Here is a 55,554-nt window from a genome sequence, read left to right as displayed (position 1 = left end):
CAGCGGCGGGGAGCTGGGCACGTGCCAGGCCCGGCCCCAGGCGCGCTCGTCGGTGCCGAGGACGACGAGGGTGGCGGCGACGTCGGGCAGGGAGCTCCAGCTGCGGGGCACGTCCGGGTCCCCGACCACCCAGGCGCGACGACCGCGGCGCAGGGTGTCCAGCTGCCGCACCAGGTGCGACTGGGCCGGCGGGACGCCCGGGCCGACGAAGTCCGAGGCCCGCGCCTCGGTCACCCGCACCCGGCCGGCCCGGTGCGCGGCGAGCGCGTCGGCCCACATCCGCGCCCGCACCCGGCCCTTGGTGTCGGTGGCGGCGAGCGGGGTCTCCGGCGTCATCGGGCCCGACGGACGGCCGTAGCCGTAGAGGTTGCCCATGGTGACCAGAACGGCGCCGGCCCGCTCGGCCGCGGCGAGCAGGGCGGCCGCCATCGGCGGCCAGTCAAGCGCCCAGCGGGTGTACGCGGGGTTGACCGCGTTGTAGACGACGTCGGCCCGACCGATGGCGGAGGTCAGTGCCGCGGCGTCGGCGGCGTCCACGGCAGCGTGGCGCACCTCGTCCGTGCTCGGCCCGCCGCTGCGGGACAGCACCGCCACCTCGTGGCCCTGCTCGGCCAGCAGCCGCGCCGTCGCCGTCCCGACCGGGCCCTTGCCCACCACCACGTGTCGTGCCACGTCCGCCTCCCGGCACTCAGCGAGAGCGGTGCTCTCGGCCACCGACGACACTCCCAGCGACCCGGACGAGTGTCAAGAGCAGTGCTCTCAGATGCGGACGGTGCTCCGCTCCTGGCATGCTGCCCGGGTGCCGCCGACCACCGCCCGCGAGCGCGCCCGCGTCGCCCTGACCGCGGAGATCACCGAGCTGGCCCGGGCCCAGCTGGCCACGGTCGGCGCGGCCGGGTTGTCGCTGCGGGCCGTCGCCCGGGAGCTGGGCATGGCCTCCTCGGCGCTCTACCGCTACTTCCCCAGCCGGGACGAGCTGCTCACCCGGCTGATCATCGACGGCTACGACGCGCTGGGGGCAGCGGCGGAGTCGGCCGACGACCCGGCCGCTCCCCCGGCGGACCGGTGGCTGGCGGTGTGCCGGTCGGTACGGGCCTGGGCGCTGGCCCACCCGGCGGAGTACGGGTTGCTCTACGGCTCCCCGGTGCCCGGCTACCGGGCGCCCCAGGACACGGTCCCGCCGGCCACCCGGGTCGGTGCGGTGCTCGGCCGGGTGCTCGGGGACGCCGCCCGGTCGGGCCGGCTGCCCGTCGCGGACGGCACGCCGACCGGGACGGTGACACCGGAGGTCGCCGGGGTGCTGGGCGGGGACCACCCGGCGCTGGACGACCGGGTCCGGGCGCGGGGTCTGCTGGCCTGGAGCGGGCTCTTCGGGTTGGTGAGCTTCGAGGTGTTCGGCCACTTCGCCGGCTCGGTGGCCGACGCCGACGCGTTCTTCGACGACGCCGTGCGCGACCTGGCCGGCCTGCTCGGGCTGTAGCCGGCCGCCGTCCTGCCGCGCCCGGCCGGCGCGTCGGGACCGGTCGTCAGCTGCCGGCGTCGCGGTCCTGCCACGTGCAGACGCACACCTCGTTGCCCTCGGCGTCGGCGAGCACCCAGAACGCCCGCGCCGCGGAGTCGTCGAGCAGCCGCCCGCCGGCCGCCAGGGCCGCGCGGACGCGCGGCTCGGCCTCGTCGTGGGCGACCGTGACGTCGACGTGCAGCCGGTTGCGCTGCACCCGCGGGGCGTCCATCTGCTGAAACCACACCGACGGGAGCAGGCCGCGACAGGACCCGACGGCGTGGATCGGAGGTGCGCGTCCCGGACCCTGCACCTACTGTGCGTGACACCGCACTCACTACACGAAGGGTCTCCCATGCGCAGACTCCGCACGGTGCTCGTCGGTCTGACCGCTCTGCTGACCGCAGGCGTGCTCGTCCCCGGCACCGCGGGCGCCATCACCGGCGGCACCGAGGACACCGGGAACGAGTACTCGAACGTCGGCCTGCTGTTCTTCTACTCCGACGAGGGCCGCTACCGGTGCTCCGGGACGCTGGTCAGCCCGACCGTCGTCCTGACCGCCGCGCACTGCACGGACGGCACGGACGGGAAGACGCTCGTCACGTTCGACTGGGACGTGGCCCGCGACGCCGATGAGGGCCGCAGCCTCCCCCGCGCGACCGACCCGGCCGCGGGCTACACCGCCGAGGTCCCCGGCTGGTACGCCGGGACGGCGTACACCCACCCCGACTACTCCGACTTCACCGACCTGGACAACTGGAACGACGTCGGGGTCGTCGTGCTGGACCGGCCCGTCGAGGGCATCGAGCCGGCGGGGATCGCGCCGGTCGGCCACCTGGATCAGTTCGCCCAGCCGCGGCTGAACTCGACCACGTTCACCGTGGTCGGCTACGGCACCGAGGTGCGCAAGCCCGAGGCGGGCCCGCAGAAGCCGACCCCGATGAGCTACCCGATCGTGCGCCGGTACACCGACGTGGTCGGGCAGAAGCTCACGCCGCAGATCCTGCAGGTCAACGGCAACGAGCACGACACCCGCGGCGGCGGCGGGAGCTGCTTCGGCGACTCCGGCGGTCCCACGTTGAAGGACGGCCTGGTCGTCACCGTGACCAGCTACGGCTACACCGCCAACTGCCGGTACGTCGACGGGCTGCAGCGCGTCGACATCGCGGTCGTCCAGGAGTGGCTGGCCACGTTCGGCGTCGTCCCCGCCACGGCTGCCGCCGCCTGACCGGTCGGGGGAACGCGACGGGCCCGTCCCCCCGGGGGGACGGGCCCGTCCGTGGATCAGGCGATCGCCAGCGTCGTCTCGTTCAGGCCGACGTCGGCGGCCACGGTGCGCTCGGCCCGGCCGACCGGGGCCAGCGAGCGCAGCGTCCAGTCACCGGGCGCGGCGAAGAACCGGAACTCGCCCTCCGGGCTGGTCACCACCTCGGCGGTGAACTCGCCGGTGCCGTCCAGCAGCCGGACGTAGGCCCCCGCCACCGGTGCGCCGTCGTGCCACACCGAGCCCTGGATGACCGTCTGCGTGCTCAGGTCGATGCCGGCGAGGGTGCCGCCCTGCTTCGGTGCTCCGCACATGTCAGCTCACTTCTCGATCGGGACGCCGACGAGCGAGCCGTACTCGACCCAGCTGCCGTCGTAGTTCTTGACGTCGGGCTTGCCCAGCAGCTCGTGCAGGACGAACCAGGTGTGGCTCGACCGCTCACCGATCCGGCAGTAGGCGATGGTGGCCTTGCTGTCGTCGTAGCCCTGCTCGTCGTAGAGCGCAGCGAGCTGCTCGTCGGACTTGAAGGTCCCGTCCTCGTTGGCCGCCTTGCTCCAGGGGATGTTCTTGGCGGTGGGGACGTGGCCGCCCTTCTGCGCCATCTCCTGCGGCAGGTGCGCCGGGGCGAGGATCTTGCCGGAGAACTCGTCGGGCGAGCGCACGTCGATGAGGTTCTTGTTGCCGATGGAGGCCACGACCTCGTCACGGAAGGCGCGGATCGACAGGTCGGGCTCGCTGGCCTTGTACTCCGTGGCCGGGCGCTCCACCGGGTCCTTGGACAGCGGGCGGCCGTCGAGCTCCCACTTCTTGCGGCCGCCGTCGACGAGCTTGACGTCGCGGTGGCCGTAGAGCTTGAAGTACCAGTAGGCGTAGGCGGCGAACCAGTTGTTGTTGCCGCCGTAGAGGACCACGGTGTCGTCGTTGCCGATGCCGCGCGAGGACAGCAGCTGCTCGAACGCCTCGCGGCCGACGAAGTCGCGGCGCAGCGGGTCCTGCAGGTCCTTCTTCCAGTCCAGCTTGACGGCACCCTCGAGGTGGCCGCCGTCGTAGGCGCTGGTGTCCTCGTCGACCTCGACGAAGACGAGACCGGGGTCGCCGAGGTGCTCCTGGGCCCAGTCGGCGGTGACGAGCACGTCGCTACGGCTCATGTCTGGTGTTCCTCCATCAGTTGTCCGGGGATGTGCGGGAAGGGTGGTGCTCGGTTCGGGCAGGCCGTCGACCGCACGGTCGCCGCGTCCACCGGGGGACGACGGGGAGGGACCTCGGGACGGCGCGACAGCACGTCTCGGGACGGGTGGCCGTCCCTCAGGAGGTCGGACAGAGGCAGCTGCCGACGCGGCACAGGTCGACTGTGCGGCGCGAGGTCAGCAGGGTGCCCACGGCGCGAGGGTAGCCGATCACCGGGGGGCCGCCGTCCGGCCGCCGGCCCCGGCAGCCAGCCGGGCGTCCACCACGGCCGCCAGCTCGGCCAGCGGCGGCGCGCCGTCCACCCGTCCGACGACGGTGCCCCCGGCGTCGACGTGCAGCAGCGTCGGCGTGCGCCGCACGTCCAGCGCGCGCACCGCGTCCAGGTGGCTTTCCGCGTCCACGTGCACGTACGCCAGCCCCGGTCGGGTGGTCACCAGCTGCTGCAGCCGGGCCCGGGTCGCCCGGCAGGGACCGCAGAAGGCCGTCGAGAACTGGACCACGGTGAGGTCGGCCTCCCCGGGACGCACGCCCAGCTCCGCGAGGACCGCACGGGTCCGCGGGTCGTCGGTCGGCAGGCTCACCTCCCGGGGAACGGACGACCCGCTGGAGGCATTCCGGTCGGTCAGCCCCGCAGCACCGTGTCGGTCGCCTCGACCCGCAGGTGGACGCCGTCCGGCTCCGCCTCGACCCCGGTCAGCTGCAGGCCGAAGGGCAGCGCCGGCACCGCGTACCGGATGTCGAGCCGCTCCGCCGCGCGGTCCAGCACCACGTCGGGGACGTCCACCCCGGCGGCCTCGCCGCCCTCGACGTCCACCACCAGGTCGTTTCCCTCCAGCGCGACCGTGCCGGTCGCCGACAGCGGGACCTCGATGCCCAGCAGCTCGACGGTGCGGGCCACGACCACCCCGCCGTCCGCCGGCGTGATCGTGGTCCCGCCCCCCAGGGCGTCGGCGAGGACGGCGTAGGACAGCGTCGCCGTGCCGTCGATGCGCTCCACCGGGACCTCGCTGATCGAGCCGGACAGCGCGTCGGACAGCGGCAGCCGCACGCCGTGCAGGGACACGTCGGCGCGGGTGCCGGCCGGCTGCCCCAGCTGCTCGGCGGTGAGCGACACCCGCACGTCGGAGTACCGGCCGGCCAGCGCCTGGGTGAGGAAGGGGAAGCCGGTGATGTTCACCGCCGGCGTGCCGGCCAGCCCGCCGCGCGCGGCGACCTGCTCGGCCACCCGGTCCTCGGCGACCCCCTCGCCGACCCGGTCGGCCACCACCGCGGCGCCCAGCAGCAGCACCACCAGCACGATCAGCACCTTCATCGTCGGCCGTCAGCTTCCGGCGTAGAGCGCGAGGGCGTAGGCCGCGGGCGCCGCGGCCGCCAGCGGCAGCACCGCCTGGACGACGGGGAGCGCCCAGCGGCGCCGCGGCCGCTCGGCCACCACGTAGGACGCCCCGAGGCCGGTCAGCGCCGCCACGGACCCCAGGACCGTCCCCGCGGTGACCGCGCCCAGCACGTCCGACAGCGCGGTCGCGCCCTCCCGCAGCACCGCGACCCCCGCGCCGGCGAGCACGGCCAGCACCAGGCCGACCAGCCCCCGGGGCACCCCCGGGGCGATCTGCGGGCGCGGCAGGACCAGGTCGACGAGGTGTCCGACCAGCAGCGCGCCACCCACGACCAGCACCGCGGTGCTCACCAGCCGCGGCCCGTCGGCGAGCCGGCCCACGGTCAGGAACACCCCCAGGGAACAGACGGCGCAGACCAGCAGGACGACACCGGCCAGGGAGGCGACCAGGTAGCGGCGCGGTGCCGGGCGGACCATCTGGTGCAGCACGGCGGCCAGGAAGGTGAGCCCGAGGACGACGACCAGCGGGTCGAGGCGGGCCCGCTCGGGCAGCAGCAGCGCGAGGTCGGTCCCCGCCGTGGCGGCGGCGCCCAGGACCAGCGAGCCGGTGAAGCCGCGGATCCCCACGGCGACCACCCACGCCGCGACCAGCGCCAGCTGGACGGCGACCACGGCGACGACCAGGCCGGCACTCCCCCACACCACGGGCAGCCCGGCCAGCAGCACCGTCGCCGCGACGACCGCGGCCGCGGCGGGCAGGTGGTGCGCCCGCGGGGACAGCTCGCTCTCCAGCACGGCGGTGGTCACGGCCCGATGCTCGCAGAGCCGGGGGCCCGGTCCCCGGCGACCGCGCCGACCGGCTCCCGGCCGATCCGCTCGGCCGGCCGGTCCCCCGCCGGTTCCGGGGAGCACTGCGGCACGTCGGCTATCCTGCACTCTCACCTCGACAGCGCCGTCGACGGCCTCGTGAGGAGACGACATGCGACTCGTGCTCATGACCTCGGCGCGCCAGGCGACCACGGAGGTGCTCCCGGCGCTCGGCCTGCTCGCCCACCAGGTGCGCGTCGTGGCGCCGGAGCTGTCCAGCCTGCTCGACGGGGACTCGGGGGACGTCGTCCTCGTCGACGCCCGGCACGACCTGGTCTCCGCCCGCACCCTGTGCGGTCTGCTGGCCTCGACCGGTGTCGCCGCCTCCCTCGTGGCGGTCCTCTCCGAGGGCGGCCTGGTCGCGCTGTCGGCCGACTGGGGTGTCGACGACGTGGTGCTGGACACGGCCGGGCCGGCCGAGGTGGACGCCCGGCTGAAGTGGGCCACCGCCCGGCGGCTCGCCGCGGCCACCCCGGCCGACGGCACCGACGGCGGGGTCACCAAGGCCGGCGAGCTCGTGATCGACGAGCACAGCTACTCGGCGAAGCTGCGGGGCCGCCCGCTGGACCTGACCTACAAGGAGTTCGAGCTCCTCAAGTACCTGGCCCAGCACCCCGGCCGGGTCTTCTCCCGCGCGCAGCTGCTGCAGGAGATCTGGGGCTACGACTACTTCGGCGGCACCCGCACCGTCGACGTCCACGTCCGCCGGCTGCGGGCCAAGCTGGGCGCCGAGCACGAGGCGCTGATCGGCACCGTGCGCAACGTCGGCTACAAGCTCGACCAGCAGGTCGCGGACGCGGCTGCCGCGGCGAGCCTGGCCGCGGCGGACGCGCAGTCGCCGGCCGTCCCCTGACCGGCGGCCCTGCGCAGGACGGGCACCGGGTCCCGGCGGTCGCGGACGCCCCCCGCCTGCCGGCCAACGAGGTCGCCGAGGTCTGCGCGCTGCTCGCCGCAGCCACGGCCGAGGACGGCGTCCGGCCGGTGTCGGAGGAGGGCGTGCTGCGGCTGCAGCACGGCGGGCCCGCCGGAGGACACGACCTGACCGCCCGGGACGCCGGCGGCGCGCTCGTCGGCTACGCCCGGCTCGAACTGCCCGGCGGCGAGCCGGAGGCAGAGGCCGAGCTGGTCGTCCGGCCGCAGGCCCGCCGCCGCGGGGTCGGGTCGGCCCTGCTCGACCGGCTCGAGGAGCTGGCCGGCGACCGGCCGCTGCGGGTGTGGGCGCACGGCGAGGTCGACGGGTCGGCCGAGCTGGCCACCGCCCGCGGCTACACCCGCGCCCGGGTGCTGCTGCAGATGCGCCGGCCGCTGTCCGGGGTGGACCCCGACCCGCGACCGCCCCTGCCCGACGGTGTGACCGTCCGGCCGTTCCGGCCCGGCCTGGACGAGGCCGCCTGGCTGCAGGTCAACGCCCGCGCCTTCGCCTCCCACCCCGAGCAGGGCCGGTGGACACCCGAGGACCTCGCGCTGCGCGAGGCCGAGCCGTGGTTCGACCCGGCCGGGTTCTTCCTCGCCTGGCGGGACGAGCCGACCGGCCCGCGTCTGCTGGGTTCGCACTGGACGAAGGTGCACCCGGCCGGTGACGCCGACGAGGCGCCGATCGGCGAGGTGTACGTGCTCGGCATCGACCCCGACGCGCAGGGCCTGGGACTGGGCCGCGCGCTCACCGACATCGGCCTGGCGCACCTGCGCCGGTCCGGCCTCTCGCACGTCCTGCTGTACGTCGAGGAGGAGAACACCGCCGCGGTGACCCTCTACGAGCGCACCGGGTTCACCCGGCACGCCGTCGACGTCTCCTGGCGGTCCGCCGGCTGAGCCGGCCGCACCCTCACGCCCCTCCGCGCCGCCCTCTGCGCCAGCCCCTCCGCCGGACCGCCGAGGGGTCCGTGGGCTGTCCCGCCAGCCGACGCGCGGCGGTTCACCCGCCGGACGTGCTCTGTCCCACACGTCGTGGCCGAGAGATCCGGATCCGTTCATCCGCCGTTCACCCAGCCACCCGGATCCGTCCACCTGGGCTGCTCACGATGGTGTCCGTCGAATCCACAGCCCGGCATCGACGTCCGGGCGACCAGTCGAGAGGCCTCGAGTTGAAGCTCAGCACCACGACCCGCACCGCGGCGGTCTCCGCCGCGCTGGCCGGTTCCCTCGCGCTCACCGCGTGCGGCGCGGCCAACGAGAGTGCGGCCGCGTCCGGGGACGGCGCCGCGAACGGTGGCGCCGAGCAGTTGAGCGGCACCCTCGTCGGTGCCGGGGCGAGCAGCCAGCAGGCGGCGATGCAGGGCTGGGCCGCCGGCTTCTCCGCCGTGCAGTCCGGCGTGACGGTGAACTACGACCCGGTCGGCTCCGGCGGCGGTCGCGAGCAGTTCCTGGCCGGCGGCACCGACTTCGCCGGGTCGGACGCCGCGCTGGACGAGGAGGAGCTCGCCCTCGCCGAGGAGCGGTGCGGCGCCTCCGGCGTCTTCGAGCTGCCGAACTACATCTCGCCGATCGCGGTCGTCTACAACCTCGAGGGCGTCGACGAGCTCAACCTGGCACCGGCCACCATCGCCGGCATCTTCTCCGGGGCCATCACCACCTGGAACGACCCGGCCATCGCCGCGGACAACCCCGAGGCCACGCTGCCGGACCAGGCGATCACCCCGGTGCACCGCGCTGACGACTCCGGCACCACCGACAACTTCACCGAGTACCTCTCCGCGGTGGCCGGCGACGTCTGGACCTCCGAGCCGGACGGCGAGTGGCCCCTGCCCGGCGGCGAGGCCGCCAACGGCACGTCCGGCGTGATCAGCGCCGTGACCGCCGGGGCCGGCGCCATCGGCTACGCGGACCTGAGCCAGGCCGGCGACCTCGGCGTGGCGAGCGTCCAGGTCGGCGAGGAGTTCGTCGCCCCGTCGCCCGAGGCCGCCGCGGCCGTGGTCGAGAACTCCCCCGCCGTCGAGGGCCGCGGCGAGTACGACTTCGCCATCGAGGTGAACCGGGAGACCCAGGGGACCGGCGAGTACCCGATCGTGCTGGTCAGCTACCACGTCGGCTGCGTCGAGTACGACGACCAGGCGAAGGCCGACCTGGTGAAGGCGTTCATGGGCTACGTCATCAGCGAGGAGGGCCAGCAGGCCGCCTCCGACGCCGCGGGTTCGGCGCCCATCTCCGACACGCTCCGCGAGCAGGCACAGGGCGCGGTCGACGCCATCACGGCCGCCGGCTGATCGACGTCGGACCAGTGCGACGACCCGGGGTGTCCTGCGGGACGCCCCGGGTCGTCGCGGCCTGTCACGCAACGAAGTCCCTTCCGCACCCACTGACACGAGCCCGACGGAGCGACCGGTGACCACCACCGCACCCCCCCGCCCACCGCGGCCCAAGCGGCGCCCCGGCGACCGGGTCTTCGCCGCCAGCGCCACCTCGGCGGGCGTCTTCATCCTGGTCGTGCTGGCCGGGGTCGCACTGTTCCTGCTCGCCGAGTCCTGGCCGGCGCTGACCGCGGACCCCGGGGCCGTGCCCGGCGGCGAGGGCCTCACCGCCTACATCGCCCCGCTGGTCTTCGGCACCCTGCTGGCCGCGGTCATCGCCCTGGTCGTCGCGACGCCGCTGGGCGTGGCCATCGCGCTGTTCATCACCCACTTCGCGCCCCGCCGGCTGGCCGCGGGGCTGGGCTACGTGGTGGACCTGCTGGCCGCCGTCCCCAGCGTCGTCTACGGGTTCTGGGGCATCTACACCCTGGCGCCGGCGCTCGTGCCGCTCTTCCAGTGGTCCGAGCGCAACCTGGGGTTCCTGCCCTTCTTCGCCGGACCCGCGTCGGCCACCGGCCGCACGATGCTCACCGCCGGCCTGGTGCTCGCGGTGATGATCCTGCCCATCGTGTCGGCGATCGCGCGCGAGGTCTTCAGCCAGGCCCCGGCCCTGCACCAGGAGGCCGCGCTGGCCCTGGGCGCGACGCGCTGGGAGATGATCCGGATGGCCGTCATCCCCTACGGCAAGTCCGGGGTCATCGGCGGCGCGATGCTCGGTCTGGGCCGGGCCCTTGGCGAGACCCTCGCCATCGCGCTGGTGCTGTCGGTCTCCGGCGGCATCACGTTCAACCTGATCTCCAGCAGCAACCCCTCGACGATCGCGGCCAACATCGCCCTGCAGTTCCCCGAGTCCACCGGCATCGCGGTGAACACGCTGATCGCCAGCGGCCTGGCCCTGTTCGTGATCACGCTGGGCGTCAACGTGCTCGCCCGCTGGGTGGTCAACCGGCGCGCCGACTTCTCCGGAGCCAACTGATGAGCACCTCCACGGGCGCCCCGGCCGCTACCCCCGCCACCTCCCCGTCCGGTGGCACGGCCCCCGCTCCGGCCGCCCCCGCCCCCGGCCCCGTGCCCCCGGGCGCCGGCCGGCCGCCGCTGCGCAGCCGCCGCCGGCTGCCCCGCTGGGCGCCGGCCGCCCTCGTCGCCGCCGGTCTCGCCCTGGGCGCCGGGCTGTCGTCGCTGACCGGCTTCAGTATCGCGCTCACCGTCGTCTACGGGACCGTCCTGGGGACGCTGGCCGTGTACGTCGCCTCCCGGGCCGTCGAGGGCGCGCGCAAGGCCGTCGACCGGCTGGTGACCTGCGTCGTCACCGCGGCCTTCGCCATCGCGATGGTGCCGCTGCTCTCGCTCGTCTACACCGTCCTGGACCGCGGCCTGCGCCGGCTGGACAGCACGTTCTTCACCTACTCCATGGTGGGCGTCGTCGGCGAGGGCGGCGGCGCCTACCACGCCGTCCTGGGCACGCTGGTGATCACCGCGTTGACCGCGGTCATCTCCGTCCCCATCGGCCTGCTGACCGCCATCTACCTGGTCGAGTACGGGACCGGCCGGCTCAAGAGGGCCATCACCTTCCTGGTCGACGTGATGACCGGCATCCCGTCCATCGTGGCCGGGCTCTTCGCCTACGCCGTGTTCGCGCTCTTCCTCGGCCCCGGTGTCCGGCTGGGCATCGCCGGGGCGGTCGCGCTCTCGGTGCTGATGATCCCGGTCGTCGTCCGCTCCGCCGAGGAGGTCCTCAAGCTCGTCCCCAACGAGCTGCGGGAGGCCAGCTACGCCTTGGGCGTGCCCAAGTGGCGGACCATCGTGAAGGTCGTCGTCCCCACCGCGGTCGCCGGCCTGGCCACGAGCATCACCCTGGCCATCGCCCGGGTGGTCGGAGAGACCGCCCCCCTGCTGATCACGGTCGGCATCACCAACGCCACCAACCTCGACCCCTTCGACGGGCGGATGGCCACGCTGCCGGTCTACGCCTACTACCAGCTCACCCAGCCCGGCGTGCCGCCCGAGTTCGCGGTGGACCGGGCCTGGACCGCCGCTCTCATCCTGATCATGATGGTCATGGCGCTCAACGTCGTCGCCCGCCTGATCAGCCGCTTCTTCGCCCCCAAGACCGGTCGCTGAGCGACCAACCGGAGGAAAACGTGGCCAAGCGCATCGACGTCTCGGACCTGGACATCTACTACGGCAGCTTCCTCGCCGTGCAGGACGTCACCATCTCCATCGAGCCCCGCAGCATCACCGCGCTGATCGGGCCCTCCGGCTGCGGCAAGTCGACCTTCCTGCGGTCGCTGAACCGCATGCACGAGGTCATCCCCGGGGCCCGCGTCGAGGGCAAGGTCGTCATCGACGGCCAGGACCTCTACGGCGCCGACGTCGACCCGGTCGACGTCCGCCGGCAGATCGGCATGGTGTTCCAGCGGCCCAACCCGTTCCCGACCATGTCGATCTACGACAACGTCGCGGCCGGTATCCGGCTGAACAGCAAGAAGATGAGAAAGGCCGACCTCGACGACCTGGTGGAGCGCTCGCTGCGCGGCGCCAACCTGTGGACCGAGGTCAAGGACCGGCTGGACCGGCCCGGCTCGGGGCTGTCCGGCGGCCAGCAGCAGCGGCTGTGCATCGCCCGGGCGATCGCCGTGGAGCCCGAGGTGCTGCTGATGGACGAGCCCTGCTCGGCCCTGGACCCGATCTCCACGCTGGCCATCGAGGACCTGATGGCCGAGCTCAAGGAGCGCTTCACCATCGTCATCGTCACGCACAACATGCAGCAGGCCGCTCGGGTGAGCACCTCCACCGGGTTCTTCAACCTCGCCGGCGTGGGGCAGCCCGGCCACCTGGTCGAGTTCAACCCGACCGAGAAGATCTTCAGCAACCCGGAGCAGAAGGCGACCGAGGACTACATCTCCGGCCGCTTCGGCTGACGACCCCGCCGGGGTCGGGGCTGGCCCCGGCGCAGGGGCCCGCCGCGAGCTCGCGAGCGGTGGGGGGCGCCGGGGTCCTTCTTCACCTGCAGGTGGCGGGGTCGGCGGGCGCGGGGGCCGGGGCCGCGGTCTCCGGCACCGGCGTCCCCGGGGCGACGGGCGTCACCACCGGGTCACCGGGGCCGAGCACCAGCTGCACCCCGCCGGCCAGCTGGTCACTGGCCTCGAGGACGGCGCCAGGGACGGCAGCGGCCACGGTGCGGGCCGGCTCGAGCGCGGCGGGCGCGTACCGCACGACCGTGCGGTCCACGGCCGCGGGCTCGTTCCCGACCGCGCCGGTCCGGAAGCCCGCCGCGACGAGTCCCTCCGCGGTGCCGGCCGCCCGACCGGCCCCGGTGGCGTCCAGCACGTCGACGGTCACCCCGGCGGGCGGCACGGTGACCACGGTCCCCGGCGGGGCCGGGTCTGCCGGAGGCGCGTCCACCGGGGCGCCGGCGGGCGCACCGGCGGCCGCGGCGACCTCCTCGGGGGACGGCAGCCGGCCGTCGCCGATGACCGCGTCGAACACCGTCCGGGCGGCGACGCCGTCGATCAGGGTGGCCGCCTGGTCGGTGCCGGCGGGGACGTAACCCACCCGGGACACCGGCACACCGCCGCGCTGCACGGCGTCCCCGCCGAGCTCACCCAGCGTCGCCCCCAGCGCGCGGACGTCCCCGAGGGTGGTGTCGGCGTCCACGGTGAACGCGTCGGTGGCGTGGGTGAGGAAGCGGGTGAGCTGCACCGGGTCGGCCAGCGTCCCGGTCGAAAGCGCCGACCTCAGCGTGGAGGTCAGCAGCAGCTGCTCGTGCGCGGCGGCGGTGGTGCCGACGACGTCGCTCCCACCGGCCGACGGGCCCAGCAGGGTGGGCACGTCCTCGCCGGTCAGCCGGGTGTCCCCGGCGGGCAGCGAGGAGCCGTCGGCCGAGGTGACCCCGGTGGGCAGGCAGACGCCCACGCCGCCGAGGGCGTCGACCATGCCGGGCAGGGCCGCGAGGTCCAGGCCGAGGTAGTGGTCCACCCGCAGGCCGGACAGCTGCTGCACCGACCGCACCAGGCAGGACGGGCCCCCGTCGAGCAGGGCCTCGGCGAACGGCTCGGTGACCGGGTCGCGCAGCGAGCCGTCGGCCGCCCGGCAGCCGGGGGTGTCGGTCAGTGCGGTGGGGGGCACGGTGACCAGCACGGCCCGGTCGCCGTCGTCGGACACGTGGGCGACCAGCGTGCTCACCGAGGCCGGCCCGGTCCGCCCCGGTAGGCCGGTGCCGACGACCAGGTAGGTCTCGGCGGCGTCCTGCAACTGCGGCGCGAGCACCTCGGGGCCGTCGGTGACCAGCGCGTCGACCCGGCCGATGGAGCGGTCCACGTAGAAGTACAGGCCCACGTAGTAGGCGGAGACCACGCCGAGCAGGACCAGCAGCGCGACGGCGACCCGGGTGAGCCGCCGCCGGAGCGGGCCGACGGGGGCCCGCATGGGCGCCAGCCCGGCGCTCGTGGCACCGGTCCTCCCGGCGCCGTCCTGGGCGGCGGGCCGGTGCAGGCCGGGGAGCGGCGGCACCGGCATCGACAGCCGCACCCCCCGGTCCGGCAGGGGGAGGGAGGGGTGCGCCGTCCCGCCGAACTGCTCCTCGATCGGGGTCAGCGGCCGGGAGCGGGCCGGCGCGGCGGTCTCCGGGGACGCCGGGTCGGGGACGGCGGGCCGGTGCTGCGGGACGACGCGACGGGGGACCTCGGGCGCCGCGGCAGGAGCGGCGGGCACCGCCGCGGCGACCCCGCCACCCGGCCGGTGCGCGGCGGGCACCGCGGGCCGGTCGACGCCGGGCACCCACCGCGGGCTGTCCGGGGGAGCGGCGGCCGGCGCCACCGGGGCCGGCGCGGCGGGGGTGGACAGCGCGCGAGCCGGCGGCGCCGGCACCGACACGGCAGGCACCGACACGGCAGGCACCGACACGGCAGGCACCGACACGGCAGGCACCGACACGGCAGGGACGGAGGGCGGCCGGGGCGGGCCGGCCGGGGACCGTCCCGGTGACAGGGCCGGTGACGGAGCCGGGGACTGCGCCGGGGACGGGGCCGGGGACTGCGCTGCCGGTACGAGCGGCACCGGCCGGACCGGGGTGGGCCGGAGCGGAGCGGGCCGCTGCGCCGACGGGGCGGCCGGGCCGGCCGCGGCTGCGTGTGGTCCCGCCGGGGGCGGCGGAGCCGTCCCGGCGCGGGCGGCGGGTGCTCCGGGAACCGACGGGCGGTCCGCGGGTGGCCCGGTCGGCCGGCCGGCGGACGGGAGGGGCGGGCCGGCGGACGGGACGACTGCGCCGGCGGCCGGAGCGGATGGGCCGGCGGGCGGCGCGGACGGGCGTTGCGGCCGGAACGCCGGCACCGGCGGCCCGGGGTCCGGGGCCACGACGGGCGCGCCGTAGCCGTCGACCCGCTGCTGCCGTCCGGTGGCCTCACGTCGCTCGGCCCGCCGCCGGCGGACCGTCCCGGTACGGGCCAGCAGCTCCTCGACGGTGACGTGCTCCTCGGGGGGTCCGCCGGCGTCGGCCCGGCGGGGTCCGCGGTCGCCACCAGGCGCCCGGGGATCCGCCCCGCTCCACCTCGGCTCGTCCGCCACCGCTGTCGTCTTCCCGTCCTCGGAGTGCTCTGGTGCCTGTCGGCACCCGTCCCGTCGTCCGCGGCAGGCCGAATGGCGGCCACCTACGGAAGTGTTCAGGATACTGTCGGTGAGCCGGGATCCCAGGCGGGCGCGCGGGAGCGGCGAGCCGCCCCGTGCGCCCGGCTCGACCGGCGGCGTCCCTCCGTGCTGCGTAGCGTCGGCAGGATGCGGCTGCCCATCCCCGGTCCCCTGGACGTCCTGCACGCGGCCGGAGGACTGCGCGACGGCGTCGTCGAGGCGCTGGCGCTGGTGCCCCGGATCGGCGCGGCGGTCGGCCAGGTCGAGGAACTGCTGGACCGGGTGTCGGCGGTGATGACCCGCGTCGACGCGGTCGCCGAGCGGGCCGAGGTGGCCGTCAGCGGCATCGACGCCACCCGCGCCCGGGCCGACGAGGCGATCGCCGGGGTGCGGGCCACCCAACTGGCCGCCGACGAGGCCATCGCCGGGGTGCGGGCCACCCAGCTCGCGGCCGACGAGGCCATCGCGGCGGTCGGCCGGACGAACGCCGCGGCCGACGGCGCCATCACCGGCGTGCTCCGGACGAACCGGACGGCGGACGAGGCGGTCGCCGCCGTGGTGTCCACCAACGCCGCCGCCGGGGAGGTCGTCGCGGGTGCGCGCCGGACGTCGGAGGCCGCCGACGAGGTGGTCGCCGGGGCGCGACGGACCACCGAGGCGGCGGACGAGGTCGTCGCCGGGGCACGCCGGACCACCGAGGCGGCGGACGAGGTCGTCGCCGGCGCGCGGCAGGCCACCCAGGAGGCCGGAGAGGTGGTCACCGGCGCCCAGCAGGCCACCCGGACCGCCGGCGAGCTGGTCACGGCGATCGGCGGCACCACCGCGGGTGCGGACTCCCTGCTCGGCCGCACCGAGGAGCTGCTGGACACGGCCACCCCCCTGCTGGAGGCCTACCGGCCGACGCTGGCCGCGATGGAGCCGGTGGTGTCCCGGCTGGTGCGGAGCCTCGACGACCACGAGGTGTCGGCGCTGATCACCCTGGTCGACCGGCTCCCCCGACTGGTGCAGCACCTGGACGAGGACGTCCTGCCGGTGCTGGCGAGCCTGGACAACGTGGCCCCGGACGTGCACGACCTGCGGGACACCGTGCAGGACCTGCGCCAGGTCGTGAAGGGCTTCCCCGGGTCCCGGCTCTTCCGGCGGCGCGGAGCCGAGGAGATCGCGCAGGAGGCCGAGGACGCGTCGCCGGACGGCGGGGAGACCCGGCAGGCCGGCGGCTGACAGCGGCCTGACGGTCCGTGGCGGGCGTCCGTCGGGCGCCCGTCACGGACCGCCGGCAGGTCAGGTCTCGGTCGGGTAGCCCAGGGCCCGCACCACGTCGCCGATGCGCTCGAAGACCTCGTCCGACGGCAGCCGTGACAGCTCGTCGGCCACCGCGTCGGGAGCACGGTGGTCCCGGGCCGCCTCGACCAGGTCCGCGCCGGTGTTCGGGAAGTCCGCCCGGTCCAGCCAGCGGGCCAGTTCCGCCCGGGCGACGACCGCGTCCGGGGTCATGCCGACCGGGACGCCACCGGTCAGCGTGTCCGCCGGGGAGGAGTCCACGTCGGGATCGGTCTCCGCCGCGGGCTCCGGGTCCTTCCACTCCTCGGCGTGGGTGGGCCGGCCGGCGCGGAGCATCCCCTCGATCTCGTGCTTCAGTTCGTCGTCCTCGCGCGGGCTGTGCTTGGTGCTCCGCGCGGCCGTGCCCGCGAAGTCGTCGATCTCGCTCACTCTTCCTCCTCCGTCCGGCCGGGGCCGGGACGTCTCAGTCCTCGTGCAGCGCGCCGGGCTTGTGCACGGCCGTCTTGCCGCTCTTCTCGCTGCGTACCTCGTACTGGGGGTCGTCCTCGCTGGCGCGGACGGTGCGTCCGGACGACTCGGTGTCCTCGGTGATCTTCCGTTCCACGGTGCCCTCGGCCTCCCCGCCGTGGCTCTTCCAGGTCACGTGGTCGCCCTTGCTGAACTCGTCGGCCATGCCGCGCTCCTCTCGTCGTGGGTCGTTGCCTGCCCTCCCCGCTCCCGCCGCACACATGGACCGGGGAGCTGGGGCGGGGCCGAGTCCCTCGGCACTGCGACCGGAGCGGCGTCACCCGATCGGGGGGTGTGCACCCGGAGGGCTGGGCGACAGCCCGGTTCGTCACGTAGCGTTCACATCCGACGGAGAGCGCGGGACAAAGCCCCTGAACAGGGCAACGTTCCAGTGACCGAGAGTCACCTCACCGTCCACGGACGCCGGCCCGGTCGACCCCATTCCCCCGGGGACGGCCGGGTCGGCCCGCGTCCGGCGGCCCCGGCGGCCTCCCCGCCGCTCGCCCCCGCCCGCGGGGCGGCGCCCGCCCGCTGCCCGCTCCTAAGCTGGGTCCTCGTGACCGCCGCTGAGGGACCCCGCCCGGTCGACGTCCTCACCGTCACCTCCGTCACTCAGGTGACCCCCGCGGTGCGCCGGGTCACGCTGCGCGCACCGGCCGACGTGGTCCTGGCGGCCGGGCCGACCATCTCGCTGCTGGTCCCCCGGGTCGGCGACCGGACGCCGCACTGGCCGGAGGTGGCCCGGGACGGCCGCATCGTGTGGCCGCAAGGCAGCCACGGCGTGAGCATGCGGCGGTACACCGCACGACGGCAGGACCCAACCGCCGGCGAGGTCGACGTCGACTTCGTGCTGCACGGCGACGGCCCGGCCGCCTCCTGGGCGGCTGCCGCCGTCCCCGGGGACGTGCTGGGGGTGGCCAGCGCGGCACCCCTGGGCGACGCGCCTGCGGGCTGGCTGCTGCTGGTCGGGGACGAGACGGCACTGCCGGCGATCGGCCGGATCCTCGCCTCGGCCGCTCCGGAGACCCGAGGGGTGGCGCTGATCGAGGTGGCCGGCCCGGAGGAGGAGCAGCCGGTGCCGGGGCCTGCCGGGGTGGAGGTGCGCTGGCTGCACCGGGCCGGCGGGGAGCCCGGGGTCGGCACCCTGCTGGTCGACGCCGTGACCGCCCTGCCGCGTCCCCCGGGGGACGACGTCTTCGCCTGGGTGGGCGCCGAGTCCGCCGCCGTCCGCGCGGTGCGGACCCACCTGCGCGACCGGTGGGGGCTGCGCCGGGGCCAGCACCACGCGATCGGCTACTGGCGGAGGGGGTCGGCCCTGCCCGGGTGACCCCCAGCATCCTCACAGCCACCGCCCAGTCCACCCGCAGCCCGGTGGGCCAGGCTGGCGCCATGACCGCGCCCACACGCAGCGCCTCGGGAGGGGCCGTGCCCAGCAGCAGCAAGGACCAGCCGGCGCCCGAGGCCCGGCTGCTCGTGGTGGACGACGAGCCGAACATCCGGGAGCTGCTGTCGGCCAGCCTGCGGTACGCCGGGTTCGAGGTCGCCACCGCCGCCGACGGCCAGGAGGCGCTCGACGTCGCGGCCCGGTTCCGTCCCGACCTGCTGGTCCTGGACGTGATGATGCCCGGGCTCGACGGTTTCGGCGTCGTCCGCCGGCTGCGGCAGAACGGCACGCACACCCCCGTCCTGTTCCTCACCGCCCGCGACGCCGGGGAGGACAAGGTGACCGGGCTGACGCTGGGCGGCGACGACTACGTGACCAAGCCGTTCAGCCTGGACGAGGTGCTGGCCCGGATCCGGGCGGTGCTGCGCCGCAGCCGGACCGTCCCGGTGTCCGAGCAGGCGCCCCGGCTGGCCTTCGCCGACATCGAGCTGGACGAGGAGTCGCACGAGGTCCTCAAGGCCGGGAAGCTGGTGAGCCTCTCCCCCACCGAGTTCAAGCTGTTGCGGTACCTGATGACGAACTCCGGCCGCGTGCTGTCCAAGGCGCAGATCCTCGACCACGTGTGGAACTACGACTTCAACGGCGAGGCGAACGTGGTCGAGTCCTACATCTCCTACCTGCGTCGCAAGGTCGACACCACCGAGCCACGGCTGCTGCACACGCTGCGCGGCGTGGGCTACTCGCTGCGGCTGCCACGCGGCACGTGACCGCCGTCACCGGTGCCGGCCCGGCGGCCCCGTCGTCCGGGGCGGGTCCGGGCCTGGCACCGGCCGGTCCCCCCGGGCCACCGCCACCCGCCGGCCGGCCGCCGCGCGTCCCGCTGCGGATCACCCTCGTCGCGCTGCTCGTCGCCCTGGTGGCGCTGGCGCTGCTGGTCACCGGCTCGACGGCCACGCAGCTGCTGCGCGACTACCTGTTCGAGCAGCAGGACCAGGCGCTGCGCGCCCAGGTGCGCGACCTCACGGTGGACCCGGCCGACCTGCAGCGGCTGTGCGGCCTGGAGCGGTTCCCCCTCCCCGGCGGCGGCACCTACGTGGCGTGCCTGGGACCCGACGGGCCCTTCGAGCAGTTCGCCGCCACCCGGGACCGGGACCGGCTCCCCGACGTCGGGGAGATGACCTCCCGGAACGCCGCCGGCTACGGCCCGGAGCCCTTCACCGTGCGGTCCGACGACCGGAGCACCACCTGGCGGCTGGCGGTGGGCCAGGTCTCCGAGGACCTGGCCATCGTCGTGGGCAACGACCTGGGCAAGGACCAGGCCGCGGTCCGCCGGCTGGTCGCCATCGAGGTGGTCGTCGGGCTGCTCGCGCTGGGCCTGCTCGGCGTCGCCGGCTACCTGCTGGTCCGCAACAGCCTGCGCCCGCTGCAGGAGGTGGAGCACACCGCCCGGGCCATCGCCGCCGGCGACCTGTCCCGCCGGGTGCCGGCGGGCGACGAGCGCACCGAGGTGGGCCGGCTGTCCACCGCCCTCAACGGGATGCTCGCCCGGATCGAGAGCTCGTTCCGCGCCCAGCAGGCCTCCGAGGCGCAGGCCCGCGCCTCCGAGGAGCAGGCGGTCGCGTCCGAGGCGCGGATGCGCCGGTTCGTCGCCGACGCCAGCCACGAGCTGCGCACCCCGCTGACCTCGATCCGCGGCTTCGCCGAGCTGCACCGTCAGGGCGCGGTCGGCGGGCCCGAGGAGACCCGCCGGCTGATGCAGCGGATCGAGGCGGAGGCGACCCGGATGGGGCTGCTCGTCGAGGACCTGCTCCAGCTGGCCCGGCTGGACCAGCAGCGGCCGCTCTCCCTGGCACCGGTCGACCTGGCCGAGGTGGCCGGGGACGCGGTGCACGACGCCCGGGCCGTCCAGCCCGACCGGCCGATCGGCCTGCACCTGGACGCCTCGCTCAGCGACGTCCCGGTGGTGGTCGGGGACGAGGCCCGGCTGCGCCAGGTCGTCGGCAACCTGGTCACCAACGCGCTGACGCACACCCCGCCGACCGCGCGGGTCACCGTGCGGCTGTCCGAGGACGCCGACGACGCCGGCATGGTCGTGCTCGCGGTCACCGACGAGGGACCGGGGCTCGCGCCGGAGGACGCGCAGCGGGTGTTCGAGCGCTTCTACCGGGCGGACCCGTCCCGCACCCGGGCCGCCGGCGGGACGGGGCTGGGCCTGTCCATCGTCGCCTCGCTGGTGGCCGCGCACGGCGGCCGGGTGGAGCTGGAGACCGCGCCGGGCCGGGGGGCGACCTTCGCCGTCCGGCTGCCGCGGTCGGGGCCACCCGCTCCCCCGCCGGGCTCCTGACGGACCGCCGCGCCGGCCCCGCGGGGGCATGCCGGACACTGGCACCGGGAATCCTCCTCCACCGGAGGAGGTTGCCCTGCCCGAGTGTGCCGTCCCGCGGACGGCGCCGATCCCTGCCGCCGTTCCCGGGAGTCCTCCGCGTGACCACCCCCGACTACCGGCTCACCCAGCTGCAGACGCTGGAGGCCGAGTCCATCCACGTGCTGCGCGAGGTGGCTGCCGAGTGCGCGCGCCCGGTCCTGCTCTTCTCCGGCGGCAAGGACTCCATCGTGATGCTGGAGCTGGCCCGCAAGGCCTTCGCGCCGGCCCGCATCCCCTTCCCGGTCATGCACGTCGACACCGGACTGAACTTCCCCGAGGTGCTGGAGTTCCGTGACAAGCGGGTCGCCGAGCTCGGCGTCGAGCTGGTCGTCGCCTCGGTGCCCGACGCGATCGCCGCCGGCACGGTGAAGCAGGAGCCGAACGGCTCCCGCAACCGGATCCAGACCCCGGTGCTGCTGGACGCCGTCGAGGAGCACGGCTTCACCGCGCTGTTCGGCGGGGCCCGCCGGGACGAGGACAAGGCCCGCGCCAAGGAGCGGGTGTTCTCCTTCCGCGACGACTTCGGCCAGTGGGACCCGAAGAACCAGCGTCCCGAGCTGTGGGACCTCTACAACGGCCGTATCCACCAGGGCGAGTCGATCCGGGTGTTCCCGCTGTCCAACTGGACCGAACTGGACATCTGGGGCTACATCGCGCAGGAAGAGATCGCCATCCCGCCGCTGTACCTCGCCCGCGAGCGGGACGTGGTGGACCGGCAGGGGATGTTGTACGCGGTCAACGAGTTCATCACCCCGCGCGAGGGCGAGCGGGTGTCCCGGGAGAGCGTCCGCTACCGCACGGTGGGCGACGCCAACCTGACCGCCGCCGTGCGGTCCACGGCCACCACGGTGGCCGACGTCATCGCCGAGATCGCGGTGACCCGGCTGACCGAGCGCGGCGCGACCCGCGGCGACGACAAGGTCAGCGAGGCCGCCATGGAGGACCGCAAGAAGGAGGGGTACTTCTGATGGGCGCGCTCACCTCGGAGGCAGCGGTGCGCGAGCTCACCTCCACCCGCAAGGACATCCTGCGGATCGCCACGGCGGGCTCCGTCGACGACGGCAAGAGCACGCTGATCGGCCGGCTGCTCTACGACAGCAAGGCGGTGTTCGAGGACCAGTACGAGGCGATCGAGCGCGCCAGCCGGGGCGACTTCGTCGACCTGGCGCTGCTCACCGACGGGCTGCGGGCCGAGCGGGAGCAGGGCATCACCATCGACGTGGCCTATCGGTACTTCAGCACCCCGCGGCGGACCTTCATCCTCGCCGACACCCCCGGGCACGTGCAGTACACCCGCAACATGGTCACCGGCGCCTCGACGGCGGACCTGGCGATCGTGCTGGTCGACGCGCGCAAGGGGATGCTCGAGCAGAGCCGCCGGCACGCCTTCCTCGCCTCCCTGCTCCGGGTGCCGCACCTGGTCGTCGCGGTGAACAAGATGGACCTCGTCGACTGGTCCGAGGACGTCTACGAGTCCATCCGCGACGAGTTCACCTCCTTCGCCGCCAAGCTCGACGTCCCCGACCTCACGGTCGTCCCCATCTCGGCCCTGGCCGGGGACAACGTGGTGACCCGGTCGGCGAACATGCCCTGGTACGAGGGCGCCTCGCTGCTGCACCATCTCGAGCACGTGCACGTGGCCAGCGACCGCAACCTGGTCGACACCCGCTTCCCGGTCCAGTACGTGATCCGGCCGCAGACCGACGCCCACCACGACTACCGGGGTTACGCCGGCCGGGTCGCCGGCGGGGTGTTCCGCCCGGGCGACGAGGTGCAGGTGCTGCCCAGCGGGCTGACCACCACCATCGCGGCCATCGACGGCCCCGACGGTCCGGTCGCGGAGGCCTTCGCCCCGATGTCGGTCACCATCCGGCTCTCCGACGACCTGGACGTCTCCCGGGGCGACATGATCTGCCGGCCGCACAACGCCCCGCAGGTCACCCAGGACGTCGACGCGCTGGTGTGCTGGATGAGCGACCAGCCGCTGCGGACCCGGCAGCGGCTGGCGGTCAAGCACACCACCCGCTCGGTGCGCGCGGTGGTCAAGGAGCTGCAGTACCGCCTGGACGTCAACACCCTGCACCGGCAGACCGAGGCCGAGGACGGCGTGGAGCTCGGGCTCAACGACATCGGCCGGGTGCGGCTGCGGACCACCCAGCCGCTGTTCGTCGACGACTACCACCGCAACCGGGTCACCGGGCGGTTCATCCTCATCGACGAGGCCACCAACGCCACGGTCGGCGCCGGGATGCTCGTCCCCCCGCGCTGAAGAAGGACCCCCTTCCTCCCCCACCTTCGCAAGCTCAGGCGGGGCCCCGGGAAGGGGGCCACCGGGCGTGCTCTTTCGGGCTCGAGCCCGCGTGCTCTTTCGGGCTCGAGGCCGCGTGCTCTTCGGGCTCGAACCTCCAACGGTGCCGAACGCGGCTGTGGCCCACTCCCCGGCGGGGAGTGGGCCACGGTCGCGTTGCGGGATCAAGCCGCGGCGGCCCGCTCCAGCGCCCGGCGGGTGAGCAGCCGGGCGAGGTGACGGCGGTACTCCTGGTCGGCGTGCATGTCCGCCGTCGGGGAGGTGCCCTGGTCGGCCAGCTCGGCGGCCTCGGCGATCGACGCGCCGCGGGCCAGCGCCTCCTCGGTCGCGGTCGCCCGGACCACCGTGCCGGCCATGTTGGACAGGGCCACCCGGCCGTCGACCGCGGCGGCGGACACGATCGGCCAGTCGTTCTCCCGGCGGGTGAACTTCTCGTAGCCCCAGCCGGTGGAGCCGGTCCGCGGGACGCGGACCTCCACCACCAGCTCGTCCTGGGACAGCGCCGTCTCGAAGAAGCCGGTCCAGAACTCGGTGATCGGGACCTCCCGCCGGCCGCCGGGCCCCTGGACGACGACGGTGCCGCCGAGGGCCAGCAGGGCCGTGGGCAGGTCGGACGCCGGGTCGCTGTGGGCGACCGTCCCGCCCAGCGTGCCGCGGTGCCGGACCTGCGGGTCACCGACCCGGCCGGCGGTGTGCGGCAGCAGCGGCACCTCGGTGCGGGCCACGTCGGAGTTCTCCAGCTCGTGGTGGCGGGTGCCCGCCCCGATGGCCACCTCGTCGCCCTCGACCCGGACGTAGGACAGGTCCTGGATGCCGCTGATGTCGATGAGCACCGAGGGCACGGCCAGCCGCAGCTTCATGATCGGCAGCAGCGAGTGGCCCCCGGCCAGCAGCTTGGCGTCGTCGCCGTGCTCGGTGAGCGCGGCGACGGCCTCGTCCACCGAGCGCACCTTCACGTAGTCGAACTGCGACGGGATCATGCTCGCTCCTCGCTGGCGCTCGTCGTTCCCATGATCCCCTGAGGGGCCCTGCCGTCGGACGACCTCGCGAGCTCGGTCGTCATGCCTCCACCTCCTGCGCCTGCGGCACCTGGCCGGCGGACGGGCCGGCCTTGGCGGCGGTCTGCACCGCGCGGACGATGTTGTGGTAGCCGGTGCACCGGCAGAGGTTGCCCTCCAGACCCTCCCGGACCTCCCGGTCGCTGGGGTCGGGGTTGTCGGCCAGCACCCCGATCGCGGCCATGACCATGCCCGGGGTGCAGAACCCGCACTGCAGGCCGTGCTCGGCGCGGAACGCCGCCTGGACAGGGTGCATCTCGCCGTCCGGCCCGGCCAGCCCCTCCATCGTGGTGACCTGGGACCCGTCGGTCTGGGCCGCGAGCACCGTGCAGCTCTTCACGGTCAGCCCGTCCACCACGACCGTGCACGCCCCGCACGAGGTCGAGTCACAGCCGATGTTGGTGGCCTTCAGCCCGCGGACCTCCCGCAGGTAGTGGGCCAGCAGCAGACGGGGCTCCACCTCGTCCGTGCGCTGCTCCCCGTTGACGGTGATCGAGACCTGCATCAGTTTCCTCCCTGGGCCTGCTGGATGGCCCGGAACACCCGCATCGGGGTGGTGGGCATGTCGATGTGCCGGACGCCGAGGTGGGCCACCGCGTCGATCACGGCGTTCTGCACCGCCGGCGTGGAGCCGATCGTCCCGGCCTCGCCGATGCCCTTGGCCCCGAGGGGGTTCATCGGGGTCGGGGTGGCCATCTCGACCAGTTCGAAGCTGGGCAGCTCGGTGGCGGAGATGAAGGGGTAGTCGGCGAGCGTGGACGTCGTCGGGTTGCCGTCCTCGTCGTAGAGCACCTCCTCCAGCAGCGCCTGGGCCACCCCCTGGGCGTAGCCGCCGTGCCGCTGACCCTCGGCGAGCAGCGGGTTGAGGATCGTGCCGGCGTCGTCCACCGCGATCAGCCGGGCGACCTCGGCCTTCCCGGACTCGACGTCCAGCTCGACGACCACGACGTGCGCGCCGAACGGGAACGTGGGTGCCGCGGCGGTGAACTGGGTCTGCACCAGCAGCTGCTCGTCGGCGGCCAGCTCCGCGAAGGTGATCCCCGTCCCGGGGGTGCCGCGGACGGCGAGCCCGGCCATGCCGAGGTCGACGACCAGGTCCTCCGGGTTCGCCTCCAGCTTCTCGGCGGCCCGCCTTCGGGCCAGGTCGACCAGCTCGCCGGCCGCCTGGTGCACCGCCGCGCCGCCCTGCTGGAGGCTGCGCGAGCCCATCGTGCCGCCGCCCTGCGGGATCCGGTCGGTGTCGCCGTGGATGACGGTGATCTTCTCCACCGGGATGCCGAGCTGGTCGCTGGCGATCATCGCCCACGCCGTCGCGTGCCCCTGGCCGTGCGGTGAGGTGCCGGTGAGCACCGTCGCCGTGCCGTCCGGGTGGACCTCCAGCGAGGCAGCCTCGCCGGTGCCGGCACCGTTGTCGGCCCCGGTGATCTCCACGTACACCGACATGCCGATGCCCAGCTGGCGCACGTCGCCGCGCTCCCGCCGCCGGGCCTGCTCGGCCCGCAGCTCCTGGTAGCCCGCCGCCTCGAGCGCCTTGTCCAGCGCCACGGTGTAGTCGCCGTTGTCGTAGGTGGCACCCATGGACGTGGTGTGCGGCTCGGAGAAGGCCGGCAGGAGGTTCTTCCGGCGCACGTCGGCGGGGTCCATCCCGATCTCCGCGGCGAACAGGTCGACCGCCCGCTCCAGCGCCGCCGTCGCCTCCGGCCGGCCGGCGCCCCGGTAGGCACCGATGGACGTCGTCGTGGTGGCCAGTGCGCGCGCCTGGGCGTGCACCTTCGGGAAGCCGTAGACGCCGGGGGCCATGAGCATGGTCAGCGTGGGCAGCACCGTCCCGATCCGCGGGTAGGCGCCGCAGTCCTGTTCCGCGACGATGCTGTACGCCTCGATCGTGCCGTCCCGGCGACCCCCGACCGTGACCACCTGGTCCTGGGCGCGGCCGTGCAGCATGCCGATCATGTTCTCCGACCGGCTCTCCGACCAGCGGACCGGCCGGCCGACGTGCCGGGCCAGCCAGGCGACGAAGGCGTACTCCGGGTCGGCACCGATCTTGGCCCCGAAGCCACCGCCGACGTCGGGGGTGATCAGGTGGATCAGGTCGGGGTCCATGTCCAGCCAGTCGCCGAACTGGCCGCGGGCCTGCTGGGCGCCCTGGTTCGTGCACCAGACCGTGAGCCGGCCGTCCTCGCTCCAGACCGCGGCGGCGGCCCGGGTCTCCAGCGGCACGGGCGCGACCCGCTGGTTGACCATCGCCTGGGTGACGACGACCTCGCAGCCCTCGAAGAAGTCGTCCGGGGCCGGCTCCCCGAAGGACGCCATCACGTTGGTGCCGGCCTCGGGGAACAGCAGCACCTCGTCGGAGGCGGCCGCGGCCGTCCCGATGACCGCGGGGAGCGGGTCGATGTCGACCGCGACCATCTCCGCGGCGTCCTCGCCCTGGTACCGCTCCTCGGTGAGGACGACGGCGATGGGGTCGCCGACGAACCGGACGCGGTCCGACGCCAGCCAGGGCCGGGTCATCGCGGCGTTGATGAAGGGGAACGGCGGCGGCAGGGGCGACAGGTCGGTGACGTCCTCCGCCGTCACCACCGCCACCACGCCCGGCGCCTCGCGGGCCGCGGACACGTCGACCGACAGCACCTTGCCGTGGGCCACGTTCGACCGGACGAAGGTCGCGTGCAGCGCCCCGGTCAGCCGTTCGTCGGTCAGGTCGTCGGTGTAGGTCGCCCCTCGGGTGAGGAACAGCGGGTCCTCCGTGCGGACCACCCGCGTGCCCAGGATGCTCATGTACCAGCCCTCCGTCGTCGCCAACGGGCACACTCAACCAGATCATGTGGGCACCGTCACAGCCTGCTGCCGCTCCCGGTGCGGGAGCGGCCGGTCAGCGCAACCGCACGGGCAGCCGGGCCAGGCCGCGCAGCGTCTGCAGGTCCCGCCGGACGGGCGTGCCGGCGACCCGGAGGCCCGGGAAGCGACGGGCCAGCGCCCGCAGCGCTACCACGGCCTCCAGCCGGGCGAGACCCGCACCCACGCAGTAGTGGATCCCCGCGGAGAAGGCCAGGTGCTCCCGGGCGTTGGCCCGGGTGACGTCGAAGCGCGCCGGGTCGGTGAAGACCTCCGGATCCCGGTTGGCCGCGCCGAGCAGCACGGTGACCCGGCCGCCCGCGGGGACGTGCCGGCCGGCGACAGTGGTGTCGGTCAGTGCCGTGCGGCCGGTCAGCTGGACCGGGCTGTCGAGCCGGAGCACCTCCTCCACCGCCCGGTCCCAGCCGGACGGGTCGGCGACCAGCGCCTGCCACTGGTGGGGGTGGGCGTCCAGCAGCACGACGGCGTTGCCGAGCAGGTTGACCGTGGTCTCGAAGCCGGCGCCGAGCAGGAGCATGACCGTGGCGTGCAGCTCCCGGTCGGTGAGCTCGTCGGGCGGCAGGCCCACCAGCTGGCTGACCAGGTCGTCGCCCGGGTCGCGGCGCAGCCGGGCGAAGTGCTCGCCGAGGAAGCGGTGCATCGCCCGCAGCGACCCCTCGGCCGCCGCGTAGCGCCGGTAGGGCAGCCCGGGGTCCAGCGTCGCGGCCGCGGCGCCGCCCCAGCGGAGGAAGTCCTCCCGGCGGTCGGTGGGCACGCCGAGCAGGTGGGCGATGACCAGGACGGGCAGCTGCGCCGCGAATCCCTCGACCAGCTCGGCCGTGCCGGAGCCGTCGTCCAGCTCGTCGAGGAGCCGTTCGGCGATCGCCTCCACGGTCGGCTCGAACGCCGCCGTCGCCCGGGGGGTGAACGCCCGGCTGACCAGCCGCCGGTAGCGGGTGTGGTCCGGCGGGTCGACCACGAGCATGGACGGCGGCTCGCCCACGCCGTCCGCCGCGGGGTCGTCGGTCGCCGTGAGCAGCCACTGCACCCAGCGGGGGGCGGACGAGCGGTGCCAGCCGACCCCGAAGTCGCCCGAGCGCAGCACCTCGGCGGCGACCCGGTGCGAGGGGGTGACCAGGCCGAGGGTGCTGTCGGACACCGGCCCCCGGGCGCGCAGCTGCTCGTAGAGGGGATAGGGGTCCTCGCGCAGGGCCCGGTCCCGCAGCAGCCGGCCGACCAGGTCGCCGCGCCGCGCGGCGCGGGAGAGGTAGACGGCCGGCAGTCCGTGGGTGACGGCCCAGCGCACCGCGGTCCGGGCCGTGCGGGCGGCCGGTGCGGCCACGGTCATGGGCACCCCCCGGCCCGGGGCGGGAGCACCGCCGGCGGGCCTGCAGCGTCGTCCGGGTGGGCGAGTCTGCCAGGCCGGCCGTGCCGGGTCACCGGTCCGGCCGGCCGGCGGCGCTACTGCTGCGGGGAGTCCTGCGCGGGTGCCTGCGAGGGGTCGCCGTCCCAGTCCTTGCCGGCCTCGCTGGCGTGCTCCGACGCGCTGTCGGTGGAGCCGGCGACGGCCTCGACCATCTCGGCGTCGGTGAGCCCCTCCCCGGCCGCCTCGACGTCGCTGCCGGACGCGCTCTCGCTGGGGTCGGTCATGGGGAGGACTCCTTCGGCTGGGTGACGTGGGCCCCTCAGCCGTCCCCGTCCCGGACCGGCGGCAAACCAGCGGGCGTCCCGGGGGGCAGCACCAGGTCGACCCAGACCCGCTTGCCGCCGTGGTGGTCCTCGACGCCCCACCGGGTGGCGATGGCGGCGATCATCTGCAGCCCGCGGCCGCGCAGCCGCTCCCCGGAGACCTCCTGCACCACCGGGCGCAGCACGGACCCGTCGACGACGCCGATCCGCAGCCAGGCCTCGGCCAGGGTGACCTCGAGGCTCAGCCCGTCGTGTCCGCCGACGTGGTCGACCACGTTGGCGACGAGCTCGGTGGCGAGCAGCTCGGCGTCGGCCCGGTCCTGCGGTGCGCCCCAGGCGCCCAGCAGCTCGCGTAGCACCCGCCGGGCGGCGACCACGCTCCGCGGGGTCGCCGGGAGGTCGATGCAGGCACTCAGGGTCGACACGGCTCGTCCGTCCTCCTGCCTGGCCGGTACCCCCGTCCCGGTCGGCCCGCGTGCGCCGCCCGGCCGGAGCCCGGATCCGTCGGGCACGACATGGCATGCCGCCGCCGGCTCCGCGCCGCGACCGTCACCGGTCGGGGCCGTCATCGGCGGTGGCGTCCCGTTCATCGGCGGGAGGCGCCGGGATCCGTACCCCCTGCCGCCTCTGGCCGGGGGTGCCGGGCGCCCCGTCGCCGTGCGGCGTCCCGTGGACGGCGTCGCCGTGCGGGAGACGGCCGATGGCGTCGGCGGCGACCGCCGCGGCCAGCCCGGTGGTCACCGCGCGGATCAGCTCGACCGGGGCCTTCGGCTTCCGGCCGGCGGTCAGCAGGCCGTTGCGCTCCTGCTGGGTGTCGGTCAGCTGGGTCCAGCAGAAGCCGGCCACCACCGGGCTGGCGAGGGCGGCACCGAGCAGGTCCCGGTAGCCGCTGAGCAGCTGTTCGGCGGTACGGACCGATCCGTACCCGCCCCAGTCGCCCGCCTCGTCGTCGGAGTCGGCGACGTGGAAGGAGATGCCGCCGATCTCGCTGAGCACCAGCGGGGCGCCGGCCACCTCGGCGCCGGGCAGCAGCACCGGCCGGTGCCCGGGCTGGACGTGCGCCAGGGTGTGCGCCACCGCGGCGCGGTCGCCGTACCGCTCGCTGAGGACCTCCCCGCGGGCGGTGTAGTCGTGCACGGTCAGCAGGTCGCTCACCGGGTGCTCCCACCCGTCGTTGGCCACCACCAGCCGGGTCGGGTCGGCGGCCTTGGCCAGGTGGTACAGCGCCCGCACCAGGTGCTCCTGCTGCGGCGACCGGCTGATCGCCGGCACCCCCCAGGACTCGTTGAACGGCACCCAGGCGATGACGCAGGGGTGGCTGCGGTCGCGGTCGAGGACCTCCAGCCACTCCCGGGTCAGGCGGTCGACGGTCTGGTGCGAGAACTCGTAGGCCGAGGGCAGCTCGGACCACACCAGCAGGCCCAGCCGGTCGCACCAGGCCAGCAACCGGGGGTCCTCGGTCTTCTGGTGCACCCGGATCCCGTTGAAGCCCAGGTCCTTGGCCCACTGGACCTCCCGCCGCAGCGCGTCGTCGTCCGGCGCGGCCAGGTGCGACTCGGGCCAGAAGTCCTGCGCGAGGACCAGCCGGAGGAAGTAGGTCCGGCCGTTGAGCAGCACGCCCCCGGGTGCGACCCCGACGCTGCGCAGGGCGGTGTAGCTGCCCACCTCGTCGACGACGCCGCCGTCCCCGTCGAGCAGGCTGATCCGGGCCTCGAGCAGGGTGGGGTGCTCGGGGCTCCACAGCAGCTCCGGGTCCACCAGGTGCGGGTCGGCGGCGCGCAGCGCGACCCGCCGCTGCACCTCCGCGCGGTCCGCGGGCCAGGAGTCGTCGGCCAGCACGTCGCCGCCCCGGGTCAGGACCACCCGCAGCCGGCCGCCGGGGAGCCCGCCGCCGGCCAGCCGCACGGTGAGGTCCAGGCTGGTGGCGTCCACGTCGGGCACCCAGGTCAGCGCCTCCACCCGGTGCGCCGGCACCTCCTCCAGCCACACCGGCTGCCAGATCCCCGACGTCCGGTCGTACCAGATGGCGTGCGACGCCGACCGCCAGTCCTGTTTCCCCCGGGGCTGCCGGAGGTCGTCGGGGTGGTCCTCCGCCCGGACGACGACGACCTGCTCCCCCGAGTCGTCCAGCGCCGCGGTGACGTCGGCGCTGAACGGGGTGGAACCGCCCTCGTGGGTGGCCACCAGCTGCCCGTTGACCCACACGTGCGCGCGGTGGTCGACCGCGCCGAGGTGCAGCAGCAGGCGACGCCCCGGGCCGGCGGTGGCCGGCACCACCCGCCGGTACCAGACCACCGGGTGGACGCCGGTGTCGCCGATGCCGCTGGCGGGCGACTCGAACGGGAAGGGCACCCGGATCACGTGGTCGTAGACGTCCTCGCGCAGGTGCCAGTGGGCGTCCAGCCCGACGTCGTCGTCGTCGAACGCGAAGCCCCAGGCACCGCCCAGGTCCTGCCAGTCGGGCCGGGTCAGCTGTGGTCGGGGATGGCTCGGCACGCGCCCAGCATGGCGAACGCACCTCCCCGGCCCCACCCGGCCCGGGGTGGCCCCCCTGCAGGGGCCCGCCCCGAGCCTGCGCGGGGTGGGGGCAGGGGGGTCCTTCACCCCTCCAGGACGGCGTCGATGGCCTTGTAGACCCGCTGCTCGGACACCGGCCGGGGGGTGCCGATCCCCTGCGCGAACAGCCCCACCCGCAGTTCCTCGAGCATCCAGCGCACCCGGGCGACCGGGTCGTCGGGCGCCCCGGTCGCCGGCACCCGCGCCGTCAGCTGCTCGTACTCCTCGGTCACCGCGGCCATCGTGGCCATCCAGAGCGCGTCCCGGGTGGCGTTGGCCGGCAGCTTCTCCAGCCGGTACGCCATGGCCGAGAGGTACCGCACCACGTCCGTGAGCCGCCGGCGGCCGGCGTCGGCGACGAACCCGCGGTGGAGCAGGCCGCCCATCTGCCGGCGCAGGTCGGCGATCGCCGCCTCCGGCACCCGTCTGGCCGGCGCCGCGCCGATGGCCACGGCCACCTCGCGGGCCTCGGTCAGCACGGCCTCGACCCGGCGCACGGTGTCGGTCGTCAGCGGGAGCAGCCGTTCCCGGGCGGTCCGGACCAGCGCGTCGAAGGCCGCCTGGTCGCGGGGCGGCCCGCCGGCCTCCGCGATCAGCTCGGTCGCCGCAGCGTCCACGCAGTCGGCGACCAGGTCGGGGATCTCGCCGTCCGGGTTGAACTGCAGCGCCAGCCGCGACCGTGGGCCCAGCGACTTCACCACCTGGCGGACCGGCGAGCCCGCGACCAGCACCAGCAGCCGGCGGGCGCCGCGCCAGGTGAGCCGGGTCGCCTCGACCTCGGTCGGGACGACGCGGACGCCGACGGTGTCCCCCTCGTCGACCAGCGCGGGGTACGCGGTGACCTCGTGCCCGCCGCGGCGCACCTGCACGGTGCGGGGCAGGTCACCGATCGTCCAGCCGGTGAGGCCGGTGCGCTCCAGGTCCGAGGCCGCCTGTGCCAGGCTGGCCCGGCTCTGCGGCGCGACCTGGGAGCGCAGCGCGGCCAGGTCCTTGCCGCTGGCCAGCGGCCGGTGCCGGTCGTCCAGCACCCGGAAGGTCGCCCGCAGGTGGTCGGGCACCTGGTCGGGGTGCCAGGCGTCCGGCGGCACGAGCACCCCGGCGGCCCGGCGCAGCTCTCTCTCCAGCGCCGGCAGCAGCGGCTCGTCGACCGCCACGTGCGGCAGCACCTCGCGGACCCGGTCGGGGATGGGCACCAGCGCGCGGCGCAGCTGCTTGGGCAGGGTCCGCAGCAGCTCGGTGACCAGCTCGGGCCGCTGTCCGGGCACGGTGAATGCCAGCGACTCCCCCGAGGTCGCGGCCAGGGTGTCCAGCACGCCCAGCGGGACGTCGACGGTCACGCCGTCCTCGGCGGTGCCCGGCGCGAAGGCGTAGCTCAGCGGCAGGGTCAGGCCCTGCGTCAGCCGGACCTCGTCCGGGTAGTCCTCGACCCGCACCTGGCCGGCCGCCGCGGCGTTGGTGAGCAGCTCCGGGGTGAAGGTCAGCAGGTCCGGGCGGTCCCGGCGGGCCTGCTTCCACCAGCGGTCGAAGTGCCGGACCGAGACGACGTCGGCGGGGACGCGCTGGTCGTAGAGCTCGAAGACCGTCTCGTCGTCCACCCGGATGTCGCGGCGGCGGGCCCGCTCCTCGAGCTGGGCGACCTGCTCCAGCGCGCGGGCGTTGTCGGCGACGAAGCGGTGGTGCGTCGTCCACTCCCCCTGCACCAGGGCGTGCCGGATGAACAGCTCGCGGGAGACGACCGGGTCGATCGAGCCGTACTGCACCCGGCGGCCGACCACCAGCGGCAGGCCGTAGAGCGTGACCCGCTCGGTGGCCACGACGCTGCCCCGCTTGGCGTCCCAGCGCGGCTCGGAGTACTGCCGCTTGACCAGGTGCTCGGCGAGCCGCTCGACCACCTCGGGGTCGATCCGGGCGACCGTCCGGGCGAACAGCCGGCTGGTCTCCACCAGTTCCGCGGCGACCACCCAGCGCGGCGGCTTCTTCGCCAGCGGCGTGCCGGGGGCGATGACGAAGCGGGTGTTGCGGGTGCCCAGGTACTCGCGGGCGGGCCGACGGTCGCCCTTGGCCGGCTCGGCCTGCATGCCCACCTGGGACAGCAGGCCGGCCAGCAGCGAGGCGTGCACGCCGCGCTCGTCCGGCCCCTCGGCCAGCTCGCCCACCTGCATCCCCAGCCGGCGCGCGGTACCGCGCAGCTGCCCGTGCAGGTCCTGCCACTCCCGGATGCGCAAGTAGTGCAGGAACTCTCGCTTGACGGTGCGGCGGAACTGGTTGCCGGACAGCGCGTCCTGCTGCTCGACCAGGTACCGCCACAGGTTCAGCAGCGACAGGAAGTCGGAGTTCTCGTCGGCGAAGCGGCGGTGCAGCTCGTCGGCGGCCTGCTGGTGCTCGGCCGGCCGTTCCCGCGGGTCCTGGATGGTCAGACCGGCGGCGATGACCAGCACCTCCTCCAGGACGCCGCGCCGGTCGGCCTCCACGACCATCCGGGCCATCCGGGGGTCCAGTGGGAGGGCGGCCAGCGCGCGGCCGGTCTCGGTCAGCGCCCCCTCGGGGGTCAGCGCGCCGAGCTCCTCCAGCAGCGCGATGCCGTCGGCGACGGCACGCCGGTCCGGCGGGTCGATGAACGGGAAGTCGGCGACGTCGCCCAGGCCCAGCGCGGCCATCTGCAGCAGCACCGACGCCAGGTTGGTGCGCAGGATCTCCGGGTCGGTGTACTCCGGCCGGGACGCGAAGTCCTCCTCGGTGTACAGCCGGACGGCGATGCCCTCGCTGGTGCGCCCGCACCGGCCGGAGCGCTGCCGCGCCGACGCCTGGCTGACCGGCTCGATGGGCAGCCGCTGGACCTTGGTGCGATGGCTGTACCGGGAGATCCGCGCCGTGCCGGGGTCGACGACGTACTTGATCCCCGGGACGGTCAGCGAGGTCTCGGCGACGTTGGTGGCCAGCACGATGCGCCGGCCGGTGTGCGCCGCGAAGACCCGGTGCTGCTCGGCCGCCGACAGCCGCGAGTAGAGCGGCAGCACCTCCGTGTGCGGGAACCCCCGCTCGGCCAGCGCGTCGGCGGTGTCCCGGATCTCCCGCTCGCCGGCCAGGAAGACCAGCACGTCACCGGGCCCCTCGGCGACGAGCTCGGCGCAGGCGTCGACGATCGCGCTGACCTGGTCCCGGTCCTCGTCGGTGTCCGGGTCGTCGGGGTCGACGACCGGGCGGTAGCGGACCTCGACGGGGTACGCCCGGCCGCTGACCTCGACGACCGGGACCTGCGCCCCGTCCTGGCCGAAGTGCTGGGCGATCCGGTCGACGTCGATCGTCGCCGACGTGATGACGAGCTTCAGGTCCGGACGGCGGGGCAGCAGCCGGGCCAGGTAGCCCAGCAGGAAGTCGATGTTGAGGCTCCGCTCGTGCGCCTCGTCGATGATGATCGTGTCGTACTGGCGGAGCATCCGGTCGCGCTGCACCTCGGCCAGCAGGACGCCGTCGGTCATCAGCTTGACCAGTGTGGTGTCGCCGACCTGGTCGGTGAACCGGACCTTCCAGCCGACCACCTCGCCCAGCGGGCTGCCCAGCTCCTCGGCGATGCGCTCGGCCACGGTGCGCGCGGCGATGCGGCGCGGCTGGGTGTGCCCGATGCGCCCGCGGACGCCCCGGCCGAGCTCGAGCAGGATCTTGGGAAGCTGGGTCGTCTTGCCCGACCCCGTCTCCCCGGCGACCACCACGACCTGCGACTCGCCGATGGCCTTGGCGATCTCCCCCCGGCGCTGGCTGACCGGCAGGTCCTCGGGGTACACCACCACCGGGACGGCGGCGTGCCGGCGGGCGATGCGCTGCTCGGCGGCGGCGACGTCGGCCGCGACGCGCTCCCGCTGGGCCGCACGCGCCGCGGGGTCCTTGGTGCGCCGGGTGCCGTCGAGCCGCCGGCGCAGCCGGTGCTCGTCCTCGAGGGTGAGCGCGGACAGCCGGGACCGCAGGTCGTCGTGCGGCGTGGTCACGTCTTCTCCTCGCTGGTCCGTCGCCCGGGACGGCACGTCCGTGCCGCCGGGCAGCTCCCCAGGGTCCCATCCCGCCGGTGGTGGCGGACGACACGGATCCGTGCACGCCGCAACTGATTGCGTGCACCGCACAACGGCTTGTACCGTGCAACTGTTCCTGGGCGCGCTGGTGCGCGCCGCCGTCCGTCCCCCGGAGTGTCCGTGACCGCATCCCCTGGCGCCCCGCCGGACAGCGAGCTCTCGCTGTCCGACGAGCTGGCCCGGCTCGCCCGCGTGCTGCACGCCGTCAAGTCCGGCTCCCTGCACGCCTCTGGCTCCGGCGCCGAGGCCCGCGAGCGGGCGGCGCACGTGCTGCTGTTCCCGCTGACCCGGCTCGGCCCCCTCCGCCAGGGCGCGCTGGCCGAGCTGGCCCACATCGACCCGTCGACAGTGAGCCGGCACGTCACCCTGCTGGTGGAGCGCGGGCTGGTCCGCCGGGTGGCCGACGAGCAGGACGGCCGGGCCAGCCGGCTGGTGGTCACCGCCGACGGCGAGGCCGTGCTCGACGCCATGCGCCGCGAGCGCGACAGCCTCCTCGAGCGCGTCACCGCGGAGTGGCCGCCCGGCGAGCGTGCCGCCTTCACCCGTCAGCTGCACCGCTTCGTGCAAGACCTGACCGCCCACCTGCCCGCCCTCGGCGGGTCCTCCCCCTGCACCGAGAAGGACCGATGACGCAGACCAGCGACCGCGGCACCGCGGCCGACCGCCGGGCGGCCGCGGCCGCGCCGGACGCCGACGGCATGTTCACCCACCGCCAGATCGTCACCATCCTGGTCGGCCTGATGCTCGGCATGTTCCTGGCCGCGCTCGACCAGACGGTGGTGTCGACCGCGATCCGCACCATCGCCGACGACCTGCAGGGCTACGACCTGCAGGCCTGGGCGACGACGGCGTTCCTGATCACCTCGACGATCACCACGCCGCTGTACGGCAAGCTCAGCGACATCTACGGCCGCCGGCCGTTCTACCTGTTCGCCATCGGCGTCTTCGTCATCGGCTCGCTGGCCTGCACCTTCGCCGACACGATGTACCAGCTCGCGGCCTACCGCGCGCTGCAGGGCATCGGGGCCGGCGGGCTCATGTCCCTGGCGCTGGCGATCATCGGCGACATCGTGCCGCCGCGGGAGCGCTCGAAGTACCAGGGCTACTTCATGGCCGTCTTCGGCACCTCCAGCGTGCTCGGCCCGGTCATCGGCGGCTTCCTGGCCGGGCAGTCCTCGCTGCTGGGCCTCACCGGCTGGCGCTGGATCTTCCTGATCAACGTGCCGCTGGGCGTGCTGGCGTTCGTCGTCGTCATGCGCGTGCTGCACCTGCCGCACCAGCGCCGCGACCACCGGATCGACTGGCCCGGCGCCCTGGCGCTGGTCACCTTCCTGGTGCCGCTGCTGATCGTGGCCGAGCAGGGCCGCACCTGGGGCTGGGCCTCGGGCTCCGCGATCACCTGCTACGCCATCGGCGCGGTCGGCTTCGTGGCGTTCGTGCTCGCCGAGCGCGGCTACGGCGACGAGGCGCTGCTGCCGCTGCGCCTGTTCCGCAACCGCAGCTTCGCGGTGGCGGCCGTGGGCAGCATCGTGATGGGCGCCGGCATGTTCGGCGGCATCCTGCTGCTCCCCCAGTACCTGCAGATCGTTCAGGGCTCCAGCGCCACCGTCGCCGGGCTGCAGATGATCCCGCTGGTCGCCGGCATCATGGCCGGTGCGGTCAGCTCGGGCATCGCCATCTCCCGGACCGGCCGGTACAAGGTCTTCCCGCTGGTGGGCATCGTGCTGATGACCGTGGCCCTGCTGTCGCTGTCCGTCGTCGTGACCGCGGACGCGTCGGTGTGGACCCTGGTGCCGTTCATGGTCCTGCTCGGCCTGGGGCTCGGGTTCAACTTCCAGCCGGTGATCCTCGCCGTGCAGAACTCGGTCTCCCCCCGGGAGATGGGCGTCGCGACCTCGTCGGTCACCTTCTTCCGCCAGATGGGCGGCACGATCGGCGTGGCGGCCTTCCTGTCCGTCCTGTTCACCCGGCTGCCCACCGACATCGGCAACGCCGTGGCCGACGCCGCCCGGACCGACCCCTCGGTGGGGGCCGCGGCCGGCAGCTTCGACTTCGACGCCGCCCTCAGCGACACCACGGCGATCGCCGGTGCGCCGGAGTCGCTGCTCCGGCCCTTCCGGGTCGGGTTCTCGGACTCGATCGACCTGGTGTTCCTCATCACCGCGGGCGTCGTGGCGATCGGGTTCTTCGTGTTCCTCTTCCTGCCGCAGCTCACGTTGAGCAACAAGTCGGGCATCCAGGCGCTGCAGGAGTCCGGTGCCGACGGCGAGGACGCCGGCCAGGCGGCGGAGCACGCCGCCGGTGTGGCGGCGCCGACGTCCACCGCCCCGCCGGTCACCGGCGCGGACCGCACCGGTCCGACACCCCCGGCCGGGCGGCACCGCGGCTGACCGGACGACGACGGGCCCCTCCGCACCAGGAGGGGCCCGTCGTCGTCCCGGCTCCCCGGCCTAACCTGGCGGGAGGGCCGCCGCCCGCCGACACCTGCCGTCGCCGCCTGGAGTACCCCGTGCGCTCGTCACTGGTCCTGTCCCGTCCCGATCTGGACTTCCTGCTCCACGACTGGCTGCAGGTTGAGACGCTGAGCAAGCGCCCGCGGTTCGCCGAGCACTCCCGGGACACCATCGACGCGGTGCTGGAGCTGGCCGCGGAGATCGCCACGGAGCACTTCGCGCCGCACAACCGGACCGCCGACGAGCACGAGCCGCACCTGGTCGACGGCAAGGTCGTGCTGGTGCCCGAGGTGGCCGCCGCGCTGCAGGTGTTCGCCGAGGCCGGGATGACCGCCGCGGCGCTGCCCGAGGAGCTCGGCGGCCTGCAACTCCCCGCCGTGGTGAACCAGGCCGTGCACGCCTGGTTCCAGGCGGCCAACATCGGCACCTCGGCCTATCCGTTCCTGACCATGGCCAACGCCAACCTGCTCGTCGCGCACGGCACCCCCGAGCAGGTGCGGACCTATGTGCCGCCGATGGCCGAGGGCCGCTGGTTCGGCACGATGGCGCTGTCCGAGCCGCAGGCGGGCTCGTCGCTGGCCGACATCACCACCCGGGCGGTCCCCCAGGACGACGGGACGTACCGGCTGACCGGCAGCAAGATGTGGATCTCCGGCGGGGACCACGAGCTGACCGAGAACATCGTTCACCTCGTGCTGGCCAAGGTGCCCGGCGGTCCACCCGGGGTGAAGGGCATCTCGCTGTTCATCGTCCCGAAGCACCTGGTCACGCCCGACGGCGGGATCGGCGAGCGGAACGACGTGGTGCTGGCCGGCCTGAACCACAAGATGGGCTACCGCGGGACGACGAACACCGCGCTCAACTTCGGGGAGGGCGTGCACACCCCCGGCGGGCGGCCGGGCGCGGTCGGCTTCCTGGTCGGCGACCTGCACCGCGGGCTGACCTACATGTTCCACATGATGAACGAGGCGCGGATCGGCGTCGGGATGGGCGCGACGGCGCTGGGCTACACCGGCTACCTGCACGCGGTCGAGTACGCCCGCACCCGCGCCCAGGGCCGCCCGCTGGCCGCCAAGGACCCGGCCACCCCGCAGGTGCCGATCATCGAGCACCCCGACGTCCGGCGGATGCTGCTGGCCGCCAAGAGCTACGTCGAGGGCGGCCTGGCGCTTGGCCTGTACTGCGCGCGCCTGGTCGACGAGGAGCAGACCGCCGAGGCCGAGGCCGACCGTGCCCGCGCCCGGCTGCTGCTGGAGGTGCTGACCCCGATCGCGAAGAGCTGGCCGTCGCAGTGGTGCCTGGCGGCCAGCGACCTCGCCATCCAGGTGCACGGGGGCGCGGGGTACACCCGGGACTTCCCGGTGGAGCAGTTCTACCGGGACAACCGGCTCAACCCGATCCACGAGGGCACGCACGGCATCCAGGCGCTGGACCTGCTCGGCCGCAAGGTGGTGATGGGCGGCGGGGCCGGCCTGGCGCTGCTACGGGAGACGATCGCGGCGACGACCGCCCGGGCCGCCGGGACGCCGTGGGGCGACCTGGCCGCCGACCTCGACGCCACGGTCGACCGGCTGGTCGAGGTGACCGGCACGCTGTGGGGCGCCGGCGACCCGCAGGTCACGCTGGCCAACGCCAGCGTCTACCTGGAGGCGGCCGGCCACCTGGTGGTCGGCTGGCTGTGGCTGGAGCAGGCGCTCGCCGCGGAGGGCCGGGACGACGACCTCGCCGCCGGCAAGCGCCAGGCGGCGCGGTACTTCCAGCACTGGGAGCTGCCGCGCACCGGCCCCCAGCTGGACCTGCTGGCCTCGCTCGACCGGACCGTCCTGGACATGCGCGGCGACTGGTTCTGAAGAAGGACCCCCCTGCCCCCCGCCACTCGCAAGCTCGCGGCGGGACCCTGCAGGGGGGCCTGGACGAGCCTCGGGACGGGGCCTGACCCTGCCCCCCGCCACTCGCAAGCTCGCGGCGGGACCCTGCAGCGGGGCCGGGACGAGCCTCGGAACGGGGCCTGACCCTGCCCCCCGCCACTCGCAAGCTCGCGGCGGGACCCTGCAGCGGGGCCGGGACGAGCCTCGGAACGGGGCCGGACCCTGCCCCCCGCCACTCGCACGCTCGCGGCGGGACCCTGCAGCGGTGCCGGACAGACGACGACGGCGGCCCCCAGAGGGAGCCGCCGTCGTCGTGCTGGCGTGTCTTGCTGTGCGGCCCCGCTCAGAGGCTCGCCCCGAGCTCGCGAGGCGTGAGGAGAGCGGGGTCCTTCCTCACAGGACTGCTGTGGCCCCGATGGCCTCGGCGCCGGCCTTCCGGCCGCGGGGTGCTGCCGCCTGCTGCTTCTCGGCCTCGTACCGCGCCGTCGATCGGGTGCCCATGGAGATCACCAGACCCGTCAGCAGGAGGAAACCGACCAGGGACACCGCCGGCCACAACACCATTCGCTCGCTCCAGGTCCTACTCGGGGTGCCCGCCGGGGAAGGGCGGGCCGTTCGTCGCATCCACACTTCCCGGCTCGACGTCGGGTCAACCCTGCACCAGCGCATCGATCGGGTGAACAGTGTGTGACGACGATCGCCCTTTCGGGGGGCAACTCCCGGCGTGTCCCGCGGACGACGCCGCCGATCCGGGCACTGCGGGTCACGGAACGGACTCATCCGCCCCCGAAACGCCCAGGGTCACGCGTGGCCGGTCGCGCCCGTGGGCAGGGACGCAACGACACTTCCCCGACGCCCGGAGGCCCCGATGGCCGGAGCACGCAGCACCGATCCCGACCAGCGAGCGGGAGCCGGCCGGACGACCTCCGACCCCGCGCCCGACGACGACAACATCAGCGGCCAGCGCTCGGACTACGCACCCACCGGCGCGGGTGGCAAGGCCACCACCGGGGGCACGCTCAAGCGCACGCTGACGGAGTTCAGCGAGGACGGGCTGACCGACTGGGCGGCCTCGCTGACCTACTACGGGGTGCTGGCCCTGTTCCCCGCGCTGACGGCGCTGCTGTCGCTGGTCGGGCTGCTGACCGACCCGCAGCAGCTCACCGAGGGGATCACCGCCGTCGTGCCCGCCCAGGCGGCCGAGACCCTCAACCCGGTGATCCAGCAGATCGCCGGCAGCACCGGCACGGCCTCCTGGGGCCTCATCCTCGGTGTCGCCGGTGCCGTCTGGTCCGCCTCGGGCTACGTCGGCGCCTTCACCCGGGCGGCCAACGTGGTGTACGAGACGCCCGAGGGCCGCAAGATCTGGAAGCTCAAGCCGCTCCAGCTGCTGGTCACGCTGATCGGCATCCTCTTCGCCGCGTTCATCCTGGCGACGCTGGTCCTCAGCGGCCCGGTGGTCGACGCCATCGGCCAGGCCCTCCGGCTCCCCGAGGGGCTGCTGACCGTCTGGAGCTTCGTCAAGTGGCCGGTCATCCTCGTCCTGCTGGCGCTGATGATCGCCGTCCTCTACTACTCCACCCCGAACGTGAAGCTGCGCGGCTTCAAGTGGGTCAGCCCCGGCGCGGGTGTGGCCATCCTGGTGGCCGTCGTGGTCTCCGCGCTGTTCGCGTTCTACGTCGCCAACTTCAGCAGCTACAACGCCACGTACGGCGCGCTGGCCGGGGTGGTGGTCTTCCTGATCTGGTTCTGGCTGATCAACCTGGCCCTGCTGTTCGGCATCGAGCTGGACGCCGAGATGGAGCGGACCAAGGAGATGAAGGAGGGGGTGCCGCGCGCGGACAAGGAGATCCAGCTCGACGCGCGCGAGGCCCCGAAGCCGCAGCAGACGACCTGACGCGGAGGGCCGGTGCCCGGGGGTCCCCGGGCACCGGCCCGCTCTCATCCCGCCGAGCGGCGCATGGACCACATCTGGGCGGGCCGCTCGAACTGCGTGGCCACCTCCCAGCTGACGTGCGGCGGCCCGGTCTCCTTGCGGAAGTTGCGGGTGGCCACCCGGGCGAGCTCCGGGTCCGCGGCGACCCGGACGGCGAGCTCCCGCGCCCGGTCCTCGACCGCGGCGTCGTCCACGGTCTCCCAGGCCAGGCCCAGCGCCACGGCCCGCTCGCCGTCCAGCTCCTCGCCGAACAGTGCCAACGCCGCCGCGGCCTCCCGCCCCACCAGCCGGGACAGGATCACGAAGTGCCCACCGCCGGGGTGCATGCCCCGCTTGAGGAACCCGCACAGCAGCCGGACGTCGCGCGCCACGATCCGCAGGTCGGCGGCGAGCAGCATGTTCATGCCGGCGCCGACGGCCGAACCGCGGACGGCGGCGATCGTGGGTGCCGACACCTGCCCCAGCCGGTAGAAGGAGTCGTAGATCCGGCTCATGCCGTCGTAGGCGTCCGGCGCGGCCGGGTCGCGGCCGGCCTCGGTGAGCGTCTGCACGTCGCCGCCGGCGCAGAAGGACCTCCCGACCCCGCGCACCACGACCGCCCCGACCTCCGGTCGGGCGTCGAGCTCGTCGAGGACGGCGATGAAGTCCGCCGCCATCGACGGGGTGAGTGCGTTGCGCCGCTCCGGCGCGTTCAGCGTGACGACGGCGACGCCCTCGTCGACCTCCAGCAGGACCTCGTCGGACATGTGGCTCCCTCGCCGACAGGGGGCCGGCCGAGGTGCCGGCCCGTCGCCCGCGATCAGACCACGCCGCCGTCCTCCCCTCCCCTGCGGGCAGGTCAGGAACTGCGGAAGCCCGCCCACAGGTCGATGCCGGCGTCCACGGCGTGGGAGTCGATGGCGGCCAGTTCCTCGTCGGTGAAGTCCAGCCGCTCCAGGGCACCGAGGCTGTCGTCGAGCTGCCGGACGCTGCTGGCCCCGATCAGCACCGACGTGACCCGCGGGTCGCGCAGCGCCCAGGCCAGCGCCAGCTGCGCCAGGCTCTGACCGCGGGAGCGGGCAACCCCGTCCAGCGCGCGGACGTGCCCGAGCGCCTCCTCGGTGAGCAGGTCGGTGGACAGCGACTTGCCCTGGCTGGCGCGCGAGCCCTGGGGCACCCCGTCCAGGTACTTGTCGGTGAGCATCCCCTGGGCCAGCGGGGAGAACGCGATGCACCCGGCGCCCGCGTCGGCGAGGGTGTCCAGCAGCCGGTCGGCCTCGATCCAGCGGTTGAGCATCGAGTAGGAGGGCTGGTGGATGAGCAGCGGCGTCCCGAGGTCGGCCAGGATCTCCGCCGCCCGCGCGGTGTCGGCCGCGGAGTAGGAGGAGACGCCGACGTAGAGGGCCTTGCCCGCCTGCACCGCGCGGTGCAGCGCGCCCATCGTCTCCTCCAGCGGGGTGCCGGGGTCGAAGCGGTGGGAGTAGAAGACGTCGACGTAGTCCAGGCCCATCCGGGTCAGCGACTGGTCGAGGCTGGCGGTCAGGTACTTGCGGGAGCCGCCGCCCTGGCCGTAGGGGCCCGGCCACATGTCGTAGCCGGCCTTGGTCGAGATCACCAGCTCGTCCCGGTGCGCGGCGAAGGAGTCGCGCAGGTGGCGGCCGAAGTTGGCCTCCGCCGAGCCGTAGGGCGGGCCGTAGTTGTTGGCCAGGTCGAAGTGGGTGATCCCGCGGTCGAAGGCGCGCCGCAGGATGTCCCGCTGCCGGTCGAAGGGGACGTCGTCACCGAAGTTGTGCCACAGCCCGAGGCTGATCGCGGGCAGGTCCAGCCCGCTGGCACCGCACCTGCGGTAGGACATCGACTCGTAGCGGGACTCCGCGGCGCTGTAGGACATGCCGGTGATCGTGCCTTCCGGCCCGGCCCGGCGCGTGCCGGGGTCAGCGGCTGGTCGGCGGCCGGTCGCCCTTCCGGGCCAGCGGCACCCGCTCGACCAGGCCGGCGAGCAGGGCCAGCCCGCGGCTCACGGCCTCGCCGGCCGGCGCGACGCGCTCCGGTGCCCGCTGGACCCCGGCGTCCACCAGGTCCCGGGTGCGGTCGAGGAGGCTGAGCGGCAGCCCGGACAGCGCGTTGCCCGGCGGACGGCGCGAGACGGTGGGGTGCGGCCGGGTCGGGGACACGCGGCGGGCGACCTCCCACTGCCGGCCGAGCCGGCGCAGCGCCGGCCCGTCCAGCTGCTCCTGCAGCCGCGGGAACATGACGTCCTCCTCCTCGCGGACGTCGTTCTGCAGCGCCTGCACCAGCCGGGACAGCAGCTCGGCCCGCCGGGGGTCGTCGTGGCCGACGGTCTCCAGCGTGCTGACCAGCTCGTTCACCTCCTGGTGCTCCTGCTCGACCTGGAGGGTGATCGCGTCGCCGTCGGGCAGCACCCGGCGCACGACCGGCCACAGCACGGTCTCCTCGGCGAAGGCGTGACTGAACACCAGCCGGTCGATGCGGCGCAGCACCCGCTCCTGCTCGCGGCCGGTGGTGCCGGCGAGCTCCTTCAACAGGTGGTCGAGGTCGACGTGGTCGTTGCGCTGGCGGACGAGCACGCTGCCCGGTCCGCCGAGCTCCTCGACGGACTGGTGGGCGATGGAGCGGGTCATGAGGGACTCCGTGCGGTAGGCGAGGCTCCTGGAGTGCCCGGGACCGGCTCCCCGCATGCCTCGGCGTGCCCGACCTCTCGGCCGACCACCATCCCTCCCGGAGGCGCGCCCTCCGTCAGGACAGCGCGGCCAGCGCCGTCCGGTACTTCCCGGTCAGCCGGTTGCGCGTCGGCTCGTCCAGCTCGGCGAGCCGGGCCGGGTCGGTGTTGGAGGCGATGTCGGCGAGCTTCACCTGGCGGGCCAGCGCGTCGCTGCGCACCCGGGCGTAGTAGTGCTCCAGCGGCTCGCCCGGTCGGTGGTCAGCGCCACGACGGCGTCCACGACGTGGAGCGGGAACTCGCGGCGCAGCTCCTCCTCGGTGCAGGAGGTGTCCTCCAGGACGTCGTGCAGCAGCGCGACCGCCTGCACGGCCGTCGACTCCTCCACCAGCCGCCGGTGGACGTCGGCCACGTGGGCGTCGAAGTAGGGGCGGCCGGCCTTGTCTGTCTGCCAGCGGTGGTGGCTGCGGGCGATCTCGGCGGCCCGCAGCACGTCGACCGGGGGCTGCAGCACGTGCTGTCCTCCTGGGGCTCGGTCGTCAGCTGGTCCATGGTCCCCGGCGTGGACCCGTCCCGCCCCGGCGGGGCGTCCCCGGACCCGGCGGGCCGGCGGAGTCCCCACCGGCGTCGAGCAGACGGCAGTATGCAGCCATGACCGGCCAGCGGACCCCTCCGACACCGGGCCGGCGACGCGCGTCGGCCGTCGCGCTCGGCCTCGCGGCGGCCGGGGTCCTGGCCGGCTGCGGCGGGGAGACGGCCGCCTCCGAGGCGGCGCCTCCGGCCTCGGCGCCGGGCCCGGAGAGCAGCGCGGCGGTCCCCCAGCCGGACCCGCCGGTCGGCCCCCAGGACGCCGTCCGGACGGTGGTGCTCCGGGACGACGACGGCGGCTGGCCGGACCTGCTCACCGCGGCCCTCGGCGAGGCCGGTGTCCCGATGAGCCTGACCGACGTCCCCGCACCGGGGTCGGGGTTCACCGCCGACCCGTCCTTCGCCGCGCAGGTGGAGACGCGGGTCGACGGCGCCACCCAGCTGGTGCTGCTCGTGGACAGCCGGCTCGACGACCCCGAGGACGCCACGCTGGAGGCGGCCGTCGAGGAGACGATGAGCGCGGTGGAGCGCGCAGCCCCCGACGCCCGGGTGGTGGTGGTGGGCCCGCTGCGGCCGGCGGCCGCGGCAGCGACGCTGCGGACGGCCACGGAGGGGTCCGGTGGCGAGTACGTGGACCCGGCGGCCGAGGGGTGGCCGGAGTCGCCGGCCCCGCAGCAGTTCGCCGACCTGCTCCAGCCGCAGGTCGAGCCGCTGGCGGCCCTGCTCGCGGCCTCCGGCGCCAACCGCTGAGGCCGGCGCGGGGCCGGCCCCCGGTCACCGTCCCGGTCGCCGTCCGGCGGACCGGGACGTGACCGGTGTCAGGGCAGGGCGCCGAGCGACAGCTCCGCGTGGTAGTAGCGCCCCTCGTCCTCGTCGCTGGCCAGCACGACGAGTCCGGTGGTGGCGTCCAGGGGCTGCTTGGTGGTGCTGGCGTCGTTGATGCTGGCCCCGGGCCAGCGGAGGAAGGGCGTCGGCGGGCCGGCCGGGAAGGCCAGGGCCCCCAGCGGGGACGTCTTGTAGTAGACCGTCCCGCCGCTCGTCGTGGACATCAGCACGTGCAGCAGGCCGTTGGTCGTGTCCAGGGCGAGCTGGGGGCGGGTCAGCCGGTCGCCCACCTGCGCGGCCGCGGCGCTGGTCCAGCTGCCGTCGGCGCTCCGCTGGAGCACGACGATGCTCGGGTCGGTGGCGGCCTCCCCGGCGTCGCCGCGGGAGGTCTTGACCGCGGCGAAGATGCGTCCCTGCCCGTCGCCCGAGAGCGCCTTGAGGTTGAGGTGGTCGTCGGCCAGGTTGGGCCCGCTGAGCGCGGTCTCGGCCGTCCAGGCCGTGTCCGGTGCGCCGTCCTGGTGGACGGCGAAGCCCATGACGTCGTCCCCCTGGTCGGACCACATGACGCCGACCTGGCCGGAGAAGGCGATGATCCCGGCGATGTCGTCGCCGGCGACGGCGTTGTCCGGCACGGGCAGCGGGAAGGGCGCCGACCAGGTCGCGCCGTCCGTCGCACTCGTGGCGACCAGGACCCGGGAGTCCTGCGTGTAGGCGACCCAGAGCCGGCCGGTCGTGTCACGGGCGATGGCCACCGACTCGGTGCCGGCGCTGGTGACCGGCTGGTCGACCTCGCGGAGGTACTGGTCGGTGACCGGGTCGTAGGAGAAGCGGACGGCGCGCATGTCCCCACCGCTGACCCGGCTGGCGACGTACAGCCGGCCGTTCTCCCACAGCGCGTCCCCGGTGCTGGCGGTCCGCTCGTCGACGACGACGCCCGTGTCCTGCCAGACGTGCTCGACCAGGCGGTGGATGGTGACCCCGGCGGGCACGCGCATCAGTGCCCACCAGGCGCCGTCGTTCCACCACAGCTTGCTCTGCGGCTTGTCCTCGGTGGGCGCCGGGCCGGCGGTCGGGAAGGTCGCCCCCTGGTACGTCACGGGTTCCGGGCCCGCGGCCCGGGCGGCCGCGGCGTCGCCGACGTCGAGGACGAGGGCACCGGTGAGCAGCGCCGCCAGGGCGAGGACGGCTCCTCCGCGCGGGCGGACGAGCAGGGGGCGTGGCGACGGGGACACGGGCACCTCGGGGTGTCGGGGACGGTGGACGGCCGAGGTGGGGGGCGCCTCCTCGCTCACGCGGGCACCTTTCCGGACCGGACGGCCCCGAGGCAACGACGTGCTGGACGATCATGCCGCCCGGTGTCCGACCCGGAGCCCCAGCCTGACCCGGTGCAGGCGTCCGGCGACCGTCGGTGGTGGCAGCGCAGAACCGGGTGCCACCGCCGCCCGACCGACCTAACCTGCACGGATGGCCCGCCACCCGCTGCACGACCTCGTCCGGCGCCGCCTGTGGGAGCTGGACCGGAGCCCCGACGACGCGTCCTGGCGGTCGGGCTGGGTGTTCCCGGCCGAGGCCCTCCAGCGGATGGCCCGCGGCCGCGGACGCAGCTGGATCAGCGAGGGGCTGGCCGTGCACCTGGCCCGGGCGCTGGACGTGCCGGAGAACCGGGTCCGCCGGGCGGCCGGACTCCCGCTGGTGGACGACCCGGAGGCGAGCATCCGCACCGGTCCGCACCTGCGGCTGGTGAAGGACGGCGAGCCGCTGCCGCAGCGCCGCTCCCCCGGCCGGTCGCACCCGCCGGAAGGGGCCGGGGACGAGGCGCCCGACTGCCGGCAGCCCGCCGAGCACGCCCAGCAGCCGGCCGACCGCGACGAGCAGTAGCGGCCGGTCCGCCGACGCGGAGGAGCACCACGTGCGGGTCCTGCTGGCGACGACGGCGGGGGCCGGGCACTTCGGCCCGATGGTGCCGGTCGCCCGGGCGCTGCTCGACGCCGGCCATGAGTTGCGGGTGGCCGCACCCGCGTCGTTCGCGCCGGTGGTGGAGCGGGCCGGGCTGACCCACGTCCCGTTCGCCGATGCACCACCGGACGAGCTGGACGCCGTGTTCGCACAGGTCCCGTCCCTGACCAGGGTCGAGGCGAACGTGCTGGTGGTGGGCGAGGTGTTCGGGCGCATCGACACCCGGGCCGCGTTGCCGGGCGTCCGGGCGGTCGTCCGGGAGTGGCGGCCCGACGTCGTCCTCCGCGAACCCGCGGAGCTGGCGTCCTACGTCGTCTCCGTCGAGACGGGCACGCCGCACCTGCAGCTCGCGATCGGCCTGGGGTCGTTCGAGGAGTTCATCCTCCCGCTGCTCGACGGGCCGCTGCGTGAGCACGGCTGCGGGTCGGGCGCCGACGGGCTGCTCACCGTCCCGAGGCTCACCTCCGTGCCCGCGCGGCTGGACGCGCCGCGGCGCGGGGACCCCGCGGCGACCCACCGGTACCGGGGCGACGAGGTGGACCCCGCGGCTGCTGCGCTGCCGAGGTGGTGGGACGACGACGGGAAGCCGCTGGTGTACGTCTCCTTCGGGTCGGTGACCGCCGGCATGCCGAGGTTCCGCGGGATCTACGCCGACGTGGTCGCGGCGCTCGCCGAGGTGCCGGCGCGGGTGCTGCTCACCGTCGGTGCGGCCGGTGACCCCGAGGCGCTGGCACCCCTGCCGCCCGACGTGCACGTGGAACGGTGGTGGCCCCAGCGGGACGTGATGCCGCACGCGTCGGCGATGGTCGGGCACGGCGGGTTCGGCACGACCATGGCGGGCCTCGCGGCCGGTGTCCCGATGGTCGTCGTGCCGCTGTTCTCCTCCGACCAGTTCTTGAACGCGGCGCGGGTGCAGGAGATCGGCGCCGGCATCGCTCTCCAGGGCGCCGAGGACCTCTCGTCACTGGCGGGTGCGGTGCGGAGCCTGCTGGTCGACGGGTCGTACCGGGTGGCCGCCCAGGAGGTGGCCGCCGACATCGCGGCGCTCCCGCCGGTGGACTCCTGCGTCGCCGTGGTCGAGCGACAGCCCGGCCCGCCAGCGGGACCGCCAGGACCGGACGGCTGATGCCGAGGAGCGAGCGATGACCAGGGTGACCTGCGACCTGACCATCTCGGCCGACGGGTACTCGGCCGGACACCACCAGACCGAGGATCGCCCGTTCGGCGACGACGGCGGGGACGGCTCGGGTGCTCGGCTGCACGCCTGGATGTTCGACGCCCTGGACGAGAACCGGGCCGAGGTCGACCGGATGACCTCCGCCCGGGCATTCGTCATGGGCCGCAACATGTTCGGCCCCGTGCGTGGCGGGTGGGACCGACAGTGGGCGGGCTGGTGGGGCGACGACCCGCCCTTCCACGCTCCGGTCTTCGTGCTCACCCACCACCCACGCGACCCGCAGCCGATGGCCGGCGGCACCACGTTCCACTTCGTCACCGACGGGATCGGGTCCGCTCTGGCTCGGGCGCGGGGGGCGGCCGGGGACGGCGAGGTCTCGGTCGTCGGCGGCGCGACGACGGTCAACCAGTACCTCGCCGCCGGCCTCGTCGACGAGCTGCGCCTGCACATCGCGCCGTTGACGCTTGGCGCCGGCACGCGGCTGTTCGACGGCGTCCCGCCGCTGGACCTGGAGCAGTTGGAGTCCCGGGCGGCGAGCTCGGTCGTCCACGTGACCTACCGCGTGCTGACCCGGCCCTGACCTGCGGCATCGACGACGAGGGCGGGCCGGACGACGTCAGGGAGCGCAGCAGGCCTCGGCACCCTCGGGGGTCGTGGCGGCCAGCGTGGCCAGCAGCCGGACGGGGCCGGCGAGCGCCTCGCAGCACAGCGAGTAGACGTTGCTGCGGCCCCGGGGCTCGAGGGTCACCAGACCCTGGTCGCGCAGCGGGGCGAGGTGGTGGCTGACCAGGGTCTGGCTCATCCCGGACGCGTCGGTGAGCTCGCGGACGGTGTGCGGCCCCTCGGCGAGCAGCAGGAGCAGGTGCAGCCGGTTGGCATCGGACAGCGCTTTGAGCTGCGGGGCGAGCAGTTGGGCCTGTTCGGCCGCGGAGGAGAGGCTGTCGGGGTCCAGCAGCCGCACACCCAGGTCCTGGCTCATGACGGCAGTATGACACGTCGATGTTGATGTAAACAGCGAACGCTGTTAGGTTGGCCGCCGACGCCGTCCAGGGATCGAGGAGTTGGTCAGCATGGCCACCGTGTCGTCGGCAGGGTCCGCGGAGCTGCCGGTCGTGGTGATTGGCGCCGGGCCGGTGGGCCTGGCCGCCGCCGTCCACCTGCTGGAGCGTGGCCTGGAGCCCCTCGTGCTGGAGGGCGGCGACCAGGTCGGCGCCGCGGTCCGGCAGTGGGGCCACGTGCGGCTGTTCTCCCCGTGGGAGTACGACGTCGACGCCGCCGCGGCCCGGCTGCTCGAGCAGGACGGCTGGGGGTCCCCGGACCGGGACGCGCTGCCGACCGGCGCCGAGCTGGTCGACTTCTACCTCGCTCCCTTGGCGGCCACCCCGCAACTGGCATCCCGCATCCGCACCGGCACCCGGGTGCTCGCGGTCGGCCGGGAGGGCGTGGACAAGACCCGCACCGTCGGCCGCGCGGGCCGCCCGTACGTCGTCCGCACCGCCCGGGACGGCGAGGTCGTCGACCTGCGGGCCCGCGCCGTCATCGACGCCTCGGGGAACTGGGGGCGACCCAACCCGCTGGGCGGAGCCGGGCTGCCGGCGATCGGCGAGGACCGGGCCGGCCCGTGGGTGATCGGCCCGCTGCCCGACGTGCTCGGCGCCGACCGCAAGCGCTTCGCCGGGCGCCACACGCTCGTGGTCGGCATGGGCCACTCGGCGGCCACCACGCTGCTGGCCCTGGTGCAGCTGCGGGAGGAGGAGCCGGGCACCGAGATCACCTGGGCGATCCGCGGCCGCTCTCCCGCGCGGCTCTACGGCGGCGGGGACGCCGACGGGCTGCCGGCCCGCGGCCTGCTCGGCTCGAGCCTCAGGGCCGCGGTCGCCAGTGGCGAGGTCGGCCTGGTCCGCGAGTTCACGATCACGTCGCTGGCTCCTCGGGCCGACGACGGGAGCGTCACGGTGACGGGGAGCGGCCGGGACGGCGCCGTGATCAGCCTGACCGTCGACACCGTGGTCGCCGCCACGGGGTTCCGCCCGGACCTGGAGATGCTGCGCGAGGTCCGGCTCGACCTCGACCCGGCTGTCGAGGCGCCGGCGCGACTGGCCCCGTTGATCGACCCGAACCACCACTCCTGCGGCACCGTCCCGCCGCACGGCGAGGCGGTGCTGGCGCATCCGGACGAGGGCTTCTACGTCGTGGGCATGAAGTCCTACGGCCGCGCCCCGACGTTCCTGCTGGCCACCGGCTACGAGCAGGTCCGCTCGATCGCCGCGTCCCTGGCCGGCGACACGGCGGCCGCGTCCCGGGTGGAGCTGGCCCTGCCCGCGACAGGGGTGTGCTCGACCGACCTCGGCGTCCGCGAGGCGGCCGAGGTGGCCGGCCGGAACACCGGCGTGGGCTTCGCAACCGGTTCGACGCACGGGTACTCGGCCGAGGCGGCAGCCGGCTCGTGCTGCGGCAGCGCCCTGGCGCCGGTGGCGGTGTCGTCGCCGTCCTGTGGCGGCTGACGGGGCGACGCCCGCAGCGCCCGCCGCGGGGGTCGGGGACCCCGGGCACTCACCGCGGCGGGCGCTGATCGGCCTGTGCGTCACCGAGGTGACCAGCTGGGGGGTGCTCTACTACGCTTTCCCGGTCGCCGTGTCGGCGATCACCGCCGACACCGGCTGGTCGGCGACGGCCGCCACCGCGGCGTTCTCGGCCGGCCTGGTCGTCTCGGCGCTGGCCGGGATCCCGGTCGGCCGCTGGCTCGACCGGTTCGGACCGCGGCGGGTGATGACGGCCGGCTCCGTGCTCGCCGTCCCGGCGACCGTGGCCATCGGGCTGGCGCCGAACTACGCCGCGTTCCTGGCGGCCTGGCTGGTCGCCGGCGCGGCCATGTCCGCGGTCTTCTACCAGGCCGCGTTCGCGGCACTCACCGGCTGGTACGGCGACCGGCGGGTGCAGGCCCTGACCACGCTGACCCTGGTCGCCGGCCTGGCCAGCACGCTGTTCGCCCCGTTGACCAACGTGCTGGTCGAGCACCTGGGGTGGCGCGGCGCCTACCTGGTGCTCGCCGCGGTGCTGGCCGTGGTGACCATCCCGGTGCACGCGACCATGCTGCGGGCACCGTGGAGGACGGCGGGGCCCCCGCGGTCCGCAGCAGGTCACCGGGCGCGCCGGGTGCCGGCCGAGGCGCGCAGCACCCAGTTCCTGACGCTGTCCGCGGCGCTGACCCTGACCGCGTTCGGGGCGTACGCCGCGAGTCTGACCGTGATCCCGCTGCTCACCGGGCGCGGGCTCTCGACCTCACTGGCGGCCACGACGCTCGGCCTGCTGGGGGCGGGGCAGCTGCTCGGCCGAGTCGTCTACCGGCCACTCAGCGCGCGCACCAGCCCGACCGGGCGGACCGTCGGGCTGATCGGCGCCTCGGCGCTGAGCATCGGGCTGCTCGGTGTCCTCAGCGGCCCGCCGGTCGCCCTCGTCGCCGCGGCCATCGCCCTCGGCGCTGCCCGGGGCGCGTGCACGCTGCTGCAGGCCACGGCGGTCTCCGACCGCTGGGGCACGGCCCGCTACGGCACCCTGTCGGGGCTCTTCGCCGCCCCCATCACCGCAGCGACCGCGCTGGCGCCGTGGGCCGGAACGGCACTGGCCGAGGCGCTGGGCAGCTACGCCACCGCCTTCGGTCTCCTGGCGGCCGTCGTCGTCGCGGCCGCCGTGCTGGCCTGGTGGGGAGGACGACGAGGCCTCCCCACCTGAGCGGCGACGCGGTCGCTCAGCGAGCGGCGGCCGGCCCGACCCGGAGCTCGGCGAGCAGGCCACGGACACGGGCCTCGATCTCGTCCCGGACGGGGCGCACGGACTCGACGCCCTTGCCGGCGGGGTCCTCGAGGTCCCAGTCGAGGTACCGCTTGCCGGGGAAGACCGGGCAGGCGTCGCCGCAGCCCATGGTGATGACGACGTCGGAGGCCTCGACCGCCTCGGTGGTGAGGACCTTGGGGCGCTGGTCGGTGATGTCGACGCCGACCTCGGCCATCGCCTGCACGGCGGACGGGTTGATCCGGTCGCCGGGCAGGGAGCCGGCCGAGCGGACCTCGACGGCGTCCCCGGCGAGGTGACGCAGCCACCCGGCGGCCATCTGGGAGCGGCCGGCGTTGTGCACGCAGACGAACAGGACGCTGGGCGTGTCGGACACGGTGGGATCTCCTTCGGGTCGGTGACCGGGCGCGGTCAACGCGCCGACCGGTCGTCGTGGTCGCGGACGGCCTGGCCGGCCGGACGGGGGCGGCGTGCGGCACCGATGGTCCCGGGGTCGGGCCGAGCGGCCGGAGCCGGGGGAGCCGGGGTCTCGTGCAGCACGACGACGTCTGCGGCGACGTCGTCCACCTGCGGGTACAGCAGCACGGCCACGGCGACGGCGGCCGCGGTCCCGATCACCTGCATCAGGACGAACGAGGGCACCGACGACGGGGGGATGCCCGCGTAGCCGTTCGACAGCATCCGGGCCACGGCTGCCTGCGGGTTGGCCACCGACGTGCTCGACCCCCACCAGTACGCCGCGGCGACCTCCGGCAGCCACAGTCCACCGCCGGTCCGCTCCGTCGCCGCGATGCTCACCGCCGGCAGGTCGAACATCAGGTCGGCCGCGATCGCCCCCACGGCGCCACCCGCGAACTGGGCCGGCAGGGAGACCGCGACCTGGCCGTTGGCGACCCCGCCGAGCACACGGTCCGCGAGGGTGACGACGGGGTTGATGTGGCCGCCGGAGACCGGGCCGAAGACGAGGATGAGCGCGGCCAATGCGGCGCCGGTGACGAGTGCGTTCTCCAGCAGCCGCAGGCCGGCGTCGGTCGACAGCCGCTGGGCCGCGATGCCCGACCCGACGACGACGGCGACCAGGCCGGCGGAGCCGAGGAACTCCGCCACCGCTGGCGGGCCAGCAGGGTCACTCGCACGGACGCTTCACCGCCAGCGCCAGCCGGGCTCGGGAGGCCAGCCGCGCGTAGTGCGCCGACACCGCCTCGAGCACCTCGGGACGGAGCCGGTAGTAGGTGAAGCGGCCGGCCGGCTCGGCCACGCACACGCCGAGTTCGCGCAGCACCTTCAGGTGGTTGGAGAGGTTGGAGCTGGTGGCGCCGTGAGCACGACGAGGTGGCAGACGCACAGCTGCTCGGCGCTGAGCGCCTCGACGATGGCCGCTCGCGTCGGAGCGCTGAGCGCCGGCAACAACTCGTCCGTCACGGCTGACGTCAGCACAGACTGAGGGGAAATCGAGCTGCCGCCGCACGTGAACCGAACAGGTGATTGACCCCGGGACCGCTGCGCCTGGACACGGCACACCCCTTGGCGAGCCGCCCGTGGCCGGCCGTGGACGGAGGTGGCCGGTGGGTAGTCGCCACGCACGCGAGCCGTCCGCGGCTCCAGCGATGGGCCGTTCCCGGCTCGATCGGCCGTACCGTCCCCTCGTCCACATCCGGGCGGCCCCGCCCGGGCCCGAGTCCGTTCCCGGGAGGTCCGCCATGAGCATCGTCGTGCGTTATCCCGTCGTCGGCTTGACGCGTCAGCAGTACGACGAGGTGAGCCGCCGTCTGGACGAGGCCGGGCTGTGGCCCCCGGACGGCCTGCAGATGCACGTGCTGTTCGGGACCGAAGGCGACCTGAAGGTCAGCGAGATCTGGGAGTCCGCCGAGAAGCTTGAGGCCTTCGGCGAGAAGATGATGCCGGTGATCAACGAGGTCGGTGTCCAGGGGGCTGGCGAACCGGAGGTCTTCGAGGTCCACCAGTTGGACCAGCTGCAGACGACGGCGTAGCTCGTCACAGCTGCGCGCCGCCCGCCGCGTAGGTCCCACTGCGGCGGGACGGTCCGAGCCGCCCTGCCGCCGCCCCCGACGGCAGGGGAGATCACCTCGTCGGGACGCCCGGAGGCACAGGTCGGCGAAGGTGGGCCCCGTGGGGATCGAACCCACAACCCGCGGATTAAAAGTCCGCTGCTCTGCCAGTTGAGCTAGAGGCCCCCGGGTCCGCCGGGCGTCGCCGACGCCGGACCCGCCTCCGCAGCGTACGGCCAGGGCCGGGTGTCACCGGCGGGGCAGCTGCCCGGTCCGCACCAGCTCCTCGGCGACCTGGCGCAGCTTCTTGTTCTCCTTCATCGACGCCTGGGCGAGCACCTGGAAGGCGCGTTCGGGGGTCAGCCGGTACCGCTCCATCAGCATGCCCTTCGCCTGGTCGATGACCGCCCGCGACTCCAGCGCCGTCTGCAGGTCGTCGGCCATGGCCCGGGCGCTCTGGTAGGCGTACAGGTTCCCCGCCGCGACCGCCGCGTAGGGGGCGAACCGGGTGGCCACCTCCCGGCTGCCCTCGTCGAAGGCATCCGGCTCCCGGCTGTACACGTTCAGCGCGCCGGTGACCCGTGCCCCCGCGTCGATCACCAGCGGCAGGGACAGCGAGCTCAGGTTGCCGTGCGCGGCCGCGCGCCGGGTGTAGTCCTGCCAGCGGCGGTCGGTGCGGGTGTCGGCGATCTCGGTCAGCTCTCCGGTCCGGGCCGCGTGCAGGCACGGGCCGGAGCCGCGCTCGTACTGCGTCTCGTCCAGGTCCAGCGCGAGCTGCCCGGTGTGCACGATCGTCGTCGGCTCGTCCCCCACCAGCAGCAGCACCGACGTCTCCGGTCTCCCGGGCATCGCCGTCCTGCTGAGGTCGGCCACGGTCTGCAGCAGGCTGTCCATCGACAGCTCCCGCAGCGAGAGCCGCCCCAGCTGCTCGAGGGCGTCGTCGGCGGAGCTGGATCGAGAGTGGTGGGTCGTGGCCATGGCAGTGCTCCGGTCTGCTGGCACCGGGGCGGGCGGCCCCGGCTGCGGAACCCGAGCTGGGCCCTGCGCAGGTGGGCACGCCGCTGCCTGACGCACTCCACACCCGGTCGCCCGGGCGTACGGTCCACGCTACGC

General features: G+C 74.7%; 55 protein-coding genes and 1 tRNA gene (1 of these 56 only partly in view). 25 read left to right on the top strand and 31 right to left on the bottom strand.

What is annotated here, in order from left to right:
• Positions 1–672, bottom strand: partial view of an NAD-dependent epimerase/dehydratase family protein gene (locus ACWIX6_RS03205; protein ID WP_448615408.1) — the 5' portion only. Its footprint begins 273 nt before the window's first position; the window shows 672 of its 945 coding nt (coding positions 1–672); its start codon is at positions 670–672; its stop codon lies off the left edge, out of view.
• Between the two features lie 127 nt (positions 673–799).
• Between ACWIX6_RS03205 and ACWIX6_RS03200 the strand changes: the two genes are divergently transcribed.
• The gene (locus ACWIX6_RS03200; protein WP_448615407.1) at positions 800–1,480 is read left to right on the top strand and encodes a TetR/AcrR family transcriptional regulator; all 681 of its coding nucleotides are present in this window, start codon (positions 800–802) and stop codon (positions 1,478–1,480) included.
• Positions 1,481–1,526: 46 nt separating this feature from the next.
• On the opposite strand, the gene ACWIX6_RS03195 is transcribed toward ACWIX6_RS03200, so the two are convergent.
• On the bottom strand, positions 1,527–1,814 hold the full coding sequence (locus ACWIX6_RS03195; RefSeq protein WP_448615406.1) for a VOC family protein: 288 nt from the start codon (positions 1,812–1,814) through the stop codon (positions 1,527–1,529).
• Between the two features lie 42 nt (positions 1,815–1,856).
• On the opposite strand from ACWIX6_RS03195, the gene ACWIX6_RS03190 reads away from it, so the two are divergent.
• Complete coding sequence (locus ACWIX6_RS03190; protein WP_448615405.1) at positions 1,857–2,729, top strand: S1 family peptidase; 873 nt, start codon at positions 1,857–1,859, stop codon at positions 2,727–2,729.
• A 56-nt stretch (positions 2,730–2,785) separates the two neighbouring features.
• On the opposite strand, the gene ACWIX6_RS03185 is transcribed toward ACWIX6_RS03190, so the two are convergent.
• The 5 genes from ACWIX6_RS03185 to ACWIX6_RS03165 form a co-directional block, all read right to left on the bottom strand.
• A complete protein-coding gene (locus ACWIX6_RS03185) occupies positions 2,786–3,079 on the bottom strand; it encodes a DUF1416 domain-containing protein (RefSeq protein WP_448615404.1) in 294 nt (97 codons plus the stop codon).
• Positions 3,080–3,085: 6 nt separating this feature from the next.
• Positions 3,086–3,913: a sulfurtransferase gene (locus ACWIX6_RS03180; protein WP_448615403.1), complete on the bottom strand. Its 828-nt coding sequence runs from the start codon at positions 3,911–3,913 to the stop codon at positions 3,086–3,088.
• 249 nt (positions 3,914–4,162) lie between these two features.
• Positions 4,163–4,534, bottom strand: coding sequence for a thioredoxin family protein (locus tag ACWIX6_RS03175; RefSeq protein ID WP_448615402.1), 372 nt, complete (start codon positions 4,532–4,534; stop codon positions 4,163–4,165).
• A gap of 41 nt (positions 4,535–4,575) precedes the next feature.
• Positions 4,576–5,265, bottom strand: coding sequence for an LmeA family phospholipid-binding protein (locus tag ACWIX6_RS03170; protein WP_448615401.1), 690 nt, complete (start codon positions 5,263–5,265; stop codon positions 4,576–4,578).
• A gap of 9 nt (positions 5,266–5,274) precedes the next feature.
• Complete coding sequence (locus ACWIX6_RS03165) at positions 5,275–6,096, bottom strand: hypothetical protein (RefSeq protein WP_448615400.1); 822 nt, start codon at positions 6,094–6,096, stop codon at positions 5,275–5,277.
• A 172-nt stretch (positions 6,097–6,268) separates the two neighbouring features.
• Between ACWIX6_RS03165 and ACWIX6_RS03160 the strand changes: the two genes are divergently transcribed.
• The 6 genes from ACWIX6_RS03160 (at position 6,269) to pstB (ending at position 12,364) form a co-directional block, all read left to right on the top strand.
• A complete protein-coding gene (locus ACWIX6_RS03160; protein ID WP_448615399.1) occupies positions 6,269–7,009 on the top strand; it encodes a winged helix-turn-helix transcriptional regulator in 741 nt (246 codons plus the stop codon).
• Positions 7,006–7,968 carry a mycothiol synthase gene (gene mshD, locus ACWIX6_RS03155; RefSeq protein ID WP_448616971.1) on the top strand — a complete coding sequence of 321 codons (963 nt, stop codon included), beginning with the start codon at positions 7,006–7,008 and terminating at the stop codon, positions 7,966–7,968. The genes ACWIX6_RS03160 and mshD overlap by 4 nt, the downstream gene beginning before the upstream one ends.
• A 272-nt stretch (positions 7,969–8,240) precedes the next feature.
• A complete protein-coding gene (gene pstS / locus ACWIX6_RS03150) occupies positions 8,241–9,359 on the top strand; it encodes a phosphate ABC transporter substrate-binding protein PstS (protein ID WP_448615398.1) in 1,119 nt (372 codons plus the stop codon).
• A gap of 118 nt (positions 9,360–9,477) precedes the next feature.
• The gene (pstC, locus tag ACWIX6_RS03145) at positions 9,478–10,419 is read left to right on the top strand and encodes a phosphate ABC transporter permease subunit PstC (RefSeq protein WP_448615397.1); all 942 of its coding nucleotides are present in this window, start codon (positions 9,478–9,480) and stop codon (positions 10,417–10,419) included.
• Positions 10,419–11,564: a phosphate ABC transporter permease PstA gene (gene pstA / locus ACWIX6_RS03140; protein WP_448615396.1), complete on the top strand. Its 1,146-nt coding sequence runs from the start codon at positions 10,419–10,421 to the stop codon at positions 11,562–11,564. Before pstC ends, pstA begins: the two co-directional genes overlap by 1 nt.
• A gap of 20 nt (positions 11,565–11,584) precedes the next feature.
• Complete coding sequence (pstB, locus tag ACWIX6_RS03135) at positions 11,585–12,364, top strand: phosphate ABC transporter ATP-binding protein PstB (protein WP_448615395.1); 780 nt, start codon at positions 11,585–11,587, stop codon at positions 12,362–12,364.
• A gap of 82 nt (positions 12,365–12,446) precedes the next feature.
• Here pstB and ACWIX6_RS03130 read toward each other — a convergent pair whose 3' ends face one another.
• Complete coding sequence (locus ACWIX6_RS03130; RefSeq protein WP_448615394.1) at positions 12,447–14,333, bottom strand: LCP family protein; 1,887 nt, start codon at positions 14,331–14,333, stop codon at positions 12,447–12,449.
• Between the two features lie 882 nt (positions 14,334–15,215).
• Between ACWIX6_RS03130 and ACWIX6_RS03125 the strand changes: the two genes are divergently transcribed.
• Entirely contained in the window at positions 15,216–16,289 is a 1,074-nt protein-coding gene (locus tag ACWIX6_RS03125; RefSeq protein ID WP_448615393.1) for a hypothetical protein, read from the top strand.
• A 60-nt stretch (positions 16,290–16,349) separates the two neighbouring features.
• On the opposite strand, the gene ACWIX6_RS03120 is transcribed toward ACWIX6_RS03125, so the two are convergent.
• On the bottom strand, positions 16,350–16,778 hold the full coding sequence (locus ACWIX6_RS03120) for a DUF2795 domain-containing protein (RefSeq protein WP_448615392.1): 429 nt from the start codon (positions 16,776–16,778) through the stop codon (positions 16,350–16,352).
• Between the two features lie 34 nt (positions 16,779–16,812).
• Positions 16,813–17,022 (bottom strand): DUF2945 domain-containing protein, encoded by a 210-nt coding sequence (locus tag ACWIX6_RS03115; protein WP_448615391.1) that lies wholly within the window; start codon positions 17,020–17,022, stop codon positions 16,813–16,815.
• 390 nt (positions 17,023–17,412) lie between these two features.
• On the opposite strand from ACWIX6_RS03115, the gene ACWIX6_RS03110 reads away from it, so the two are divergent.
• The 5 genes from ACWIX6_RS03110 to ACWIX6_RS03090 all read left to right on the top strand — a co-directional run bounded on the left by ACWIX6_RS03110 (position 17,413) and on the right by ACWIX6_RS03090 (position 22,934).
• Entirely contained in the window at positions 17,413–18,183 is a 771-nt protein-coding gene (locus ACWIX6_RS03110) for a siderophore-interacting protein (RefSeq protein WP_448615390.1), read from the top strand.
• Positions 18,184–18,245: 62 nt separating this feature from the next.
• On the top strand, positions 18,246–19,007 hold the full coding sequence (locus ACWIX6_RS03105) for a response regulator transcription factor (protein WP_448615389.1): 762 nt from the start codon (positions 18,246–18,248) through the stop codon (positions 19,005–19,007).
• A complete protein-coding gene (locus ACWIX6_RS03100) occupies positions 19,004–20,584 on the top strand; it encodes a sensor histidine kinase (protein ID WP_448615388.1) in 1,581 nt (526 codons plus the stop codon). Before ACWIX6_RS03105 ends, ACWIX6_RS03100 begins: the two co-directional genes overlap by 4 nt.
• Before the next feature lie 140 nt (positions 20,585–20,724).
• Positions 20,725–21,633 carry a sulfate adenylyltransferase subunit CysD gene (gene cysD / locus ACWIX6_RS03095; RefSeq protein WP_448615387.1) on the top strand — a complete coding sequence of 303 codons (909 nt, stop codon included), beginning with the start codon at positions 20,725–20,727 and terminating at the stop codon, positions 21,631–21,633.
• Positions 21,633–22,934, top strand: a complete 1,302-nt coding sequence (locus ACWIX6_RS03090; RefSeq protein WP_448615386.1) for a sulfate adenylyltransferase subunit 1 — start codon at positions 21,633–21,635, stop codon at positions 22,932–22,934. Before cysD ends, ACWIX6_RS03090 begins: the two co-directional genes overlap by 1 nt.
• Before the next feature lie 203 nt (positions 22,935–23,137).
• On the opposite strand, the gene ACWIX6_RS03085 is transcribed toward ACWIX6_RS03090, so the two are convergent.
• The 8 genes from ACWIX6_RS03085 to hrpA all read right to left on the bottom strand — a co-directional run bounded on the left by ACWIX6_RS03085 (position 23,138) and on the right by hrpA (position 35,097).
• Positions 23,138–23,953 (bottom strand): FAD binding domain-containing protein, encoded by an 816-nt coding sequence (locus ACWIX6_RS03085; protein WP_448615385.1) that lies wholly within the window; start codon positions 23,951–23,953, stop codon positions 23,138–23,140.
• A 79-nt stretch (positions 23,954–24,032) separates the two neighbouring features.
• Complete coding sequence (locus tag ACWIX6_RS03080; protein WP_448615384.1) at positions 24,033–24,536, bottom strand: (2Fe-2S)-binding protein; 504 nt, start codon at positions 24,534–24,536, stop codon at positions 24,033–24,035.
• On the bottom strand, positions 24,536–26,812 hold the full coding sequence (locus ACWIX6_RS03075; RefSeq protein ID WP_448615383.1) for a xanthine dehydrogenase family protein molybdopterin-binding subunit: 2,277 nt from the start codon (positions 26,810–26,812) through the stop codon (positions 24,536–24,538). The genes ACWIX6_RS03080 and ACWIX6_RS03075 overlap by 1 nt, the downstream gene beginning before the upstream one ends.
• A gap of 94 nt (positions 26,813–26,906) precedes the next feature.
• A complete protein-coding gene (locus tag ACWIX6_RS03070; protein WP_448615382.1) occupies positions 26,907–28,217 on the bottom strand; it encodes a cytochrome P450 in 1,311 nt (436 codons plus the stop codon).
• A gap of 113 nt (positions 28,218–28,330) precedes the next feature.
• Entirely contained in the window at positions 28,331–28,519 is a 189-nt protein-coding gene (locus ACWIX6_RS03065) for a hypothetical protein (RefSeq protein ID WP_448615381.1), read from the bottom strand.
• 35 nt (positions 28,520–28,554) lie between these two features.
• Positions 28,555–28,983 carry an ATP-binding protein gene (locus tag ACWIX6_RS03060; protein WP_448615380.1) on the bottom strand — a complete coding sequence of 143 codons (429 nt, stop codon included), beginning with the start codon at positions 28,981–28,983 and terminating at the stop codon, positions 28,555–28,557.
• A gap of 124 nt (positions 28,984–29,107) precedes the next feature.
• Positions 29,108–31,054 (bottom strand): glycoside hydrolase family 2 protein, encoded by a 1,947-nt coding sequence (locus tag ACWIX6_RS03055; protein WP_448615379.1) that lies wholly within the window; start codon positions 31,052–31,054, stop codon positions 29,108–29,110.
• A gap of 104 nt (positions 31,055–31,158) precedes the next feature.
• Positions 31,159–35,097, bottom strand: a complete 3,939-nt coding sequence (hrpA, locus tag ACWIX6_RS03050) for an ATP-dependent RNA helicase HrpA (RefSeq protein ID WP_448615378.1) — start codon at positions 35,095–35,097, stop codon at positions 31,159–31,161.
• 201 nt (positions 35,098–35,298) lie between these two features.
• On the opposite strand from hrpA, the gene ACWIX6_RS03045 reads away from it, so the two are divergent.
• The 3 genes from ACWIX6_RS03045 to ACWIX6_RS03035 all read left to right on the top strand — a co-directional run bounded on the left by ACWIX6_RS03045 (position 35,299) and on the right by ACWIX6_RS03035 (position 39,481).
• Entirely contained in the window at positions 35,299–35,808 is a 510-nt protein-coding gene (locus tag ACWIX6_RS03045) for a MarR family winged helix-turn-helix transcriptional regulator (protein WP_448615377.1), read from the top strand.
• Complete coding sequence (locus ACWIX6_RS03040) at positions 35,805–37,568, top strand: MDR family MFS transporter (protein ID WP_448615376.1); 1,764 nt, start codon at positions 35,805–35,807, stop codon at positions 37,566–37,568. The genes ACWIX6_RS03045 and ACWIX6_RS03040 overlap by 4 nt, the downstream gene beginning before the upstream one ends.
• A 119-nt stretch (positions 37,569–37,687) precedes the next feature.
• Positions 37,688–39,481 carry an acyl-CoA dehydrogenase gene (locus ACWIX6_RS03035; RefSeq protein WP_448615375.1) on the top strand — a complete coding sequence of 598 codons (1,794 nt, stop codon included), beginning with the start codon at positions 37,688–37,690 and terminating at the stop codon, positions 39,479–39,481.
• 411 nt (positions 39,482–39,892) lie between these two features.
• Here the strand turns inward: ACWIX6_RS03035 and ACWIX6_RS03030 are convergent, their stop codons facing one another.
• Positions 39,893–40,063, bottom strand: coding sequence for a hypothetical protein (locus tag ACWIX6_RS03030; RefSeq protein WP_448615374.1), 171 nt, complete (start codon positions 40,061–40,063; stop codon positions 39,893–39,895).
• A 304-nt stretch (positions 40,064–40,367) separates the two neighbouring features.
• Between ACWIX6_RS03030 and ACWIX6_RS03025 the strand changes: the two genes are divergently transcribed.
• Positions 40,368–41,396: a YihY/virulence factor BrkB family protein gene (locus ACWIX6_RS03025; protein WP_448615373.1), complete on the top strand. Its 1,029-nt coding sequence runs from the start codon at positions 40,368–40,370 to the stop codon at positions 41,394–41,396.
• Between the two features lie 44 nt (positions 41,397–41,440).
• Here ACWIX6_RS03025 and ACWIX6_RS03020 read toward each other — a convergent pair whose 3' ends face one another.
• From ACWIX6_RS03020 to ACWIX6_RS03000, 5 genes are all read right to left on the bottom strand, one after another.
• Positions 41,441–42,181: an enoyl-CoA hydratase-related protein gene (locus ACWIX6_RS03020; RefSeq protein WP_448615372.1), complete on the bottom strand. Its 741-nt coding sequence runs from the start codon at positions 42,179–42,181 to the stop codon at positions 41,441–41,443.
• Between the two features lie 92 nt (positions 42,182–42,273).
• Positions 42,274–43,305 (bottom strand): L-glyceraldehyde 3-phosphate reductase, encoded by a 1,032-nt coding sequence (gene mgrA, locus ACWIX6_RS03015; RefSeq protein ID WP_448615371.1) that lies wholly within the window; start codon positions 43,303–43,305, stop codon positions 42,274–42,276.
• 43 nt (positions 43,306–43,348) lie between these two features.
• Positions 43,349–44,056 (bottom strand): hemerythrin domain-containing protein, encoded by a 708-nt coding sequence (locus tag ACWIX6_RS03010; protein WP_448615370.1) that lies wholly within the window; start codon positions 44,054–44,056, stop codon positions 43,349–43,351.
• Positions 44,057–44,171: 115 nt separating this feature from the next.
• Positions 44,172–44,315: a hypothetical protein gene (locus ACWIX6_RS03005; protein ID WP_448615369.1), complete on the bottom strand. Its 144-nt coding sequence runs from the start codon at positions 44,313–44,315 to the stop codon at positions 44,172–44,174.
• The gene (locus ACWIX6_RS03000) at positions 44,285–44,608 is read right to left on the bottom strand and encodes an HD domain-containing protein (protein WP_448615368.1); all 324 of its coding nucleotides are present in this window, start codon (positions 44,606–44,608) and stop codon (positions 44,285–44,287) included. Before ACWIX6_RS03000 ends, ACWIX6_RS03005 begins: the two co-directional genes overlap by 31 nt.
• Positions 44,609–44,745: 137 nt before the next feature.
• Between ACWIX6_RS03000 and ACWIX6_RS02995 the strand changes: the two genes are divergently transcribed.
• The gene (locus ACWIX6_RS02995; RefSeq protein ID WP_448615367.1) at positions 44,746–45,432 is read left to right on the top strand and encodes a hypothetical protein; all 687 of its coding nucleotides are present in this window, start codon (positions 44,746–44,748) and stop codon (positions 45,430–45,432) included.
• A gap of 68 nt (positions 45,433–45,500) precedes the next feature.
• Here the strand turns inward: ACWIX6_RS02995 and ACWIX6_RS02990 are convergent, their stop codons facing one another.
• On the bottom strand, positions 45,501–46,799 hold the full coding sequence (locus ACWIX6_RS02990; RefSeq protein ID WP_448615366.1) for a hypothetical protein: 1,299 nt from the start codon (positions 46,797–46,799) through the stop codon (positions 45,501–45,503).
• A gap of 172 nt (positions 46,800–46,971) precedes the next feature.
• On the opposite strand from ACWIX6_RS02990, the gene ACWIX6_RS02985 reads away from it, so the two are divergent.
• From ACWIX6_RS02985 to ACWIX6_RS02975, 3 genes are read left to right on the top strand one after another with little or no spacing between them, the layout of a single operon-like run.
• Positions 46,972–47,385, top strand: a complete 414-nt coding sequence (locus tag ACWIX6_RS02985; RefSeq protein ID WP_448615365.1) for a hypothetical protein — start codon at positions 46,972–46,974, stop codon at positions 47,383–47,385.
• A gap of 31 nt (positions 47,386–47,416) precedes the next feature.
• A complete protein-coding gene (locus ACWIX6_RS02980; RefSeq protein WP_448615364.1) occupies positions 47,417–48,589 on the top strand; it encodes a glycosyltransferase in 1,173 nt (390 codons plus the stop codon).
• 16 nt (positions 48,590–48,605) lie between these two features.
• Entirely contained in the window at positions 48,606–49,220 is a 615-nt protein-coding gene (locus ACWIX6_RS02975; protein ID WP_448615363.1) for a dihydrofolate reductase family protein, read from the top strand.
• A gap of 36 nt (positions 49,221–49,256) precedes the next feature.
• Here the strand turns inward: ACWIX6_RS02975 and ACWIX6_RS02970 are convergent, their stop codons facing one another.
• Positions 49,257–49,619 (bottom strand): ArsR/SmtB family transcription factor, encoded by a 363-nt coding sequence (locus tag ACWIX6_RS02970; protein ID WP_448615362.1) that lies wholly within the window; start codon positions 49,617–49,619, stop codon positions 49,257–49,259.
• A gap of 91 nt (positions 49,620–49,710) precedes the next feature.
• On the opposite strand from ACWIX6_RS02970, the gene ACWIX6_RS02965 reads away from it, so the two are divergent.
• Entirely contained in the window at positions 49,711–51,144 is a 1,434-nt protein-coding gene (locus ACWIX6_RS02965; RefSeq protein ID WP_448615361.1) for an FAD-dependent oxidoreductase, read from the top strand.
• Entirely contained in the window at positions 51,134–52,372 is a 1,239-nt protein-coding gene (locus ACWIX6_RS02960) for an MFS transporter (RefSeq protein WP_448615360.1), read from the top strand. The genes ACWIX6_RS02965 and ACWIX6_RS02960 overlap by 11 nt, the downstream gene beginning before the upstream one ends.
• Positions 52,373–52,388: 16 nt before the next feature.
• On the opposite strand, the gene ACWIX6_RS02955 is transcribed toward ACWIX6_RS02960, so the two are convergent.
• From ACWIX6_RS02955 to ACWIX6_RS02945, 3 genes are read right to left on the bottom strand one after another with little or no spacing between them, the layout of a single operon-like run.
• Positions 52,389–52,808 (bottom strand): arsenate reductase ArsC, encoded by a 420-nt coding sequence (locus ACWIX6_RS02955; RefSeq protein ID WP_448615359.1) that lies wholly within the window; start codon positions 52,806–52,808, stop codon positions 52,389–52,391.
• A gap of 35 nt (positions 52,809–52,843) precedes the next feature.
• A complete protein-coding gene (locus ACWIX6_RS02950; RefSeq protein WP_448615358.1) occupies positions 52,844–53,539 on the bottom strand; it encodes an aquaporin in 696 nt (231 codons plus the stop codon).
• 19 nt (positions 53,540–53,558) lie between these two features.
• Complete coding sequence (locus tag ACWIX6_RS02945) at positions 53,559–53,777, bottom strand: ArsR/SmtB family transcription factor (protein ID WP_448615357.1); 219 nt, start codon at positions 53,775–53,777, stop codon at positions 53,559–53,561.
• 355 nt (positions 53,778–54,132) lie between these two features.
• Between ACWIX6_RS02945 and ACWIX6_RS02940 the strand changes: the two genes are divergently transcribed.
• Positions 54,133–54,423: a hypothetical protein gene (locus ACWIX6_RS02940; protein ID WP_448615356.1), complete on the top strand. Its 291-nt coding sequence runs from the start codon at positions 54,133–54,135 to the stop codon at positions 54,421–54,423.
• Between the two features lie 131 nt (positions 54,424–54,554).
• Here ACWIX6_RS02940 and ACWIX6_RS02935 read toward each other — a convergent pair.
• A tRNA-Lys gene (locus ACWIX6_RS02935) sits at positions 54,555–54,627 on the bottom strand.
• Positions 54,628–54,690: 63 nt separating this feature from the next.
• Complete coding sequence (locus tag ACWIX6_RS02930) at positions 54,691–55,419, bottom strand: ANTAR domain-containing protein (protein WP_448615355.1); 729 nt, start codon at positions 55,417–55,419, stop codon at positions 54,691–54,693.
• Positions 55,420–55,554 lie beyond the last annotated feature (135 nt).

It is taken from the genome of Modestobacter sp. URMC 112 (assembly GCF_053502575.1).
The sequence above is the reverse complement of the archived record's forward strand: the minus strand, read 5'-3'. Positions and strand labels throughout refer to the sequence as shown.

What these genes read in the sequence shown, in the direction of transcription:
- ACWIX6_RS03190 (WP_448615405.1), top strand. Translation starts at nt 1,857, where the DNA reads ATGCGCAGACTCCGCACGGTGCTCGTCGGTCTGACCGCTCTGCTGACC.
- ACWIX6_RS03185 (WP_448615404.1), bottom strand. Translation starts at nt 3,079, where the DNA reads ATGTGCGGAGCACCGAAGCAGGGCGGCACCCTCGCCGGCATCGACCTG.
- ACWIX6_RS03180 (WP_448615403.1), bottom strand. Translation starts at nt 3,913, where the DNA reads ATGAGCCGTAGCGACGTGCTCGTCACCGCCGACTGGGCCCAGGAGCAC.
- ACWIX6_RS03170 (WP_448615401.1), bottom strand. Translation starts at nt 5,265, where the DNA reads ATGAAGGTGCTGATCGTGCTGGTGGTGCTGCTGCTGGGCGCCGCGGTG.
- ACWIX6_RS03160 (WP_448615399.1), top strand. Translation starts at nt 6,269, where the DNA reads ATGCGACTCGTGCTCATGACCTCGGCGCGCCAGGCGACCACGGAGGTG.
- pstA (WP_448615396.1), top strand. Translation starts at nt 10,419, where the DNA reads ATGAGCACCTCCACGGGCGCCCCGGCCGCTACCCCCGCCACCTCCCCG.
- ACWIX6_RS03125 (WP_448615393.1), top strand. Translation starts at nt 15,216, where the DNA reads ATGCGGCTGCCCATCCCCGGTCCCCTGGACGTCCTGCACGCGGCCGGA.
- ACWIX6_RS03115 (WP_448615391.1), bottom strand. Translation starts at nt 17,022, where the DNA reads ATGGCCGACGAGTTCAGCAAGGGCGACCACGTGACCTGGAAGAGCCAC.
- ACWIX6_RS03105 (WP_448615389.1), top strand. Translation starts at nt 18,246, where the DNA reads ATGACCGCGCCCACACGCAGCGCCTCGGGAGGGGCCGTGCCCAGCAGC.
- ACWIX6_RS03090 (WP_448615386.1), top strand. Translation starts at nt 21,633, where the DNA reads ATGGGCGCGCTCACCTCGGAGGCAGCGGTGCGCGAGCTCACCTCCACC.
- ACWIX6_RS03085 (WP_448615385.1), bottom strand. Translation starts at nt 23,953, where the DNA reads ATGATCCCGTCGCAGTTCGACTACGTGAAGGTGCGCTCGGTGGACGAG.
- ACWIX6_RS03080 (WP_448615384.1), bottom strand. Translation starts at nt 24,536, where the DNA reads ATGCAGGTCTCGATCACCGTCAACGGGGAGCAGCGCACGGACGAGGTG.
- ACWIX6_RS03075 (WP_448615383.1), bottom strand. Translation starts at nt 26,812, where the DNA reads ATGAGCATCCTGGGCACGCGGGTGGTCCGCACGGAGGACCCGCTGTTC.
- ACWIX6_RS03070 (WP_448615382.1), bottom strand. Translation starts at nt 28,217, where the DNA reads ATGACCGTGGCCGCACCGGCCGCCCGCACGGCCCGGACCGCGGTGCGC.
- ACWIX6_RS03065 (WP_448615381.1), bottom strand. Translation starts at nt 28,519, where the DNA reads ATGACCGACCCCAGCGAGAGCGCGTCCGGCAGCGACGTCGAGGCGGCC.
- ACWIX6_RS03040 (WP_448615376.1), top strand. Translation starts at nt 35,805, where the DNA reads ATGACGCAGACCAGCGACCGCGGCACCGCGGCCGACCGCCGGGCGGCC.
- ACWIX6_RS03030 (WP_448615374.1), bottom strand. Translation starts at nt 40,063, where the DNA reads ATGGTGTTGTGGCCGGCGGTGTCCCTGGTCGGTTTCCTCCTGCTGACG.
- ACWIX6_RS03025 (WP_448615373.1), top strand. Translation starts at nt 40,368, where the DNA reads ATGGCCGGAGCACGCAGCACCGATCCCGACCAGCGAGCGGGAGCCGGC.
- ACWIX6_RS03020 (WP_448615372.1), bottom strand. Translation starts at nt 42,181, where the DNA reads ATGTCCGACGAGGTCCTGCTGGAGGTCGACGAGGGCGTCGCCGTCGTC.
- mgrA (WP_448615371.1), bottom strand. Translation starts at nt 43,305, where the DNA reads ATGTCCTACAGCGCCGCGGAGTCCCGCTACGAGTCGATGTCCTACCGC.
- ACWIX6_RS03010 (WP_448615370.1), bottom strand. Translation starts at nt 44,056, where the DNA reads ATGACCCGCTCCATCGCCCACCAGTCCGTCGAGGAGCTCGGCGGACCG.
- ACWIX6_RS02995 (WP_448615367.1), top strand. Translation starts at nt 44,746, where the DNA reads ATGACCGGCCAGCGGACCCCTCCGACACCGGGCCGGCGACGCGCGTCG.
- ACWIX6_RS02985 (WP_448615365.1), top strand. Translation starts at nt 46,972, where the DNA reads ATGGCCCGCCACCCGCTGCACGACCTCGTCCGGCGCCGCCTGTGGGAG.
- ACWIX6_RS02975 (WP_448615363.1), top strand. Translation starts at nt 48,606, where the DNA reads ATGACCAGGGTGACCTGCGACCTGACCATCTCGGCCGACGGGTACTCG.
- ACWIX6_RS02970 (WP_448615362.1), bottom strand. Translation starts at nt 49,619, where the DNA reads ATGAGCCAGGACCTGGGTGTGCGGCTGCTGGACCCCGACAGCCTCTCC.
- ACWIX6_RS02965 (WP_448615361.1), top strand. Translation starts at nt 49,711, where the DNA reads ATGGCCACCGTGTCGTCGGCAGGGTCCGCGGAGCTGCCGGTCGTGGTG.
- ACWIX6_RS02940 (WP_448615356.1), top strand. Translation starts at nt 54,133, where the DNA reads ATGAGCATCGTCGTGCGTTATCCCGTCGTCGGCTTGACGCGTCAGCAG.
- ACWIX6_RS02930 (WP_448615355.1), bottom strand. Translation starts at nt 55,419, where the DNA reads ATGGCCACGACCCACCACTCTCGATCCAGCTCCGCCGACGACGCCCTC.